Below are 56,484 nucleotides of genomic sequence, written 5' to 3'. Positions count from 1 at the left end.
ATCTTCGGATGGCCGAAATCAGAGAACTGGCCAACCAAAAGATCAGCCAAATGGCACCCCTGAAAATTTCGGACGAGCGCCCCGTGGCTAAAAACAGTACCCTGCACAATGTAGAACTGCGAACCCGATGAGCGCTTCTCGGGGTTGGACGGGCCTCCCCTGCGTGCTGCAGCCAGCACGCCCTTTTTATGAAACAGCGATGAATCAATCTCGGCAGGAAGCGTATAGCCCGGATCGCCGCCGCCCAATCGCTTTCCCGGCTCGGCATTCTTTGAATCGGGATCGCCACCTTGGATCATAAAGTTTTCAATCACCCGATGAAAAAGTAGACCATCGAAAAAACCTTCGTTGGCCAGCTTGATAAAATTGTCCCGGTGAATCGGAGTTTCATCAAACAACTTCAAGGTGATATCTCCAAATTCAGTCTCAATCTTTACACGACTTCCATCTTGACTGTTATCCTGCGAGTTAACGCACGAAACCTGAAGGAGAAAAACTACAATGAGAGAAAAGAGCGTGATCTGTTTCATGTTAATTTGAATCCAATGGTTTGTTAATTTGCTTCTTTTTTTGTGTCACATTCGCAAATATAGAAATTAATGGGACTGTCACGAAATTCGGATTTGACTTCCGGCAACCACGAAATTCATAAAAATAAGTATCTTGACGGCCTCATGGAAAGGCTGATTGTAAATCAAAAAATAGAACTGGAAAAGCTCAAGTTTTCGCATGCTTTCCAGGTTTTCCAGGCGATTGACCGCAACCGCGCATTTCTGTCACCTTGGCTCCCTTTTGTTCAGGATACTGAAACACAGGAAGACACCGAAGCATTTATTCAGTCCATCACCTCCAGAGCCGGTCAAGATCAGGATGATGTGTTTGTAATTTGGTACGATCATTGCTTCGCCGGTTTGATCGGATACAAAGATACCGACCGGATTAACCTAAAAACAGAGATTGGCTATTGGCTGATTGAGCGCATGACCGGCAAAGGCATTGTGATTTTATCAACCAAAACACTGATCGATTTTGCTTTTTCAGAACTTGGCATGAACCGAATCGTTATCCGATGTGGTGTGGGAAACGACAAAAGCTCGGCCATTCCGTTACGGCTGGGTTTTGAGTTTGAAGGCATTGAGCGTCAAGGAGAAAAACATCAAGAAAGATACATCGATCTTAAGGTTTTTAGTTGTTTGAAAAAGGACTGGAAATCGCACACTAGATTTTGATTATCTGAATGTTAAAGACTCACGGCAATTGGATGACTCAATTTTTTCTATTTCCCAAAACTTTTTTAATCTTTGAATCGTTTAATGGTTTGTTCGATTTTTTTATATTTGCAACGAATTTGTGTCTTTTAAAGTCAGAAAACAGATGGGCACGAAACAAAACGAAACGCGATGAAAAACAAGACAATTAGGAGAACTTTGTATAGGGTTTTAAGGAAGACCGGGGTGCCCAGAAAGGAAATAGAACTGGATGCCACCTTTGATGAAGACCTGAATTTTGATCAGGTTGATTGGGCCTTGTTTCTTTATTTTCTCGAAGAATGTTTTAAGATTAATGTCGAGGATGAAGAGATTTCGCGCATGCACCAGGTGAAAGACACCTTAAACCTGGTTGAAAGTATGGCGTAAATGGGGTATAAATAATTAGCTAAGTTTGATAGAAGACGATCTCGGAAGAGACCGTCTTTTTTTTTTAATATTAGCTGGTTTTAACCGAACAAGAATTGTAACTTGACGTTCATTAAACAAATTTTAAATCCTATAATTATGGAAATTTTACAAGATGCTTCAAGTTGGATTTCAGAAATGGCTGTCCTCTATGGTATTAAATTGATCTCGGCGCTGATTACGCTGGTCGTTGGTTTGTGGGTCATCAAGATTCTGACCAACGCGTTATCCCGGCTGATGGATCGTAAAAACGTTGATCTTTCACTTCGTGGCTTTCTTAAAAGCATGACCGGCATTATTCTGAAAGTTTTACTGATTGTTTCGGTGATCGGAATGATGGGCATTCAGATGACTTCGTTCATCGCCATTTTGGGTGCCGCTGGCCTGGCAGTTGGTATGGCTTTATCGGGAACATTGCAAAACTTTGCCGGCGGGGTGATCATCCTTATTATCAAACCCTTTAAAGTTGGCGACTACATTGAGGCACAAGGCTATGCGGGCAGTGTTCGTGAAATTCAGATCTTTAATACCATTCTGAAAACGCCGGACAATGTGACCATTATCATCCCCAATGGCGGCCTGTCAACCGGTTCGGTAAAAAACTACTCGACAGAAGCACAACGCCGTGTTGATTTTGTGTTTGGCGTTGCCTACGGTGATGACTACGACCTGGCCAAAGCAACAATCACTAAAATAATTGAAGCCGACTCACGCATTCTAAAAGACCCCGCTCCATTCATTGTTTTGAGTGAATTGGCCGACAGCTCGGTAAATATTACCGTTCGGGTATGGGCACAAGCCGCTGATTATTGGGCGATCAAATTTGATCTCACCGAGCTTGTGTACAAAGAATTCCCAAAAGCTGGACTGAATATTCCATTCCCTCAAATGGATTTACACATCCAACAGCAATAGTATTTATTCGAACCAAAACCCCAAATGATTTATGAAACGATTACTCATTTTGTTGTTAATGCTGCCTTTTGCTGGTTTTGCACAATCTGCCGCCGACACCACCAGCGTTTGGAAAAAAGGAGGAACAATCTCGGTTAATTTCTCTCAGGTTTCCTTAACCAATTGGGCGGCGGGAGGTAAAAGCTCTGCTTCGGGAACAGTTTTGTTCAACGTTTTTGCCAATTATGCCAAAGACAACAAAAGTTGGGAAAATACGCTGAATATGGGCTATGGCCTTCTGAAAGAAGAAGATGACAAAGCAGTAAAAACAGAAGATAAAATTGACTTTACCTCCAAGTTTGGTTTTAAGCCAAAGGCGGAAAGCAAGCTGTTTTATACCGCCTTGTTCAATTTCAGAACACAGATGACCGAAGGCTACAATTATCCAAACACCGACGATGCGATCTCAACTTTTTTGGCACCTGGCTATCTCACCCTGGCATTGGGTGTGGATTATAAGCCAAATGATAAGTTTTCGCTGTTCCTTTCGCCACTAACCGGAAAAATGACGGTGGTGACTGACGATGCGCTATCGGATGCCGGAGCGTTTGGTGTAGATCCGGGTAAGAAAAGCCGGGGTGAAATGGGTGCTTTTCTAAAAAGCCAGTTTAAAACCACCGTGGTTAAAAATGTCGATTTTGAAACCAAGCTGGATTTGTTTTCCAATTACCTGGACACGCCGCAGAATATCGACATACATTGGGACGTTTTGCTGAATATGAAAATCAATGATTTTTTATCAGCCAATTTAATTACCAACCTGATTTATGACGACGATGTCCACATCGGAAAAGATACCAATGATGACGGAATAATCGACGAAAGTGGTCCCCGAATTCAGTTTAAACAGCTTTTTGGGGTCGGATTAAGTCTTAAATTCTAACATAGGTTCACTAAAATGCCATTTGAAAATTTTCTGGTAAACAATATCTAATCGTTCGTCGGAGTTTCAGGGTGTTTTTGGGCCAAAAAAGTGCAGTTCATATAATGGACAGCAAAAAGTTTGATTTTGCGCTTAGGATTTTTGAAATTTGAGATTAACAACGGTCGTTTCATACGCAATGCGATCTGGTTCTAGTTCTTCTCTCCTCTCTCTCTTAAGCACAAGCACAATTCAAGCCGGCGAGTTCTTCGCCGGCTTTCTTATTTTACCACGACCGTTTGCCCCTCAAATTGGATCTGATCTCCCTTTCGAATCTTTGCGCGTTTACGATATTCGGTTACTCCGTTCAGACTTACCAGACCATCTTCAACCACAACCTTCGCCATTCCGCCCGATTCAACCAGCCGAAGCAACTTCAGCAGTTTAATCAATTCAATGTATTCTGTTTTCAATTCAAATTCCATCATCATTTGGTTTTATAATTGTGCCAATGCTTCTTGCTGCTTTTTGCTGAGTTTCTCCACAACCAAATTGTACGACTGGTCAATCCATTGCCGGATCAATTGGTCCGGAACCGAACCATCCACCAGAACCGTATTCCAGTGCGCTTTATTCATGTGATAGCCCGGCAACACGCAGGAATAATGCTCGCGCAACTCAATGGCCTCTTCGGGGTCGCACTTCAAATTGATGCTTAAATCTCCTTCCAGATCCGTTAAAGCAAACATCTTGCCCATCACTTTAAACACCAGCGTGGTTTCATCAAACGGAAAATCTTCGCTCACGCCTTTTTTGGAGATGCACCAGGTTCTCAATTCTTCAATATTCATGGTCGTTTGTTGTGGCTCAAAAATAAGGATTAAAATGTGGATTTCAGGCCGTTGGGTAAAAGGCATCTTTAAAATGTTCCAACTCAAAGTTTTGTCCATAAAAAATGATGGTGATCACATCAAATCGAGTATCCAAATGGCTGTCGGTTTCAAAAATATAAGCTTCAGCCGCATTAATCAGAAAACGAATTTTCTTGTCACTAATTGCTTCCGAAGGATGCTCGTAAGTGGCGCTGCCACGGGCTTTTACTTCCACAATAACCAGCTCATCCTTATCCCGTGCAATGATATCAATTTCGTAATGGTTCGACCGCCAGTTTGTTTCGAGGATTTGATAGCCAAGGCTTCGCAAATGCTCCTCTGCAAGCGCCTCACCTTTGTTTCCAAGTTCTTTTCGTTGGCTCATGTCCGTCTTTTTATGTCACAAGTTAAGACAATCGATGTTTTGAATTTGTTAAAGCGCCGTCAAAATCACCCCTTGCGATTCATTCACTTCCAATTGATACCCGGCACCAAGGATTAACGGCAAATTACGATCGATATGCCCGGCCGGAAAATCGAAACAGACCGGAAAACTGTATTCTCGCACAACATCGCGAATAATCTCCGGAGCCGTCTGCCCAAACGGAGCCTCATTGTCTTTCATATCGGTAAAACCGCCCACCAGCAATCCTTTCAGGCTTTTGAGTTTTCCAGTTAGCTTTAGGCTGTGCATCATCCGGTCGAGGTGATACAGGTACTCAGCCAAATCTTCAATAAAAAGAATATTGCCATCCAATTTTGGTTCGAGTGGTGTTCCCATCAGGCTGTAAACAATCGAGAGGTTTCCACCGACCAGCTTTCCGGTGATCTGACCAGGCCGATTAAACTCATGAGGTGGCACCTTCACCGGACGGGATTCACCTGCCAGCGTTTTCAGAAGCTCGCTGAAGCTTTCGGTTGGCAGCTGATCTTTCCAATAAAAACCCGGCATGGCCCCATGGATGCTGCAAAAACCTTCGTGCTGAATGCGGGCATGCAGCACAGTAATGTCGCTAAAACCAACCACCCATTTTGGCTGCCTGCGGAATCCCGAAAAATCCAGTTGGTCAACCAGGCGAATGGCACCATAACCACCACGGGCACAAACAATGGCTTTACACTCCGAATCGTCCAGGGCTTGCTGCAAATCCAGCAAGCGGTTGGCATCGGATGCTGCAAACTGATAGTGGCTATCAAAAGTATGATCACCCCACACCACCTCAAAACCCGCTTGCTCAAACAATTTCATGCCTGCAGAAATTTTCTCTTTCTCCACTTTGCCGGCTGGCGAAATAACCCGAATCCGGTCTCCTTGCTTTAATAATTCTGGTTTCAGCATCCTGCTCTTTTTTGAATTTTGAAGGTACAATCTTCTTTCGAGCCTGAAAACCAAAATTCAAAATAAATCGTATCATCCAATGACTTAATCAGTATGAATTTTTTATAAAAACTGTCATGAGAAAACAAGTGGGTATTTTAGGATCAGGAAGCGTTGGCCGGGCACTCGCCGAGGGCTTTTTAAAATATGGGTACGAGGTTAAACTTGGAACCCGTGATAAACGTAGGCTGGAAGATTGGCTGAACAACGCCGGCGAAAAAGCTTCGCTCGGTACATTTGAAGAGGCGGCTCACTTTGGCGATTTGGTCGTACTGGCCGTGAAGGGAAGTGCCGTTGAATTTGTGCTCGACCTGGCCGGAGCAGCCAACCTGCACGAAAAAACAGTCATCGACACCTGTAATCCAATCAGCGATGAGGAACCCGTAAACGGCGTTTTGCACTTTTTTACCAAACCCAATACTTCGCTCATGGAACACTTGCAGGAAAAATACTCCCGGATCAACTTTGTCAAAGCCTTTAGTTGCGTAGGCAATGCGCTCATGGTCAACCCAAAGTTTGAAGACGGCCAGCCCACGATGTTCATCTGCGGAAATAATGATCAAGCCAAAAAGCAAGTGAGAGAAGTGCTGGACTTGTTTGGCTGGGAAACCGAAGATATGGGCAAAGTTGAAGCTGCCCGGGCCATTGAGCCACTTAGCATGTTGTGGTGTATTCCTGGCTTTCGGAACAACGAATGGCGCCATGCCTTTAAACTGCTGAAGAAATAAGCCTGATCCGGATTTTTCCCGACCAGGCTCGTGGCAATCTCCTCCAATTTTATTTTTATCACTGGTCGTTTATGGGCTCCAATTTCACGGTAAAGTGCCGCATGATCGGTGCCTCTTCCACAATTTGAAATCCCCTGGCAATCGAATCTCTGCGGTCGAAAATATTCTTCAGGCCTGCCGCCACCACATCCATGTGGTTGTTGGTGTAGGTTCGGCGCGGAATGGCCAAACGCAAAAATTCCAGTTTGGGATAGCGGTTTTCCTTCGTTTGCGGATCACGATCGGCCAGCAGTGTACCCACTTCAACACCGCGCACACCAGCTTCCAGGTAAAGTTCAATGGCTAAAGTTTGCGCCACAAACTCTTCCTTTGAAACCCTGCTTAAGAATCGTTTGGCATCGACAAAAACCGCGTGCCCGCCCAGTGGTTTTTGAACCGGAATGCCCATGTCAATCAGCTTGTTCCCGAGATAGTGAACCTGACGAATCCGGTTCTCCAGATAAACGCCGCTGGTCACTTCATCCAACCCCACAGCCAGCGCATTCATGTCGCGCCCGGCCATTCCACCGTAAGTGACAAATCCTTCAAACAAAATATTGTAAACCGAAGCCTGTTCGTACCATGCTTTGCTTCGCATGGCCAAAATACCACCAATATTCACGATACCATCTTTTTTGCTGCTCATGGTCATCCCGTCGGCATATTGGTACATTTCACTGACAATTTCGCGAATCGACCGATCCTGATAGCCTGGTTCGCGACTTTGAATGAACCAGGCGTTTTCGGCAAAACGCGCCGAATCAAAGATGACCGGAATTTGATATTGGTCTGCTACCTGACGGATTTCGCGCAGGTTGGCCATCGAAACGGGCTGCCCACCTGAACTGTTGCAGGTGAGCGTTACAATAATCATGGGCACCTGCTCTTTGGGATGCTCATTCAATACGGCTTTCAGTTTGCTGATATCGATGTTGCCTTTGAACGGGTGCATGCCGTTTGTATCAAACGCCTCATCAATCGTACAATCAACAGCAGTGGCTTTTCGAAATTCAATGTGTCCTTTCGTGGTATCAAAATGCGAATTTCCCGGCACCAGCTGACCTGCTTTCACCAAAACCGAAAACAGCACATTCTCGGCTGCCCGTCCCTGGTGGACCGGTAAAAAATAGTCGAATCCAAAGATTTCCTTCACTTTTTCCTTCAGGTGAAAATAGGAGGAGGAGCCGGCATAACTTTCGTCGCCGGTCATCAGGGCAGCCCACTGCCGGTCGCTCATGGCTCCCGTTCCGCTGTCGGTCAACAAATCAACAAAAACCTGATCGCTCTTTAAGTTGAATAGATTGTAATGGGCCTGATCGATCCAATTTTCCCGTTCCTCACGGGTACTCCGGTAGATGGGCTCTACCATTTTTATTTTATAATTTTCTGCAAAAGGTAAATCCATTTCTCATGTGTTTAAAATTAAAAAAAAGCATTGTTCACTCCATTTAAACGACAGAGAAAAGGAAAGCATCGCGGTTTTTGATGTTTTTGAAAATGTGCTTTGCGGCTTGTACATTTATCGTTGACATACAACAAAAGTAAGGGCTTTCAGCCGGAAAAAGCCTAAAATATGTCAGCTTTCGCTAGTTGTTGTTTAGGTTGATAAACCAATTGATCGTCTTAATTCCAAACGGCAAAATAGCACTTTGGTGGTCCACATCTGGCAGTACAACTTCTCTTAGCACGTTACTGCTGACCCCCAGATCGTGGAAATCCTGTTCCATTTGAGTGGACAGTTCCACAGCAACAAAGGTGTCGTTTTCACCATGAAACAAACGGGTAGGCGTCGTGGTATTCCAGGCCTCAACGCTGTTTTTGCTCAAGGCTTCCTGAACGGCTTGGTACGTTGCGCCGGACTCGTAACCGGCACGGAAATCCGGATGAAATAAGTCAGTTACGTTGGTGGTGAGTTGCGCATTAATTTCGACTCCGGTATTGATTCCATTGAATAAACCAGGGATTTTTGCCGCGTATTCATCCGCAAAAATCGTGTTCAACGGGTTCGAAAATTCGCCATGCACATGATAGGCCTGCATCAAAAAAGCCAGAAAATAAGGCATCGGATAAGTTTCCTTGCCAACAATCAGCTCATTCAGTCTATTCAAATTGTAAGGACCTGCGCCACACGAACTGGCTTTCAGCTGATAATCTTCCAGCCCCTTGGTTTCAATTTCGCGCTGAAGCTGCAAAGTTGCCCAGCCGCCAAGGGAATAGCCCATCAGGTAAAGATCATCGTTGAGCGAGGCCACAATGTGATCCTGGCTGACAAACTCGCGCGTTGCTTTCAACAGATCGACCAAACTCGGAACCATATTATCCTTTTCAAGATAAGGGTGAAAAACCTGCTTCGAGTCTCCAAAACCCGGATAGTCGGGAATGACCACGATAAATCCCAGCGAAGCAAAACTTTCCAAAACCACAAAAAGGTTGTCGCCCGGTTTAGCTGTTGGAGCCTGACTGTACTCCACATTCGTCCCGTTTTGGAAGCTGATGACCGGATAGTTGCCGGGCTGGTCGGGAACAGACACCAAGCCAGACACCATTAAAGCTTCGCCTTCGAAAGTGGTTTTATAAGCCACCTTGTAAACTAAAGCCCCCGAACTCACCTCATTGTCCATCGTACCATCGTCATCGTATTGGGCAGCCAGCGCCGAAAATAAAAACTGCGCGGAACTTCGTGGAATGGTGCTAACCTGTTTTTCGGACTCGAGATAGGTAAACAGAGGTTCTTCAACGATCGGATCATCGTTTTTACCACAGGAAACGATGAAAAAAGCGATGAGAAGAACGAATGCGAATTGATTGTAAGGATATTTCATACTTGGGGCCTATTTTTTTTTCAGGTGAATATTACGATGATAACAATCTTGTTTTGAAATGACTATTCTAATTGCAAACGAAATGCTAACCGATGGAACGACGGACTAACCGGATGCCTTAAACCCAAGTTCGGCAGCCGACTGACGCAAGAAATCACGGGTGTAATAATCTTTATCGACAACCTGCCCGTTCCAAATCATCAGATCCAAATCGATCGTCCGGGGACCAAATTTAATTTGGGTTCGGTCGCGGCCAAGCTGGTCTTCAACCTGTTTCAGGTACCTGTTTAACTCCTGCCGGTTCCAATTTGTTTCGATTTTTACGGCACCATTTGTAAAATCATCCTGATCAGCATAACCAATGGGCTTGGTTTTTACCATGCTGGAGGTTTGCAAAATCGTACAATCGTTTCCAATCATTTCAAGCGCCAGCGGAATATACTTTTCTGCTTCAATATTTGATCCGATGCCAACAATGCAGGTGTTCATCGCTTGGCTTCCATTTCGAATGAAACTGATTCGGCAAACCGCAGGGCATGTGGCTTATCCACTTCAACTTTGGCCCAGCGCACCCGGTCGTCCTCCATAATCATCTCAAGCAGGTTTTTCGTCAACACTTCCAGCAGTTTGAAACGCCCGTCCTGGACATAGGTAATGACCCGCTTGGTAATTTTTTTGTAATCGTAAATACCATCGGGCTCGTCCGACTCAAGCGCTTCATTGGGTACGCTGATTTCAATTTCGAGATTAATGACCACATCTTGTTTATTCACCAACTCTTCGGGATTAAATCCGATGAAGGTTCGCAGCAAGAGATTTTTTACGCGTATTCGTGCCATGTATTAATTGTTTTTTCCAAGGTTTTCACCGCCATCAGCAAAAAGCAGCTGCCCGGTTAAATGATCGTTTGCCAGAATAAAATCCAGGCTTCGAAGAATCGGTTCCAGTCCGCCGGGTTTTTGCATCGGAATGTCTTGTGCCAACTTCCATAGGTACTTCTCATCCTTGTCTTCGGGCGGTAAGCTCACGCCTGGCGCAATGGCATTGACTCGGATATTGGGAGCGAATTCGAGTGCCGCCATTTTCGTCAATTCCCAAAGGGCTTTTTTAGACATGGAATAAGCCGCAAAGTTCGAGCGGTTGTTGGTGATCCTGGTATCGACAAGGTTAATGATCAGGCCCTTTTTGCAGGCATTTGCCAGGTCGCGGCAAAGCAAAAACGGTGCCTGAAAGTTGACGATCATTTGCCGCTGAAGCAATTCCAACGAAGTTTCCTTCAAACTTGAAGGCTCAAAAACCGAAGCATTGTTGACCAGCAAATCCAGTGATTCGAATCGTCGCACCACCGCCGGAATCAACCGCTGCACGTCCGCCATGTCCATCAGATTGGCCTGAAAAATATCAAACTCACTTTGAGGAAACTGCTGCTTCAATTCTTTTTGAAGCTTTTGAGCCTCGGTAGCCGATGAATTGTAATGGATGGCCACGTTCCAACCCTGCGCTGCCAGATGCCGGGCAATCGCCTGGCCAATCCGTTTTGAAGCCCCTGTTATCAGTGCGGTTTTTTGCATCCCGAAATTTACCGTTTTATGTCAAAAGTGACAACAGCAAATCGATGAATTTGTTTGGATTCCAATATGGATTTGGATCATTTCTCATCGATATGTTAAAAAATAGCTTTCCAAAGATTCCTTTCGGTTTTTGAAACTAAAACCCGCTGAATACCGAAAAACAAAAAGAGACGAAAGTTCACTAAAATCCGATGTCATGGAAGATAAAATCATCACCATTGCCTTGCTGCCTTATCATAAAGCTGAAGTACTGCGCTCTCTGCTCGAAGCAAAAGGGATTGATTGCTCACTTGAAAATGTCAATCTCATTCAGGGGGCGGTAGCCTCCGGTGTGAAAGTGCGTATCAACGCAAAAGATGCCAAAAAAGCCTATCCGGTGCTGGACAAGCTATTGGGGAAAGCGGAGAAAAGTCACCAAAAGTCAGAGAACTTCATTCTGATTCCGGTCGATTTTTCCGGCTATTCGTTGAAAGCTGCAGCCATGGCTTTCGAAATCGCCCTGAAGCTGAATTGTGGCCTGGTGTTCTATCACGTGATTCCGCAGCCCGACTATTTCACCATCCCCTATTCCGACGTAATGGCTTTTGATGCCGGCCTTTATGAGCACCTGAAAGAACGCGAAGAGTTTGTTAACGAGGAGTTCGAACGCTTTCAGAAGCAATTGCTGGAGCAAGTTGGCAAGGAGGCATGGAAAACCATCCACATGGAGCAAATTGTGAAAATGGGCTACCCCGAAGATGATATTTTATCCTACACCGAACTTCATCCGCCACGCTTAATTGTGATGGGCATCAAAGGGCCGTCGAACGACATGGATGCCGTGATGGGCAGCACCACGGCAGGCGTGATTTACAAGGCGAAAGTGCCCGTTTTGGTAATTCCGGAAAAGGCTCCGCTGCTGAATTTGTCATCCATAAAAAAAGTGGTTTATGCCACCAATTTTGATGAGAAAGACTTTACAGCCATTGACAAGTTGCTGGCTTTGCTGAAACCTTTCAATACCGTGGTGACCTGCCTGCACATTGGCGACCGCGAAAACGAAGAGCTGAGCCGCGCCCGCCTGAAAAGTATGGCCAAAGTCCTGAAGAAAAGCTATCCGGAAGATTCGGTGACCTGCGAAATCGTAGCCGGCGATGATTTGCTGACCGATCTGGAAAAATACATCCAGGAAAAAGGCATCGATATTCTGTCGCTGACCACCCACAAACGCAACCTGATTACCCGGTTTTTCAACCCGAGTATCGCACGAAAAATGGTGTTTCACCTGAAAACACCTTTGCTGGTGTTTCACGCCTAAAATGACAAGCCGGTTGTATCAAAAACTGAGCAACTGCAATATTAGCATTTCCTGTGTCGAAAAATAAATCGATACCGCATCATTCATTGGTTTGATTGCTCATGCTGACACCAAACCGGCTACAAGCGAAACGGCGCAGAATTGAAAACCTTTGCCAATTTATTCGCCATCATGGCCTGAATCGCCGTGATCCGTCTCCTTCATCTTCGCGATCAACGACCTGACCTCTTTCAATTGCTCAAACGACAGTTCCCTCAGTTGTCCGCGTATATTCAGAGGGATATGTTCGCGAACCAACGATTGCAGCGGGTGATTTTCAGGCAAGGGTGCATCGTGATCCTCTACCCAATCCACCAAATCGTTGGGCGTACAGTGCAAAGACCGGCAAAGCACACTGACGTGACTTAGCTTTAGCTGCGCGACTTTCCCGTTGAGCAAGCGCGAGGCCACATTGGGCGTTAGCCCATGCTTGACCAAAAAATTGAAGGGATTGGCAATTCCTTTGATTTCGAGCAGGTAGCTAATGTTGAATTGTAACATGATTGACAAATGTTTTAGTTAATAACAATCGGTTCATTAAAAGTAAAACTTATTCTTCATTTTTGAAAACACATTCTACTCTAATTAACACTATTCCATTATTTAGACGAACCAATACCAGCTAACTCAACACTCATACCAATGATCTAAACATTCATATCAATTAGCTCAACAGTCATATCAATTATCTCAATACTGATCTCAATTATCTGAACACTAATATCAATTATATCAACACTCACACCGATTATATAAACACTCATACCAATGATATCAACACTCATACCTGTCTCTTCAAAACTTATACTCATTTTAGCAAAATGAAGAATCACTTTTACAAAACTCGAAGTACTTTTTGCAAAACAATTCATGCTCGAAGTTTCCCACGGTATTGAAACCGGGCATCGAGATCCTTCACGGGTCGGATAAGTCAGATAACCGTCCCCTCAACCCGCGCAACTCACCAACAGATTACGAAACCAGTTCGGAATGACGCTCTGTCTACAGAGCTTAGACGGCCTACAAGGGTTTGGCTTTGGAAAACAAGGGAAGGAACCAGCGCGGGCACTGGCTAAGAACCCCCTGTTCGACGATCCTGCACGATGAAAATTTTTCAACTCATTCTATAAATAATGAACGAACAAAACCAAATCGTAGCTGCCACGCTTAAAAAACTGTTTGTAATCTGGATGAATTAATCTTATTTTTGAGACTTTACTAAACCAATTGCTACAATGAAACGAAGAAATTTTATCAGGAACGCCGCTTTCGGGAGCTTTGCAGCTACCGGATTAACCGCCGGGCTATCGGCATCGGCTTCAACGCAACAAACGTCCAACTCGGCGAAGTTTAAACTGAAGTATGCCCCCGGGCTGGGCACTTTTAACGAAATGGCGGGAAATGATCCGATCGACCAGATCAAGTTTATGAACGATCAGGGTTTCCGCGCCATTTTCGACAACGGCCTGATGCACAAAGACGCTGCACTACAGGATAAAATTGCCAACGAGTTGGCGCGCCACGGAATGGACTTGGGCCCGTTTGTGCTGTATGCTGATTTTGGTGTGAAGTCGTTCGTCACACAAGATCCGGAAATCAAGGACATGCTGCGTAAGAAAATGCAGGAAGGCCTGGATTGTGCCAAACGCACCGGCGCCAAAACGGCCCTGGTGGTTCCGGGACGCTATGCTGACAACCTGGAGTGGGACTACCAAACCGCCAACGTAATCGATAACCTGCGCATGTGTTGCGATATTGTTGAGCCGGAAGGGCTGACCCTGGTACTGGAACCCCTCAATGCCTGGACCGATCACCCGGGTTTGTTCCTGACCAAAATCCCGCAAACGCACATGATTTGCCAAGCCGTAAACCGCCCAAGCTGCAAACTGGTGAACGACTTGTACCACCAGCAAATTACCGAAGGCAACCTCATCCCAAACATTGACATGGCCTGGGAATCGATTGCCGCTTTCCATATTGGCGACAATCCGGGGCGTAAAGAGCCGGGCACCGGCGAGATCAACTTTGTTAATGTATTCAAACACATTCACAACAAAGGCTACGACGGCGTGCTTTGCTGCGAACATGGTCGCAGCATTCCGGGAAAAGAGGGAGAACAGGCTTTCATTGATGCCTACCGCAAAGCAGACAGTTTTTAAACGCAAAAAAAGATACCAAAAGAGCTTCAATGATTGAAGCTCTTTTGGCATCGTGAACTTTTTGGGTCAAATCCAAAACTTATTGATGCTCTGTATGTAATTGATGTTAGCGAAATTAATCCTATTTTTGAGCCCGAGAGAAATTTGCTTGTGCCAATAGTTTCAGGATTGTATGCCAAACCAACCGAAAAAAGACCTTTTGCTTTGGAAAAGCTTTAAAGCTGGGGATGATAAAGCTTTTTACGAACTGTACGACCAATATAGCGATGCGTTGTACAGCTTTGGCATGCAATTTTGTAAAGACAGCGATTTCGTGAAGGATTGCATCCACGACCTGTTTTTGGAACTGCACAAGTACCGCGAACAGTTGCGCCCCACCGACTCCATCCAGTTTTATTTGTTCCGCACGTTAAAGCGAATCATTCACAAACAGCGACTAAGCATGAGTTTGCTAAAGCTTGATCACAAGCTCGAGAAGACGATCCGTGCGCACTCCCCGGCTTGCGACGAGACAATCATCGACTCGGAGAGGCAGGAAGAAGGCATGGATTTGCTGGCCAATGCCATCAGCCAGCTAACCAAAGTACAGCAACGGGCGCTCTTTCTAAAGTTTGAACAAGACCTCAACTACACCGAAATTGCGGTCCTGCTCAATATTTCAGTTGAATCGGCCAGAACCAATATGTATCGGGCCTTAAAGTCGCTACGGAAAAGCCTTTCCAAACACGAAATTTCCTTGAACTTATTCGTCCTGCTTTATTCCAAAAATCAGCTCTGAAAATCAGCGATTTAACTTTTTTTCGAAAAAAAAATCATTTTTGCTGTCTATGTTTTGGCTTTTTTCTTCTTTATATAGGTATAAGCACAATTCATGTGAAAAAGAAAGTCGAAGATATTTTAGCCGAAGAAAAGATTACGACGCAGAAAATCAGGGAAGAAGCAGATGCCAGCCCGAAGGTTTTAAAATCAGCCAGTCATCTTTATACCTATTTGCAAACACCAAAGGACCAGTGGTCTGTATTGGAAAAGAAGCAATTAAAAACGCGCATCCAGTATTCCATCGAATCCATTACCCGACGAAAAACCAGACAAATCTGGTTTACCGCCGCATCCGTTTTTATTTTGGCCTTGTCTGGCGGAGTTTGGTACAGCCAAGTGGATCAGCACTCCGAGATTGCGGAGTTTGCCAACAGCGTTCAGGAAAACAAAACAGATACGATTACCCGCTTAGTTTTAAGTGAAGCCCGGGCCATCGAGATTTCGGAAGTGGAGTCAGAAATTCAGTACAGCACCAAAGGAGAAGAAATTGCCATTGGAGCAAATCAAACCGTTCAGCAAAAACTGGAACCGGTAGAACCAAGCTTCAATACGCTAACGGTTCCCTACGGCAGGCGGTCAAAAATTACCCTGTCCGAAGGAACAACAGTCTGGTTAAACTCGGGTTCGAAGTTGGTATATCCCGCCGTATTTGCCGAAAACAAGCGGGAAGTTTACCTGGACGGCGAAGCCATTTTCAATGTTTCCAAAGATCCGGCAAAGCCATTCATCGTCAAATCACAACAATTCGACATCGAAGTAATTGGAACCATTTTCAACCTGAATGCCTATTCGGAGGATAAAATATCAAGCACGGTCTTAAAAGAGGGTTCCATTAAACTGAGCCGTAAAACAAAAGCCTTTTTGCCAGCCGAAAATAAGATGATATCACCGGGAGAGATGGTGACGTTTGATGCCACCGAAGAAAAATTCAACAGCCGGCGAGTTGATCCTTCTGATTATTTATCCTGGCACCACGGCTACTATGTATTCCGAAGTGAAACCCTCGGTAACATCCTGACAAGAGTATCGCGCTATTACAATATTGAAATCGAACTGCAAGACGAGCCGTTGGCTCAAGTTACTTTTTCGGGCCGTCTGGATCTTAAAAGCAGTCCCGAAGAAGTGTTGAATACCATCAAAAAAACAACACCATTTAACTTTAAAGAGGAGGAACAAAGAATCACGATCTACTAAACGATATAAATTACAATCAAACCTGGAACAAAAAAAGCCTGCAGATGCTGCAACACCTGCAAGCTTTGGTACTTAACAAACATCGCCAAAGGCGATATTTAATAACTAAAAGATGAACAAATTTATGAAAAAAAGTGGCAACTGTGCGTATTTTTTCCATCGAAGGGACTATTGTGCACATTTCTTAAGAGTTATGAAATTGAGTGTACTACTGCTTCTGCTGGGAGTTGGCAACTTGTACGCAACTTCTACTTATTCTCAGAGTACCAGGCTTTCCATAAACCTGGAAAACGGGACGATGAAACAGCTTTTTGAAGAGATTCAGGAAGAAAGCGAGTTTATTATCTTTTACAAGGACAGCGATGTGGACCTTGAAAAGAAAGTGAGCGTTAAAGCTGAACGGTTTTCTGTTGAGCGAATACTCAGAAAAGCGTTCGAAGGAACAGACCTGACGTATGAAATCTCTGATCGGCAAATTGTTATTATTCCTGATCAGACCGAAGCTTCCGAACAGGTGCAGGAAGTTATCCAACAACCGGGCCTGAAAACAATATCAGGGGTGGTGAAAGATGACGTAGGCCTTGGCCTTCCTGGCGTTTCAGTTGCTGTGAAGGGAACTGCACGGGGAACCAGTACCGATGTGAACGGTGAATTTTCCATGCAGGCTGCTGTAGGCGACACGCTGATCTTCTCATTTATTGGGAAAACCCCGGTTGAGCAGGTTGTTGGAGATCGCAATATCTTCGATATAGCATTGTATGACGATGACACCCAGTTGGAAGAAGTCCAGGTGGTTGCTTTCGGTAGGCAGAAAAAAACGAGTGTGATTTCTTCTATTGAAACAGTAAGACCGGCCGATCTAAAGCAACCAGCATCGAACCTGACCAGTGCTTTGGCGGGTAAAATTCCAGGGATTATTTCGTACCAAACAACAGGTGAACCCGGCAATGACAACGCGCAGTTCTTTGTTCGCGGGGTGACTACTTTTGGTTACAAAACCAATCCGCTGATTTTGATTGATGGCTTTGAGGCCTCGCCGGATGATCTGGCCCGTATGGAACCGGATAACATCGAGAGTTTCTCCATTTTGAAAGATGCCTCGGCTACCGTACTATACGGTGCAAGGGGAGCGAACGGAATTATCATTGTTGAGACCAAGTCAGGGCGCGAAGGACCGGCTAAAATCAACATCAGACTAGAAACACATATCGCCACCCCAACCCAGATGAACGAATTGCTGGACGGCGTGGATTACATGCGCCTGTACAACGAAGCCCGGATTTCCAGAAATCCACTACTCGGGGCCTATTACAGCGAACAGAAGATTCAATCGACCATTGATGGTGTTGACCCGATGATTTATCCCAATATTGATTGGTATGATGAATTGTTTGAGAAATCAACCATCAATAAAAAAGCCAATTTTAACGTATCAGGCGGTGGTCAGGTGGCCACCTATTATGTAGCTGGAACGGTAGAAAACGAGAATGGTCTGTTAAAAGTTGCCCCGGAGAACAATTTTAACAACAACATCAGTATCAACCGGGTCCAGCTGCGAAACAACGTTATTTTTAAGTTGACACCAACCACCAGACTGGATACCAGGCTACAAGGCCGGTTTGAACGCTACAATGGTCCAGCCACCGGTGCAGGCGATATTTTCAGACAGGTCATGAACTCTAATCCAGTAGATTTTCCTGCTGTTTATGAAGCGGATGAAAAGCACGCTTTCGCCGATCATATTTTATTTGGAAATACCTTTGTTACCGGGAACCTGAAAGCCAACCCCTATGCTGAGATGGTTCGTGGTTACGAAGACCGGAATGAAAGCTCGATTACGGCCATGGCTACTCTCTCGCAGGACCTGGATTTTATCACCGAAGGATTGAAGTTGCAAGCCAAAGCCTCGGTCAACACCTGGAGTCAATACAGAAGTACAAGATCATACAGTCCGTTTTATTACGACTTGGAAAACTACAACCAGATTACCGGAGAATATACGCTTTTTGCCCTGAACCCAACCGGAGGACAGGCATTCCTAGGTGATGTCAATCCGGGACGCGATGCCAGTGCGCACTATTACTACGAAGGCCGTTTGAACTGGGACCGTAAATTCGGGCTGCACAGCGTAGGTTTAATGACCGTGGGTATGTTTGAAGAATACCTGTTGACCAGTGGGAACAGCCGTTCTATTTATGAAACGCTTCCGGAACGAAACATGGGAAACTCGGGACGTCTAACTTATGATTTCGACAACCGCTATTTCTTCGAGTTCGCTTACGGATACAACGGGTCGGAAAAATTCAGTGGCGACCGCCGGTTTGGTTTCTTCCCTTCATTTGGAGGTGGTTGGCTCGTCTCTAACGAATCGTTCTGGGCTCCCATGGAAAATATCATCAACACCCTAAAGTTGAAGGCTACCTGGGGAAAAGTAGGTAACGATGCCATTGCCGAACGGCAGGATCGTTTCTTCTATTTATCCGATATTGCTAGAGGAGGAGGCGGTTATCGCTGGGGAAATACCTTTATGAATGAATATGGCGGTTACCGGATCAACCGGTATGCCAACCCCGATATTACCTGGGAGGTTTCAACAAAAATGAACCTGGGTATTGAACTAACGTTCCTCGACGATGCTTTAAAGATTCAGGGAGATGTGTTCAAGGATATTCGTGACCAGATTTATCTGCAACGCCAAAACTTCCCATCCTCTGCAGGTCTGGAGGCATCCATTAGCGGAAACGTTGGGAAAGTGGAATCAATGGGTTTTGAAGGGTCCATTGATTACCAATACATTTCGCAAGATAATTGGTGGATGACCGGCCGTGCCAACTTCACCTTTGCCACCAATGAATACGTTCAATTGGATGAACGGGATTATGCCGATGAATACTTGAAACGCCAGGGACATCCTATCAACCAGTGGTGGGGCTTGATTGCCGAGCGTTTGTTTGTGGATGAAGCTGAAATTGCCAACTCCCCCAAGCAAGACTTTGGTACCTACCAGGCCGGTGATATCAAATACAAGGATGTAAACGGTGACGGCGTAGTGAATGCTAACGACGAGGTCCCTCTGGGTTTACCTACCGTACCTGAGATTCAGTACGGCTTTGGTTTATCAGGTGGATTTAAAGACTTTGACCTGTCGTTCTTCTTCCAGGGGAACGCCCGGGTTTCAATGTTTATCAATCCAGGAACCGGTGACGACGGTATTGCTCCATTTGCTGGACGACGAAACGCTTTAACCATCATCGCCGAGGATTACTGGAGTGAAACCAACCCCGATGTTCATGCTTTTTGGCCTCGGCTATCGGTTGACCCTTTACAGAACAACACCAGAACATCCATCATCGTGGTGGTTACGTGATGCCGCTTTCCTTCGTTTGAAAACCGTTGAAATGGGATATAATCTCCCGGCAAACACCTTCAAGAAGATCGGCTTACAAAGTACCCGCATCTATGCCAGTGGAACCAACCTTTTTGTTATCAGCCCGTTCAAACTATGGGACCCGGAGATGGGTAACAGGGGATTGGGCTATCCGCCAAACAAGCGGTTTAATATTGGTATCCAGTTATCGTTTTAATATTTAAAAAGATTGAAGATGAAAAGATTGAAAAATTTAATCATATTGTTTCTTGTCCTTGCCTTCACACCATCCTGCTCTGAGTATCTGGATGTGGTTCCGGACAATACCTTAACCCTGGAGGACCTCTTTAAGTCGAAAGAGGAAGCCTGGGATGCACTGGCTAAAGTTTATAGCTATATGCCGCATATAGAACAAACACACAGCTCTATCTGGACGGCAGGAGATGAATATATCGGACGCCTCGATTTGAATGACAATGCATGGGACTTAAGAGGAATCCGTTTGATGCGGGGACTGCAATCGGCTACAGATCCTCTGCTGGGCGATTGGTCCGGTACATCTGCCGGCACACGGCTGTACGCCGGAATCCGCCAAGCCAATGTATTTCTCTCCAATATCGATAAAGTACCCGATATGTCAGACGAAGAAAGAAGCGAATGGCGTGCCCAGGTCAAATTCCTGAAAGCCTACTACAACTTCTTGCTGGTACAAAAATACGGACCAATCATCATCGCAGACGAATTAATTGCCCCTGACGCGTCCAAGGAAGACCTATTCCAGGAACGTTCAAGTGTGGAAGAATGCTTTGACTACATCATTGCCTTGATGGATGAAGCGATTCCTGAACTTCGGGAAAAAGCAATTGCGACAAACCTCGGCCAAGTGGACCAGGCAGCCGCCAAAGGCATTAAAGCCCGGGTGATGCTGTTCCGTGCCAGTCCATTCTTCAATGGAAATATGGAATATTTTGGTGACTTTTTTGCCCCCAACGGTGACCCCTACTTTCCGCTGGACTACGATAAGGAAAAATGGAAAGATGCCATTGACGCCATCGACGAGGCCCTGGCAGCCTGCGAGACCAATGGCATTGAACTGTACGAATACACTGCCCAACCCTATGTTTTTGATCGTGAAGACTATTTGGCAAACACAGAAAACGTACAGCGTATTTACGATTTGAGAATGGCCATTACCGACCCCTGGAACAAGGAACTGGTGTGGGGCTTTTCCAACATTGATATTTATGGTGGCTCGGAACTGGCACACTCCACCAACATGCGTTTGCCCGAAGGTTACGGTGGCGGCATTACCAATACGCCCGGTTTCTCGTGGCAATGGATGGCGGCAACCTACCGGATGGCTGAACGGTACTACACAAAAAACGGCGTTCCTATTGAAGAAGACCTGACCTTTGAGCTGGATAAAAAGTGGGAACTGACCACTACTCCCGGAGCCAGTGATCCGGAGTACCAAGAACTGCGTGGCATTATGCAGCCCGGAGCAGAAACGATTAACCTGTACCTGAACCGCGAACCACGCTTTTACGCAAATCTGGCCATTACGGGCGGATACTGGCGTTCGCATGGTGTACGGATTAATACAGTCATGTATGCTGGTAGCCATGGAGGATTCAACTCCTCGCAACATACCACCGACTATTACGAAACTGGTATTGGCATCAAGAAGTTTGTTCACATGGAATCGAAGTCGGGTCACTGGGCGCGTACCGTAAAATATCCGTACCCGATTATCCGGTTGGCCGATTTGTACCTGATGAAAGCAGAAGCTCTGAACGAATACTACGACACACCAACCCAGGAAGTTTATGACGCGATTAATGTGGTTCGTGAACGAGCCGGAGTTCCTGATGTTGAAAGCGTCTGGGCAGATGCCAGCATTGTAAAATCAGTCAATAAGCACAAAACGAAAGAGGGTATGCGTGATATCATCCTTCAGGAAAGAAGCATTGAATTCGCTTTTGAAGGAAGCCGTTTCTGGGACATGATCCGGACCAAAAGGGCCGTCATGGAATTTTCAAACCCTGTTTGGGGATGGGACTATACCGGAAGTACTGGCGCCAATTTCTTCAACCTGGAAGTCAAGCAAACCAGACGGTTTACCATCACCGATTGCCTATGGCCAATCGACTTGAATGAGATGAATACCAACTCTAACCTGGTTCAGAACCCGGGATGGTAATGGTGACAGGTTATTTATTTAATAAACACGATAAAAAGAATCGTATGAAAACCATAAAAGCATATTTACTACTAATTGCAGCATTTTTGCTGGTTGTCACTTCCTGCGAAGAGGAGAAGGTGCACCGGGCAACATCTGATGACAGCATACCTCCACAGCCTCCAACAGAGGTGACCTACCAGCCACTCTATGGTGGTGCCCGGTTCTATTATGAAGTTCCGGATGATGAGGATCTTTTAAGTGTCGAAGCCGTTTATACCAACAAACAAGGCGATTCGTTCTCTTTTTCGGCCTCATACTTTGTCGATTCGCTCGATGTGTATGGCTTTGGCGATACCATCAATTACGAAATTGATTTGTATGCTGTTGACCGGGCGGGTAACCGCTCAACACCGGTTGCCGTTACAGTTAAACCACTGGAGTCGGCCATTTCAAGGGTGGTCAATTCACTCGAACTGAAACCAGCCTTTGGATCATTCTTCGTCGATTGGATCAATGAGCTGGAGCAAAGTATCAATGTTTACATCGATTTCAATTACAGCCAAAACGGCGAGTCAAGATCGTTCACTTCGGTTTTCTCATCCAACCTCGAAGAGGACCGGCGATTTGTTGATGATCTTGCGCTGAGTTCAGAAGATCCGGTTAGTGTGTCAATTCGCGTTTCAGATATTTACGGGAACATCACTGAACCGAAAGACATGGGCCAAATTCACCTGTTGGAAGACATGGTACTTTCGAAAGAGGGATGGGAACTTCCATTGAACAGCGACTCCGTTGGAGGCGTTCCCCAGGCGTTTGGTGATAATGTTGAAGGCCGCTTAGTTAGCGTCATTGACGGTATTATCGACGAAGGAAACAACCTCAACTACATGCACACCGGAGGCCGTGGCCGCACCGGAAGTAGTGCTGACGGAAACATGCCCTGGAACGTGATTATCGACCTGGGAGACCACTATGAGCTGAGCCGGATTTTGACCCATCAGCGTCATATGGATTTCTGCGGCGACCTTTGCCAGGGACAGTATTACCGCGGTGAGAATGTTGGTCTTTACGAAATGTACATCTGGGATGAAGACACACAGTCGTGGGAGTATGTATCGGAGAATAAAATTGAAGTTCCCGTAGGACTCAGTGAACTCGAAATTGTGAAAAAAGGAAAAGAAGGCGATGAAGCCTACATGTATCCTGATGAACCTCAATACACCAAACCTACCCGTTGGTTCCGTTACCGGGCCATGAAAGGCTTTGGTGGTAACTACACGCTGGATAATGCCAACTGCTTGTCTGAGATTACCCTTTATGGCAGAAAGGCTGCAAATTAAGTTTATTAGGAACAGTGATTTAAAGATTAAAATTATGAGAAACATCATATTGCTATCAATATTGGTTTTTGCAACATTTATGTGGTCGTGCGAAGGCATGTACGAAAAGCAGGAACAGTATGAAGGAGAAGTTGTCTATCCGGCTAAGTACGATACCATCATTGGACACATCGGCTTCGAACGGGTTGAAATTGACCTGATGAAAGCCGGACGTATTCCCAGCAGTCAGATTCGACTGGGAAAAGCTAAAAAGACTCGAATTGAGTATGACGATCAGATTATCACCATTGATTCTTTGGTTTCATGGGTCAACATTACCGGACTGACACAATCCAAACTCTATCGTTTTAAGGTGTACACCATCGACGAGTTTGGAAATGAATCTGTGCCGCTCGAGATTGCCCTGATTCCCTTTACCAGCACCGACCTGGCGAACTATGCCGTCACCCCACCTCGGGTCATGGCATCGCCCTCAGCCGCCGTCATTGACTGGCCAAACGGAATTTCATCGGTACTGATGAACTACTATGGCTTGAATTTTCAGTATACCGACAAAAACGGAGAGGTTCAGAGTGGTGAACGTGGAGCGAATTCAAGATTCTTTATCGGAAATGTTGAGGCTGGACAACCGGTTGCCATCGACATGGAATATAAAATCATTCCGATTGTCAACCGCCAACCCATTTTGGATACGGTCATCTTTGAGAATGTACTGAATGTGAATATGCCAACCACCTCATCCGAATTTGCGCCAGCCGAAAGAGACATCCTTCAGGCCAATGGGGTTACTACTTTTACAGCCGATGGTGTGTCTGACATTACCGAGCTGGTCTATCCAATCCACGCCAATTCGCTGCAGGATATCTTCTATTTCCCGAATTTGGAAACACTGGATTTAACCGGTGGCGATATGTTTAGTATTACAGAGTTGGCGTACGACAGAAATGGTGTTCAAGATGTTGTAGGTGGAGGTGAATTTTCACCGTTCATGCGAAAAGTCGGCAACGTTTCAGGTGGAAATACCTTGAAGGATTTCCTCGAAGCAGGAATACTCACAAAAGTGTACTATCATCCACACACCATGGGACTCGATGACATCTTAATGCCTTACGTTGCAAGTGGCGTGGTAGAACTGGTTGAAAATCCCGATGAAGTTTTGGTTGGCAATCAATTCCATCTGGACGGAATTGTTCAGGATGGAAATTTCACACTCGATTACACTTTCCCTGCGACAGATGCGCCCGAAGGAGACGGGCTTGAAAATGTTTATAAGCTTATTCCGCGCAAACGAAGTGCTTCTTTTGTTATTGCCCTACCAAAAGAATATAGATTTAACATTGAAGAATATAAATACCTGAAATTTAAAATCTATACTCCTACAGCAAGTGAATTAACAGGATCAGATGAACCTTTTAAAAGACTTTGGCCCCGTATTATGAACAACATGTGGTCATTTGGCGGCAATAGTGATTACGGCCAGGAATACTGGGACATCCCCCGGTTCTATATCCCGGATGAAGATTTGCACCAGTGGACTGACATTACTTTGGATATGTCAACGGCATTGGGCAGACACAACCGTGTTATTATTTTGAATATTGGAGGTGAACCAGGACCAGATCCTTCCAAGGAATTAGTGTATTACTTTTCAAACATCCGGTTTACCAAGGAATAAAGATAAACACTAGACCATTTAATAAACCAGTAAAAAGGTTCAGTCCAATTTGGGCTGAGCCTTTTTCATTTCAGATTCCATCGGATTAAAAGATGGCGGCTGACTTTCATTTAGAATTTCATAGAAGTAAAAGTTAATCGCAGATTTTCACTTCGAATTCCATAGAAATAAAAGTTGACGACTGACTTTCGCTTGGAAACTCATAGAAATGAAAGCTGACGGTTGACTTTCGCTTGGAAATCTATCGGAATACGTGAAAAGAGCTGGCTTTTCGGCTTTTCCTTCGTCTAATCCAACACTGGTCCAAGATTTAAAAGCTTGGTTGATTGCTGTCTTATTGTTCTTTCAATGATTGATTAATCGTCCGCAGCAACGAAAAACACAGTTGCTCAATTTTTGGCGATTCGGGGTGAAAGGCCGAGACATTGGAAAGGATAATCACGCCATTTCTTCGGTCGGTATCGAGTACAATCGATGAGCTATAGCCGCCCGTGCCACCGTTGTGACAATAGAGCTCCGTTTCAGCAGGTGTTTTCACAATATGCCAGCCCAGCCCTATCGCTAATTGCTCATTCACTTCAAACGTCGGCAATCGCGTTAGTTCCAGTTCCCGGTTCGACTCATCAAACTGAGCCAGGGCAAATTTGGCCAAGTCTTCGGTGGTCGATAGAATACCGCCAGCCCCAACCATCACCGAGAAATCCCAGTTCGACGTCGCCTTGCCGCTTTGATCAAGGCCGCTGACCAGGCATGAAGTCACTTCCTTACGCCGGGTGGTTGAGGCGATCATATTGTATTTCGAAAACAGGTATTTCTCCAGTAATTCCTGATAATCCAGGCCAGTCATTTGCGTCAATACATAGGCAAGCAGCCCTGTCCCCAGGTTGGAATATTCACTTCGCTCGCCGGGCTGGTATGCCAGTTCCACTTGTGTTGTGAGGTAGGCTTCCAGAAGATCAGCGCCATAATTCCGATAAGGATTGGCCGGATCGAACGGAACAGCGGCATCAAAGTTCGACGGCATCCTGGGCAAACCAGAAGTATGATTGGCCAATTGCCTAAACGTGGGCCGAATGGAATCTCTCAAGGCAAAAGGCAGGTGATCGTTCACCGGGTCGTCCAGGCTCAGCTTGCCCTCAACAACCAAAGCCGTCAGCAAGCTTGCGGTAAACACTTTGGAAATCGAGCCAATTTCAAAGACTTTTTGATGGTTGTCAACCAGCCTCATCGTATCACTTTCAACAATGACACCTGAAAAAGCAACTGCGCCGTTTTCGATGAATGCATATGCCATTTGCGTTTGCTCCGGGAAGGCCCGAACATGCTCAAAAATCAGCTGCTCCTGCTGTTTCGTCCAACATCCCGAAGACTGAGCCTGACTTCTTACAGAAGCGGCAAGCAGCATTAAAACCAAAGTCAATACAATTCCTTCCTTCATATCATTTTGCTTGTCATTTCGGCATTGAAATCGATTATTCAAAGCCCCTTTATCACTCCACAGTGATTGTCTTTTCCTTGCTTGGTTCGATGGCATTCATCTCAAAATATTCAACCAAAAACGAACCACGATCAAAGAACAACGCCAAACCGCAGGATTGATCAGACTCGATAGCGGTAAAGGTCTGCGAAAAAGTCTCCATATCAAAATCAGAGATGGACCAGTTGTAGTTCGTACTTGTTTGGTAATACCATGCCGCCTTGGTTGTCACTGGTCCTGAAACTTCAGTCGTATCAGCCGAAACCGTTGTTATGGTGTCTGAATCGCTGAGCGCAGTAATCCGAACCTTCAGGGCCGAATTTTTTGGCAGTTCCGCAGCAAGGCTGAAAAGATTACCTTGTCCTGAGAAGTAATCTGTTGTCGACAAAGCAAGAATGTTTTGTCCATATATTCCGCTGGCCGGGTAAGTAATCACAGGTCCTGTCGGCTCAAAGCTAGTTTTTGTAATGAAGTTGGTGATGAACGGTCCAAAACCGGGAACACTTGCCGTTGCCCCAAGTTCCTGATATCGCTTGGCCAGGTTCGCCTGAATGGCTGTCGCGTTGAGTGATACGGCATGGTTAATCAGAGCCGCTCCCAGGTTTTCGTCATCCAGCTGCCCATCTTCGCGAATATCGTTGCTGATGTTCGATAAAAGTTCGGTCAACGCTCCTTCGGAACGGTAGCCCTGCAAAATGCTCGAAATAGCCAGCAAAATGCCATTGTCTTCGCCTCCCCGTGAAATATTCAAACTCTCCGAAGCTCCAACTCCATCTTTATCCAGACTGAAAATGGCCAGGACTTCTCTTTGTGCCTGAATTTTTGCTTCGGAAAACGATTTTCCCTGCTGCATCAAAAATTCCACCCGCGGTTTTTCCAGGTGGGTCAGCAAATTCACATTGATTGAGCCCGAGCCGGTAACATCGGCCAAAGCATACAGCGTGAGCTGTGCTGCCGACTGGCTGCCCGCCACTTCATTAAAATAAAAACCATCGGCCCTTACGCTGACATAGCCCGAACTTAAGGCAATCCCATTGAGTTGAAAGGAACCTTGGTTATCGACTATCTGGGCATTATACGACTTTCCCACCGGCGTCAAATCCGATTTCAAATCATACAGAGTCACCGAGCTGCCGCTAATAAATGGCCCCTTTTGCACCACGCCCGCAATATCCTGCGCTTCGATGGGTTCTTCGCTACTTGTTTTTTTACAATTTGACAAAATGACGATTGCCAGAATCAAAATCAACGGAAACAAAAACCTGCCTAACTTTTTCATTGCAAATGAATTAATTATATGACCTGAAATTCTACATTGTTATCAAAAATAGAAATAATTGAGATACCACACCTATGATGAATCGTGTTTTTTAACACGAAATAGAACAAGGAACTGCCGCGTGAAGTCCTCCCTTTAATACAAAAAAGCGTACGCTCTCCAAAGAGCAATCATTCCTGGCATTTCGAAAATCGATCTCCCAAAGGAAGTCAACTGGGCTCACTGCCTGAACTTTTCAGGGTCCAATTCATGTTTTTCAGCAGAAAAATGTACTTTTGTGATTCGATTTTGCGCCTGATCATCAGGAAGCACAAGAAATAATCTGCAAAACACAACAAACAACATGAAACGACTGAAAATTAAAGAAGTATTGGCTGGCGGCGAAGTAGGCCAGCAAGTGTTGGTCAAAGGATGGGTGAGAACCAAACGCGGCAGTAAAAATGTCAATTTTATTGCGCTAAACGACGGATCAACCATCAATAATTTGCAGGTTGTTGCTGATGTTGAAAAGTTTGGTGAAGCCTTGCTGCGCGACATCAACACCAGCGCCGCGCTCGGAATTACAGGCGAGTTGGTGGAGTCGATGGGTAGCGGACAGTCGGTAGAATTGGTTGCTTCGGAAATTACCATTTACGGAAAATCTGACCCGGAGAAATATCCCATTCAACCCAAAAAACACAGCCTGGAATTTTTACGCGAAAATGCGCACCTGCGCTTTCGTACAGCCACTTTTAGCGCTGTTTTCCGCATTCGTCACGCCATGGCTTTTGCCATTCACAAGTATTTTAACGACAAAGGATTTTATTACCTGCACACGCCCATTGTCACCGCTTCGGATGCTGAGGGCGCCGGCCAAATGTTCCGGGTATCCACGCTGCCGGCTATCGATCCGCCACTGAACGAAGCAGGCGAAGTAGATTATACGCAGGATTTTTTTGGCCGAGCAACCAACCTCACGGTGTCGGGTCAGCTCGAAGGCGAACTCGGAGCGACCGCTTTGGGTGAAGTGTACACTTTTGGCCCCACGTTTAGAGCCGAAAATTCAAACACCACGCGCCACCTGGCCGAATTTTGGATGATTGAGCCGGAAATGGCTTTTTATGAGCTGAAGGACAACATGGATTTGGCCGAAGAGTTTCTGAAATACCTGATCAAATACGCTTTGGAAAACTGCATGGATGACCTTAAGTTTTTGAGTAACCGATTGGAGCAGGAAGAAAAAAACAAGCCGCAGGATCAACGATCAATGGAACTGATTGAAAAATTGCAGTTTGTGCTCGAAAACGATTTCGTGCGCTGTACTTACACCGAAGCCATTGAAATTCTGCGGAATTCAAAACCCTACAAAAAAGGCAAGTTCCAGTTTCCGGTTGAGTGGGGTATCGACCTGCAAAGCGAACACGAGCGCTACCTGGTTGAAAAGCATTTCAACAAGCCCGTCATTCTGATCGATTATCCGAAAGACATCAAAGCGTTCTACATGAAGCAAAACGACGATGGCAAAACCGTTGCCGCCATGGATGTACTTTTCCCGCAGATTGGAGAAATCATTGGTGGTTCAGAGCGTGAATCAAACTATGACAAGCTGGTGAAACGGATGGAGGAAATGGATGTGCCCACCGACGAAATGTGGTGGTACCTGGATACCCGCCGCTACGGAACAGTGCCGCACGCCGGTTTTGGCCTAGGATTCGAACGATTTATCCTTTTTGTAACCGGAATGGGCAACATTCGCGACGTGATTGCTTTCCCCCGAACTCCAAAAAATGCTGAATTTTAAAGCAAAAAATCATTAAATATTACGAAAAACACGAGAGGTTGGCTTAAAAAGCCAACCTCTTTTTGATAACAAAGCTTATATTTGTTATTTCGAGAAAAGTTAACTTTGGAGAAATTAGAATAGTATGCCATCTCAACGCTTAAGTTTACAACAAAAACTGCTACAGAAACTGTCGCCTCAGCAAATTCAGGTGATCAAGCTTCTGGAGATTCCTACTATGCAGCTCGAACAACGAATCAAGAAAGAGCTGGAAGAAAATCCGGTTCTTGAAATGATCGATGATGAACCCGTTGATCAAAGTGATGAGAGCGAGAACAGTGAAAGCGAAAGTGACGAGTTCTCGCTGGAAGATTACATGGATGATGACGAAATTCCGACCTATAAGCTAAACGCCAACAATTACTCGAAAGACGATAAGCAAGTCGATATGCCCTACAGCTCGGGAATAAGCTTTTACGAGTCGCTGACCGAGCAATTGGGACTGACCGATCTGAATGATCAGCAAAAATTGCTGGCCGAATACATCATCGGAAACATTGACGAGGATGGCTACCTGCGCCGCGATTTACTGTCCATCAGCGACGATTTGGCTTTCACCCTGAACATGAATGTAACCGAACAGGAGCTGGAAGAAATTCTCGAGGTCATTCAGGAGTTTGATCCGGCTGGTATTGGAGCCCGTTCGCTGCAGGAATGTTTGTTGCTTCAAATTCAACGTAAAAAAGGGACAGATGCCACTTTGCTGGCATCAAAAATCCTACAGCAAAGCTTCGATGAATTCACCAAAAAGCACTACGATAAAATTCTCCATAAATTTGAAATTACAGAAGACCAGCTGAAAGAGGCTTTCAACGAAATTCTGAAACTCAACCCCAAACCGGGCGGTTCGGTCAACAACCCGCAAAATAGCTCGAACCAGGTGATTGTACCTGACTTTACTTTGGACAACATTGATGGCGAGTTGATCTTGTCGCTGAACCAGCGCAATGTGCCGGATTTACGCATGAATAATTCCTACATGGACATGCTGAAAGGCTACACCAGCAATCGGAAAAATGCCACCAAAAATCAAAAAGAAGCGGTTCAGTTTGTCAAACAGAAGCTGGATTCGGCCAAGTGGTTTATTGATGCCATAAAGCAACGGCAGCAAACCTTGCTGGTTACCATGTCGGAAATTATTGAATTTCAGAAAGAATATTTCAAGGAAGGCGACGAAACCAAACTCCGCCCAATGATTCTGAAGGACATTGCCGACCGCACCGGGCTGGATATTTCAACCATTTCGCGGGTTTCGAACAGTAAATACATTCAAACCCATTTTGGCATTTATCCACTGAAATATTTCTTTTCGGAGGGGATGCAGAAAGATACCGGCGAAGAAGTTTCGACACGGGAAATAAAAAAGATACTGGAAGAATGTATTGGGAATGAAGATAAACGCAAACCGCTGACCGATGACCGGCTGGCTAAAATTCTGAAAGAAAAATCGTACCCCATTGCCCGGCGAACGGTTGCCAAATACCGCGAGCAGCTGGGTATTCCGGTGGCACGTTTACGCAAAGAACTCTAAAAGCAACGCATGAATATCAAGCAAAGTATTGCCCAAACATGTTCAATTATATTTCATCCGCTACTGATTCCGACCTATGGGTTCTTGTTGCTGATGAATTCCGGCTTTTACTTTTCCATGATCACCTTCGATGCCAAAAAACTTCTCTTGCTGATTGTGTTTATGAGTACGTTCCTGATGCCTTTGCTAAGCCTCGGACTGCTTTCGTTCAACAAGCATTTCAATATGAAAATGGACAAGAGCACCGACCGGGTGATTCCGTTGCTTTTTACAGCGATTTATTTTTACCTGGGCTATTTTTATCTCGGCCGGCTACAGGTTTATCCAATCTACCGGATTTTTCTGCTATCCACCATCCTCATCATCATTCTGTTACTGTTGATTTCGATGAAGTGGAAAATCAGCAACCACATGGCTGGAATTGGCGGATTGATCGGGGCGATATTGGCATTGTCATTTCGTTTGGGGCTGAACAGTTCCCTGCTTTTAACCGGCCTAATTGCTGTGGCAGGCGCTGTAGGAACTTCACGTTTAATCTTGGAGAAACACACTCCGGTACAAATTTATGCCGGATTTTTTCTGGGTTTTGCCGTCAACTACCTGGTCATTATTTATCTATGATCATAATCCAGGCGTCGTTCAGCTCCTCTTCCTGCCGAAGCACTTCCAGGGCATTCTTTGCCAAATCGAAGTCGTTGAACGACTGCAAGGCCAAGCGGTAATAACCATCTTCATTCCGCATAATGACAGCCGATTTGAAACCTCTCTGCTGATATTTTTTATTCCAGCTTTCGGCAAAAGCCTTGACGGTGTATGTGTCGGCAATCAGAAAGTATTTGTCTTCCAGGTTAACGCCCATATCAACCTCAACAACTGGTTCGGGTTCAGGCTCAGGCGCTTCAACAATTTGAACGGTATCCTGAGGGGCAACTTCAACCTGAAGATCTTCTTCCTTCTCGTTGGATTTACAAGCTACCAAAGCAAGTAAAATAACCAATACCAATAAATTTCTTGATTTCATTTCCAAAGTGCTTTTTTCCAAAGGTAAGGAAAGAAATAAAAAATCCCTTAGTTTATAAGGGATTAAGCGACTATTCTACGAACTTATAGCCAATTCCCTTGAGGGTTTTGATGTGATCGTTACCAATTTTCTCACGAAGTTTCCGAATGTGAACATCAATGGTACGGTCGCCAACTACCACATTATCACCCCAAACCGAGTAGTAAATTTCTTCTCTGGTAAAAACTTTGCCCGGCTTGGAAACCAGCAACGAAAGCAGCTCAAACTCTTTCCGCGGAAGGATCATTTCCACGCCTTCCGAATTAATCAGGTAGCGCTCCTTGTCAATCACCAAATTACCAATCGTAATGGTTGTTGAATTTTCAACGGCTTGTTCGGTGACAATGCCGCCTCCGGTACGTTTCAGCAAGGCCTTGACACGGCTCACCAACACTTTCGGTCGAATGGGCTTGGTGATGTAATCGTCGGCCCCGGCTTCGAAGCCGGCAATTTGCGAATAATCTTCGCCACGAGCCGTTAAAAAGGCAATGACCACATTCTGAAGCGATGAAATTTTCCGGATTTCTTCGCAGGCTGCAATGCCGTCCATTTCGGGCATCATCACATCGAGGATGATCAAATCGGGTGTCTTTTTCTCAGCCAACTTAATGGCCTCCACACCATTCTGAGCCGTGTAAACTTTGTAACCTTCTTTTTCGAGGTTGTAACTGATGAACTCCAAAATGTCGACTTCGTCATCGACCAGCAAGATCTTGTATTTTGTATCACTCATAGTTGAATAGATTAACCACTGCAAAGGCAGAAGCACTGCGTGAATTTGAATGTAAATGATCGTTTAAACTTGAAAACCTACGAAAATTACGACTTTCATTTGGCTTTTTCAAGGGTGAAGGTGAAAGTTGTTCCCTCATCAACCGCAGACTTAACATTGATGGTTTGTTCGTGAGCTTCGATGATGTGCTTCACGATGGAAAGCCCCAGGCCGGTTCCTCCCTGCTCGCGCGACCGCGATTTATCGGCCCGGTAGAATCGCTCGAAAATACGGGGCAGATGCTTGCTGTCGATTCCCAGACCGTTGTCGGCTACTTCAATCATCAGGTTGTGTTTCAGGTCGTAAAACGAGATTTTCACATAGCCTTTCCGATTGCCGTACTTTATTCCGTTCACCACCAGGTTGGTCATCACTTCCATAATACGCTTCTTATCGGCATGCACCTTCACCGGCTTTTCCGGCCGATCGAACAACAGCTGAATTTTGCGCTCGCCCGCCATCATGTGTTCCATTTCAATCACATCATCCACCAGCTTCACCAAGTCGAAGGTTTCGTATTTCAGCTTTAGTTCGCCAGACTCCAACTTGGTAATAGACTCCAAATCTTCCACTATTGAAATCATCCGGTCAATACTTTTCTCCGTCCGTTTCAGGTACAGCTTATTCACTTTCGGATCGTCAATTCCACCTTCAAGCAAGGTTAAAATATAGCCTTGGATATTGAAAATTGGTGTTTTCAGTTCGTGCGAAACATTGCCTACAAAATCTTTCCGGTATCGTTCCAGATCTTTCAGGCGTGTAATTTCCTGGGTTTGATTTTTGGCCCACTCCTCCACCTCCTGCCGGGCGGTAGAAACCAGGTCAACCTGATCACCACGCTTTTTCAGTTTCTTCCCTTCGACCGGTATTTTGCGGATAATTTTATAAAGGGGCTCAATCTTGTGATCAACATATTCGCGCATGATATAAACGATAAGCGAATAGATGATGGCGAAATAAAACAAGATTAAGGCCAGGTAAACCCACAACGAAAAATCTAGTAATGAGAAGGCTACCACAAACAGAATCGTTAAAGAAGTTAAGGACAGTCCGAGATAAAAAGCCAGTTTTTGTGGTGAATATGTTTTCATAAAAATTTGTTTGCGACGAATTTAGAATAAAATTTTGCTTGTTCCCTCATTAATAGTAAATTGACGGTTCGTTAACCTTAATTTAACGCACCGGGGGCGGTGTAAAGTTAGTTAACCTTATTTTTGCCCCCGTCAATCTTATAGCAAAAAAATGGAACAATTTTATCTTATTCTTGTTGTGGTGCTTTTTGCACTGGCCATCTCCGATTTAGTAGTTGGGGTAAGCAACGATGCTGTTAACTTCCTCAACTCGGCCATCGGCTCGAAAGCCGCACCAAAATGGATCATTTTCACCGTTGCTAGTTTAGGAGTTTTAGTGGGTGCTACTTTTTCCAGTGGCATGATGGAAGTGGCACGAAAGGGAATTTTTCATCCCGACATGTTCTTCTTTACGGAGATCATGGTCATTTTTATGGCGGTAATGATTACCGACATTATTCTGCTCGATTTATTTAACACCTTCGGCTTGCCTACCTCAACAACAGTCTCCATTGTATTCGAGTTGCTGGGCGCAGCGGTGGCTGTTTCCATCGTTAAAATCAGTCAGGCAGGACAGTCGATTGCCGAACTCCACCGGTACATTAACTCCGAAAAGGCCCTGGCTATTATCACCGGCATCCTGCTTTCGGTGATTGTGGCTTTTGTTGTCGGAGCTTTGGTTCAATACATTGCCCGTGTCATTTTCTCCTTCAAAACGAACCGGACGCTCAAGTATTTCGGTTCGATATTTGGCGGTATAGCCATCGCAGCCATGACTTATTTCATGATCATTAAAGGGGCCAAAGGTGCTTCCTTTATGTCGGAAGCCACTGTTGAATACCTAAATGTCAACATGACAAATATTCTTCTGATCAGTTTTGTTGGCTGGACCATCCTTCTACAATTGTTGTACTGGGTTTTCAAGATTGATATTCCCAAAATGATTGTATTGGTTGGAACCTTTGGGTTGGCCATGGCCTTTGCCGGAAACGATCTGGTGAACTTTATCGGCGTTCCGCTGGCCGGATTTTCTTCATTTAAAGCCTGGGTTGCTGCCGGAGCCACCTCGCCCGAAACCTTTGAAATGGGCATGTTGACCGGCCCCGTTGCCACACCAACTTATATGTTGGCCATTGCTGGATTTATCATGATCATCACCTTAATCACCTCCCGCAAAGCGCAATCGGTGGTGGCTACCTCGGTCGATCTTTCGCGCCAAAGCGAAGGTGAAGAACGCTTTGCCTCTTCTGTGTTTTCACGCTCAATGGTGCGTACCACCATCTCGGTGAATAAAGGTTTGCGAAAAGTTCTTCCTGCAGTCGTCATCAACAGCCTCGACAAACGCTTTGAACCCAATAAAGAAGAGCAATTTAGCGACAAAGATCGCCCGGCTTTCGATAAAATCAGAGCTTCGGTGAATTTGGTGGTTGCAGGTATTCTCATTTCAATTGGAACCTCTTACAAGCTACCGCTCTCCACCACCTACGTGACCTTTATGGTGGCTATGGGAACCTCACTGGCCGACCGGGCCTGGGATCGCGAAAGCGCCGTGTACCGGATATCGGGTGTTTTCACAGTCATTGGTGGCTGGTTTATGACGGCGCTGGTTGCCTTCAGCGTGGCTGCTTTCATTGCCTGGGTTATTTCCATCAGCGGCCAATTTATGATTTTTGTATTTGTTGCTGTGGCTATTGTCATGGTGGCCAGGACCTATCTGCTTTTCAAAAAACGGGCTCAAGAGAACGAAGAAGAGGAAGCCGAAGAAGTTGATCTGTCGGATAAAATCATTGAAAAAACCAAAAAGCAGGTGTTTAACACGGTAATGAATGCCAACCAGATTTTTTCGGTGAGTATTGACAGCTTTATCAAAGAAGACCGGGCACATTTGAAAGAATCGATGGAGTTGATCAAAAAGTTCCAGAAGAAGGTGAAAAAGGCGAAAGACAAGGTGTTCCCTACCATCCAGACCTTACAACAGGAATCGATGGAAAGTGGCCACTGCTACGTGCAAATTGTAGATTACCAGCGTGAAGTTTCGCACTCGCTGAAATTCCTGATCGAACCATTGTACAAGCACCTGAACAATAACCACAAACCATTCATTGAGGTGCAGTTGGAAGAAATGACCGACCTGATTAACCATGTGGATGAGTTTTTCAACCTGGCCCTTCACTTGGTGAAAGAAAACCAATACGAGAAGTTCGACGAAATGTTGGCTCAGAAAGAAGCGCTGACCGACAAACTGACCCAACTGGAGAAAAAACAGATTAAACGAATCAAGGCCAAAGATGTGAGTACGCGAAATTCCTTGCTGTACTTCAACGTCATTAAGGAAACCAAAAACCTGATTCTGCATTCCATCAACCTGATCAAGTCGCAACGCGATTTTGTGGAGTTGAGCAAAAAGTAAAAAATAGCGAGCAACAAATACAGAAAGCCGGGCCAAGTGTCCGGCTTTTTAGTCCCTATCCTTGAGCGCTGAAATAACGCCGGAATAAGACCTTTTTCAAGTCGCGAAAGATAATCTGATGGGCAATCACCTCTACCTGATTATAGCGCGGAAAATCGGCCTGTGTGCAGGAAATATCGCGGTCGGAAATGTCAACCTGGTACAGAATCGACATCAGCAGGTCCGAATTGTGAATCAACAACGAATCAACCTGCCCGACCAACTGCTGGTGCAGCTCATGGTAAGCATCGTCGATGTGGCCCGAAAAGTGAATTTCAACGCCGAACAAACCAAAATCCTTCATGATTTGGGCAATCGTATCGAGAATGATGTCCTCGCGATTCAGGAAAACATCGACATTGGTGTGGGTAATATTGGGTAGATTCATTTTTGTTGGATTTTGAGGCTGAAAGGTAGGCATTTTGGAAAAATAAAACCAAGCAGCGGACAGTTCTGGCTTGTGATGCGTTAGCCAGCCACGCCTGGCGCAGCAAAACCTCACGCAACAATACCGAAGAGCCCAAAACAAACCCGAACGCCTTTGCAATCAGCAAGTCATTAAACTTCATCAAGAATCCATTTGTTACAGGAATCAGCACACAGACGCCAGTAATAGCACGTCCAATGTGTCGCGTTCGAATTTTCAGAACCAAAATAAAAACAAGATGAAAAATTCAAATTACACGAAATTCATTCTGATGCTGACCGGTTCAGCAATTTCGATGTACCTAACGATGTATTTCAATACTTATGAATTCAGCCACATTTTCTTTAGTTGGACCCGGGTGTATATGACCTTAATTGGAATAAGCGGCATGGCCATTATCATGTTCTTGTCTATGAAAAACATGTATAAGAATAAGAAAAAGAACCTGGCCATTGTCGTCGGAAGTATTATGCTTATGGGTTTTTCAACATTTTTGGTACGGCAACAACTCCCGATTGAAGACGTCAAATGGATGAAAGCGATGATACCACACCACTCCATCGCCATTTTGACAAGCAATAGAGCTGACTTGAAAGATCCGGAAGTAAAACAATTAGCGGAAGAAATTATTAAAGCTCAAGAAAGGGAAATAGCAGAAATGAAAAGAATGATTAAACGATTGGAAGATAACTAGTGCAGCACCCGGTGCCATATCTCGTCCCGAATGGATGCTGATTCCAGGCCCATGAACGGACATAGGCAGAGCAGCCACACCGCTTCCTGTTATCCAAACGATCATCCGGCTATCATCTCACGATGCAAAATTCAGAAAAAGTTTCAAGTGCTCCGGATAAACGCATCCAGATTTTAAGAAAATTTACAGATTCCTAAAATGTAGATTTGATTTTTTAATCAAAACTCACATTTTCCTAAAGTGTAGATTTAGTTTTTTAATCACCATGTACTTTCTCCTAAAATATACATTTAGTTTTTTAATCACCATGTGCTTTTTCATGAAATGTAGGTTTAGTTTTTTTATCCATTTTTACATTTTCCTAAAATGTACATTTTTTGATTTTAAGCAACTGTTGAGATTCCTAAAAAAAGTTTGTAATTTGCTTCGAAAAATTAAACCACTCACCCATGACGACCCTGGAATACCCTCCCATTCGCCCGGAAATGGTCTACCCGGGCTTGGCCGAAACGTTTAGCAAAGAACACGCGACGCTTTCAGAAGTACTTCTCGAAAACAAACCCAGCGGCAACAGTTATATGGATTTGTTTGCCGACCTGATTCGTACACACGGGAAACTAACGGCAAAGCAGTATGCCTTGATGCTGGGAGCCGACCCGCGAAAGTTTGAAGGCGCCATCCGGTGCATGTCGGGCATCGGTGCGCTCGACTGGATAAACGAATATTTGCGCCTGGCAGCCTGCGACTTACTGGAACATACGAAACTGTCGTTTAAAGACATCGGAAAGCTCATGGGCCTTTCGGCAAGCAGCTTTTCGCAGTTCTTTCGGGCTTACCAGCACATGGAACCGTACCGCTATCGTAGCCTTAAACAAAAAAACCTAAACCGGGGGTATCACTTACCGTAACTCTTACTGCTTAAATACGCTGCCAAAAACAGAATATTCCCTAAATTCAACACTTCGTCGGAAAAAATTAAATTGCCCCATGATAACACTGTTTATTTGACCTTAAACTAAAACCAAACAATTATGAAACAGTTGTTATTTATCGTACTCATTGCTTTTACATCGTTCAGCACATCACTTACACAAGACGAAAATATTAATGAAGACGTCGTTTGGGACATTATCAGACCCCGACTATTTGGCGATTACAGTTCAGAGGCATATCGATTTGAAGATGATATCCGAATTCAATTAAAAGGTTCTCCGATCCATGAAGATTCCACCATTTTTCAAACACTTGTGAATGAACTTGACTCACTAACAGAAACTGTTGAGGTAAAGCTCGTAAAGGATAACGCAAATTTTATCATCTCAATTTTACCGCCGAATGATGGCCTAGGTCGACGATATATTCAAGACTCTGAAAAATCCGTAATTAAAAGAGTTGAAATCGATTTTAACCTTCGGTACATCAATTCGCATGATGAAAAAGTGAGGGATTATTATTTCTACACTATAAGGGCACTCACTAATCTATTTAACTTTGATGCCGACATTATCGGTTATGGAGGGATATTTTACTATAAAAATAAACCTGAGCAAATATCTTTTTCCAACATTGATAAAGAAATTATCCGAAAATTATACTCAGAAAACTTTTATCCTGATTTAAAGGAAAACACGATCAAAACACATGGTTATCTTTATTATTGGAACATCCGGTACAAAGCAACTTTAAAGTTTTTTCTCGCATTTATTTCAATAATTACTGCAGCTTTGGGATTACTCTTCATACAATCTAGAAATGTCAAAAAGACAACCTATAAACTTGGAGATTATTTCAAAGCCGGATTTCTTGTTCTGATGTTGACGGCTTTTATGTACTGGATGTTTATGCTACCTGCGTTCATTAGCATGAAAAACACAAACTATCTTTCGAATCTTGGATTTTTCGCATTCCCGTTTCTGGTCATAGGATTATTTGCAATTCCATTTCTCTACTACAGTGAACGATTCCTCCTAAAAAACAGCCAAAATTTTCTCCTACGACAATCCATCATTTTTTGTACAACCCTTACTGTATTTCAATTTGTCTATTTGGTTGAACATTTCTTTTTTGCAGCATTTAAGTATCTAAATCTCACAAATATCAAAGATTCACCTAGTTTATCCCCTGAATTTGTGCTTGTTGCTTTTATAACGGCATCCCTACGCGTACTATTTGTTTGGTTCAACTACCGCATCCAAAGCATGGTGAACCAAAAAGACGTGGAAATTGCCAAAATGAAAGAGTTGAAAAACCAGGCTGAACTAAATGCACTGCATTCGCGAATCAACCCGCACTTTTTATACAACTCGCTGAATTCCATTGCCAGCCTGGCACACATCGACGCCGATAGAACTGAAAGCATGGCCACAGGACTTTCAGAACTTTTCAGGTACTCCATTAACAAGGAAAACAAAACCTATGTAAGCATTGCCGAAGAACTGGAGATGGTAACAAAATACCTCGAAATAGAAAAAACACGTTTTGGCAGTAAACTCGAGTACGAGATCAATGCAGATGAAAGTACGCAGGAAAAACAAATCCCCAAGTTCCTGATTCAGCCACTGGTAGAAAATGCGGTGAAACACGGGCTTTCAAAAATAAAAGAATCAGGTAAGATTGTCGTGGAAGTCAAACGACTTGAAAAGGCGCTATCGATTTCGATTTATGACAACGGACCTGATTTCCCCAAAGAGCCGGTAAGCGGCTACGGGCTGCAAAACCTGCACGACAAACTGGCTATTATTTATGGCGATGACGCCGTTATCAACTGGGAAAACGGCGCGAACAAGAACTTTAATATGCTACTGAAAAATCAGTTTTAATCGTGAAAACCAATCAACCCTATAAAACAATTGTCGTTGACGACGAACCTTTGGCACGCGTGCGTTTAAAATCCATGATTTCAGAATATCCTGAAAAGTTTGAACTGATTGGCGAAGCCGAAGATGGCGAAGAAGCCATTGAAAAAATTAACAGAATGAGACCGGAGTTTATTTTTCTGGATATACAAATGCCCGAAATCAGTGGATTTGATGTCCTGAAAAAACTCGACTACCTGCCCAAGATCATTTTTTGCACCGCTTATGACGAATTCGCCTTGCAGGCTTTCGACACCAATTGCATCGACTATTTGGTAAAACCACTCACGAAGGATCGGTTTGCCAAAACCATTGCCAAACTAGACCAGCTGAACGAAAACAGTGCGGAAATTGACTTGAACAAACTCATTGCACAATTCAACCTGGAGTACACCAGAAATGAAACCACTTCGATTCCGGTAAAAGTAGGCGACCGCGTTATTTTTGTTAGGCTGGACGAAGTTTCTTATTTTCAGGCCGATGAAAAATACGTTACCATCGTTACCAAACACGCTAAATCGTATATTTTGGATTCGAGTTTAAAGAAAATGGAAGATAAACTCCCCGCCTATTTTATCCGGGTACACAAGTCGTACCTCGTCAATAAAAACCTGCTGAAGGAAATCAGGAAGCATTTTAACAATCGCTTTGTGCTCATCGTCGATGATTACAGCCAAAGCAAAATTACCAGCGGCAGGAGCTACTATCAAGCCATCAAGTCGCTGCTCGAATATTGATTATTCAAATGGAACCCATGAGAAAATTCATCAGCTTGCTCTTATTATTGCCGATGCTCTGTTACCATCCTGATTCGAAAGCCAAATGGCAGAATTACTTCAGCAACAACCAAGTTCAAGAAATAGAAGTAGCAGTTTATTCAAACTCCATTCTTGTTCCGGTTAACATTGGCGGAAAAGTTCGGAATTTCCTGCTTGACACTGGTTCACCCACATTCATTTCTCCAGATTTGAGCAAGGAGTTGAAGCTTGAGATATCTAACGATTCAATAAGTGCTCTTGATTACTACGGGAATTCGAGGAAGATTCCAACGACCATCATTCCAGAGCTTACATTGGGTAACACAAAGTACGAAAACATCAAAGCGTCGATTACCAGGCCAATCCAGAGCTTCAAGCCTTGCAATCGGGAGATTGATGGCTACCTGGGTAGTGATTTTTTCACTGAAAAAGTCTTACAAATTGATATTAAAAACCAGATGATTCGAATCTCAAGTTCAATAGAAAACATCGACCTTGAGGAGCATCAGGCTTCCAATTTCGATTTCTTATCGGAGAAGCAAAACACACCTTTGATTTATATTTACTTTCCCGGGGAAAAAGCTGCTGAACAAGTCATGTTCGATACCGGATCCAACAACGATTTCTATCGAATGCGGATGTCTACGCTTACCCAGCTATTGGAAGCAGGTATTCTGGCCCACAATTACATCGTTGACACCCTTGATCAAACAGCAAATAGGGCCGGAGTATTTGGTAAACAGAAAGACTCTGTCAACTTTCAGCTTGAACTGGACACCATACAGTTCATAGGAACAAAAATCGCCCATTGCCCAGCCACAACCTTTAGTGGCGGTGTAAAATCAGTTGCCGGAGCTCCTTTTCTCAATTTAGGAATTATTACCCTCGATTATAAAAATAGACGATTCTACTTTCAGCCCTACAGCAAGGAACCAATTAGCCTTGCTCCCCCATTTGGCATGCATTTAACCCACCAAAACAACCGCTTCGTGGTACATAAAATCAGACCAAATTCGACTGCTGAAATAAACGGCATTAAACAAGGATATGTCCTAAAAGAGGTTAATACAATCATGATGGATTCATTATCTCAATGCGAATTGATAAAAGGAGAATGGACGTCCGAACTTAGAAAGGATACCATCCATTTCAAGTTCATGAATTCAGAAAACAGGGACATTGAAATCACCTTAACAACAGACCGGCTCAACACACTTGTTTCTAACTACTCGAGAGGCTGGGATTAATCTTGACGGGCCTCTCAAGTCGAAATTGATCGGCACATTTGATACTATCAAAGCTTTCAAGTACAATTCCACCGTACGAAATAGCAAGTGAGATTCTAAAACGAATTGCTTCGATTTAAAACAAAAAATCCGGCCCAAAAGACCGGATTCCTGTATTGTTGCTTCTATTATTTTCCCCTTCTAAAACACGGCCTTCACAATCTTACGGGCATTATCGGACACGCCGTAGGTATACATGTGCAAGCTGGGTACGTTGTGGGCTACCAGGTCTTTCGACTGGTAAATGGCCCATTCCGTTCCCACCACTTTGGCTTCCTGGTCGTCCTTGCATTTGGCCAGTTCGGTGGCCAGTTCCTGCGGCAGGTCGATACTGAAAATCTTGGGCAAAACCGTCAGCTGGTTTTTCAGGTTGATGGGTTTAATTCCGGGGATAATGGGCACGGTAATTCCGGCAGCCCGGCATTTATCCACAAAATTGTAGTACACCTCGTTGTTGAAAAACATTTGGGTGACAATGTAATCGGCGCCGGCATCCACCTTTTGTTTCAGGTAGATCATGTCGGTATCGAAATTGGGGCATTCGAAATGCTTCTCCGGGTAACCGGCCACGCCAATGCAAAAATCAAGCGGTGCGTTGTTTTTCAGGTCGGGTTCCAGGTACTTTCCTTCGCGCAGGTTGACAATCTGCTCCACCAACTGGTTGGCATTGGCATGCCCATCAGGGTTGGGCCGGAACATGTTATCGGTTTTCAGGCCATCGCCCCGTAAAGCCAGCACATTGCTGATTCCCATAAAATTGAGGTCGATCAGCACGTGTTCGGTTTCACTTTTCGAGAAGCCCCCACACAAAATGTGCGGCACCACCGGAATACCATATTTGTGCTGAATAGCCGCTGCAATAGCTACTGTTCCCGGTCGTTTGCGGACGGTTCGCTTTTCAATGGTTCCATCAGGTAGCTCCTTAAAAACCATCTCATCGCGGTGAGTCGTAATGTTGATATACTTGGGATCGAAGTCGATCAAACTTTCAATGGTCCGATAAATATTACCAGCATCATTCCCTTTCAGTGGGGGAAGCAATTCAAACGAAAAAACCGTTTTATCGCTGTTGTTGATGATGTCAATTACTTTCATGGTTGAATCGTGCATTTCGAGTGGTGAGCCATTCGCTCACTTACTCCGATTATTTAAAAATGTTTTCTATTTTCTTTTGGGCCTTATTGGCTTCGCGTTCCATCTGCTTTTCAACCGAATTATTGAAATGAAACACCATATCCAATACAAACATAAGGACCATTCCTAAAACAAAAGCCTTTAAAATTTTTCGCGGCGAATTCTTCATTATCATTTAATTTCTGTGGGCTCAAAATATCCTTTTTCATTCACAAAACATTGAAATCCTAAAGTTCAAGTTTAGATTTTCCATGTTTTGCCGAAGCGAATTCTTCGTTATCATTTAATTTCTGTTCGTCATTGCGAGTGAAGCGAAGCAATCTGTTTGACGGATTCTGGCAGATTGCTTCGTCCTACCTCCTCGCAATGACGGCGCTCGTCTTGCTTACACCCCTTTATAGTTCAGGTTGACCGGCAGGAATTGTTCCACCAATTCAACGGTGACGCCCTTGCGGCGTGCGTAATCTTCTACCTGATCTTTTCCAATCTTTTCCAAGCTGAAATAGCGCGACTCCGGATGGGCAAAAAACTGCCCGCAAACCGCTGCCGTCGGATACATGGCAAAGTGCTCGGTCAGTGTAATGCCTATTTTCTCGGCGCCCAACACATCGAACAGATTTCGCTTTTCGTGATGCTCGGGGCAAGCCGGATAGCCCATCGCCGGGCGGATCCCCTGGTATTTTACTTTCAGAATGTCGTCCCAGCTCAGGTTTTCGTCGGGCGCATAAGCCCAGTATTCCTGACGCAATTTTTCGTGTAGCAATTCGGCAAATGCTTCCGACAAGCGGTCGGCAACGGCTTCTAGCATAATGGCTTTGTAGTCGTCGTGGTCGGCTTTGTATTCAGCCATCCACTTTTCAATGCCAATTCCGGCTGTCACGGCAAAAGCCCCGCAGTAGTCTGTTTTGTTGATTTCCTTTGGCGCCACAAAATCGGCCAGGCAAAAGTTGGGCGAACCTTCGCGTTTCTTTTCCTGCTGACGCAGGTGATAAAAGCGGCCCAGTTCCTTTTGGCGGGCCTCATCATCAAACAACACAATGTCGTCGCCATCGGCATGTGCCGGCCAAATGCCGTAAATACCATTCGCCTGAATCATCTTCTTTTCCACGATTTCATCCAACAGCTTCTGGGCATCTTCGTACACCTTTCGGGCTTGTTCGCCTTGGCGTTCGTCTTCCAAAATATCGGGGAAGCGCCCTTTCAATTCCCAAACAAAAAAGAAAAAGTTCCAGTCGATGTATTTCCGAAGTTCTTCAATCGGGTAATCAATCAACTCAAAAATACCGGTTTGTTTAGGTTTGTAAATCTCATCCCGGTCCCAATCAATCTGAAATTTATTGGCCCGGGCTTCCTCCAGTGTCAGGTATTCCTTCTGCTTTTTTTGTCCGTGAAACTCGCGGATCTTCGCGTATTCATCTTTCACCGACTGAATGTATTCCTTATTGTTGGCCACCAGGTTAGCCACCACATTCACCGTCCGGCTGGCATCTTTCACATGAATTACCGGGTGTGAATAATTGGGCTCAATTTTAACGGCTGTATGTATTTTCGAGGTCGTTGCCCCACCAATCAACAGCGGCAAATGGAAGTTCTGACGTTCCATTTCGGAAGCCACGCTGGCCATAATTTCCAGCGATGGCGTGATCAGTCCACTCAAACCGATGATATCAACCTGTTCTTTTTTTGCTGTTTCCAGAATCTTTTCTGTTGGAACCATCACGCCCAGGTCAATCACTTCGTAGTTGTTACAGGCCAGCACCACGCCCACAATGTTTTTACCAATATCGTGCACATCGCCTTTCACGGTGGCCATCAGCACTTTCTTTTGTTCCGAACGCTGTTCCTTGAACTTTTCCTTGTCTTTTTCGATGTAGGGCAGCAAAAACGCCACCGCCTTTTTCATCACCCGGGCCGACTTAATGACCTGCGGGAGGAACATTTTTCCAGAGCCGAACAAGTCGCCCACCACGTTCATACCATCCATCAGCGGGCCTTCAATGATGGTGAGCGCGGGTTGGTATTTCGGTAAGGCTTCGGCCAAATCAATTTCCACATAATCCGGAATTCCTTTTACCAGCGCATGTTCCAGCCGTTTTTCAAGCGGCAGTTCGCGCCACTCATCTTTCCGGACCACTTTGTTGGGATCGGCCTTTAAATCCTGAGCAAATTCCAGCAAACGCTCGGTCGCATCCGGACGGCGGTTCATCACCAAATCCTCCACCCGTTCTAGCAAATCTTTCGGAATCTCATCGTAAATCTGCAACATGCCGGGGTTCACAATTCCCATGTCCAGCCCCGCTTTGATGGCATGAAACAGGAACACCGAATGGATGGCCTCGCGCACCAAATCATTTCCACGGAACGAAAATGACACGTTGCTCACTCCACCACTGGTTTTGGCGTGCGGCAGGTTGGCTTTGATCCAGCGGATCGCATCAATGAAATCGACGGCGTAGTTGTTGTGCTCTTCCATGCCGGTTCCAATGGTCAGAATATTGGGGTCGAAAATGATATCTTCCGCTGGAAATCCAATTTTCTCCGTGAGCAGTTTGTAGGCCCGTTCGCAAATTTCGATGCGCCGTTGGAAGTTGTCGGCCTGCCCTTTTTCATCAAAAGCCATGACCACGACCGCAGCTCCATAACGCTTAATTCTACTGGCCTGTTCCAGAAATTGCTCCTCGCCTTCTTTCATGCTGATGGAGTTTACAATCGCTTTTCCTTGCAGGCATTTCAAGCCAGCTTCCAGCACTTCCCATTTCGACGAATCGACCATCACGGGCAGCTTGGCAATGTCGGGTTCGGCCATCAACAGGTTCAGGAACCGAACCATCTCTTTTTTGGCGTCGAGCATGGCATCATCCAAATTCACATCAATAATCTGGGCACCATTTTCAACCTGATCGCGGGCAACAGCCAAGGCCTCCTCGTATTTTTCTTCGCGAATGAGGCGGGCAAATTTGCGCGAGCCCGACACGTTACATCGCTCGCCAATGTTGACAAAATTGGTTTCGGGTGTGATCGTCACCGGCTCCAGCCCGCTGAAACGCGTAAGTTCGTCGTTTTTTTGCTTGATATGCGGCTCGGAGGCAGCCGCAATTCCGGCAAACTTCCGAATGTGGTCGGGCGTAGTTCCACAACAGCCACCGATGATATTCACAAAATGGTTATCCAGGAAATCTTTCACCTGCTCGGCCATTTCTTCCGGCGTCTCGTCGTACTCGCCAAACTGGTTGGGCAATCCGGCATTGGGATAGGCACTGATGTAAAACGGCGCCTTTTTAGCCATTTCTTCCAAATAAGGGCGCATATCTTTGGCACCCAGCGAGCAGTTCAGCCCAATGCTCAGCAAATCAATATGACGCATCGAATTCAAAAAAGCTTCCACCGTTTGGCCCGATAACGTTCGCCCGCTGGCATCGGTAATTGTTCCCGAAACCATCACTGGTAAACGGATGCCGCGTCGTTCAAGCTCCTCTTCAATGGCAAACAAAGCGGCTTTGGCGTTCAGCGTATCAAAGATGGTCTCCACCAGCAGCAGATCCACGCCGCCATCAAGCAAACCTTCAATTTGTTCGCGGTAGGCCTCTTTCACGCTATCGAAGGTGGCCGCACGAAATCCCGGATCATTCACATCGGGCGAAAGTGACAAGGTCTTATTGGTTGGCCCCAGCGCACCCGCTACGTAGCGCGGTTTGTCCGGATCTTTTTGCGTAAAATCATCAGCTACCTCACGCGCCAGTTCGGCCGATGCCTTGTTCATGGCATAAACCCATTTTTCGGTGTGGTAATCGGCTTGCGAAATGCGGTTGGCGTTAAAGGTGTTGGTTTCCAGAATATCCGACCCGGCATCCAAAAAGGCGGCGTGAATCTCCCGAATGATATCCGGCCGGGTCAACGAAAGAAAATCGTTGTTGCCAAACAACTCATTCGTCATCTCCGTCATTTCTTCATTTCTGAAATCTTCTTCCGTCAAGCGGTACTGCTGAATCATAGTTCCCATGGCGCCGTCCAGCACCAACACCCTGCTTTTCAACTCTTCGCGTATATCTTTTTTCTGTATCATTTTTATCTGTTTTTTTAAAGTGATCCGAAGACTCGAAGTCATCGAATAACTTTTATTTCAGCCTAATATCTTCAATTCGAACTCACCGCGAATGCCAATCTGGTCATCGCAAACCAAGACGGCAGCCAGGATCTCCGGAACATGCTCTGTTCGATTTAGCACGTTTTCCACATCGGCCGCTTTCTTAATCCGGTTGCCAAAGCCGGTGGTCAAGGCATCGGCAAGCGCCGCTTCCTTGCAGCAAATCATCACCGCATCAGCTTTTCCAAAGTTCATCGGCGAGCTGTCTGCCTGCGTGAAAGTACCAACTCCCAGCGGTGTTTGTTCCGGCAAAATTTCCAGCCCGGCCATGCCCGACAAGGGTGACTCGCCTGCAAAAATACTCATGACCAAAGGCTCTTGAAGCTTGACAAACAAATTTCCGCCGTTCTCAACAACCAACTCACCAATGGAAAAGTTTTCCAGCAGTGCTCGACCAACGGTTTCGCTGAGCAAACCACCAACTGCGGCCATTGGTCCAACACCCGCCTTTTCTCCGGCAACAGCCAGTTGTCTGATTATAGCTGGTGCATCGTCTTGAACCGAACAGGGTTTCAGGCTTTTTTTGAAGAAGGGATTTGACGCAGCATAAACTTCCAGCTCATCCAAAACAGACTTCAGCGTGGCCAAAGCGATATCGGCCATTTCTTTCTGAAAAGACCCGGGGTCAATACCAATCCACAAATCAGCGGTTTCGTGCTGAATGACAAAGGACTGAAAACGCTCGTTGGATAAACTGTTGCGGTATGTTTTGGTTTCGAATAGCATGCTTTTTTTACGATTATTTGAATACTGTTGTTTGTATTTCAAAGGTTTAAATCCTGAATACAGGATTCATTCGACTACTAAAAAAGAGGAGGTTGCAGAGGGAATTTTTTTTTTTGCGCCGGCTAGCGCATGCAGCTGTTCGAAAAATACCGAAAGCTCAACAGGAAAAGGGTGCTGCTATGTTTGTTCACTTGTTCCATTTTTGTCATTTATGCCGGCACGAGCTTCCGGCTTCATTTTAATCATTCCTGAAAAAGCAGGATTTATTGATGATTTGCTGCAAATGTAGTGTCAAAACTGATAAATATCAAGAATCTGGGTGCTTTGAGTTAAAATCAGGTCAAATAGCAAATGATTTCCACGAAAAGAATTTCAGAATAAAGCCGCGAACTTTGCAATTAGTGGTAAATTAGAACCACAAAAAATTGATTCGCAAGGATAGTCATCCATCAAAAACCACACTGTTATGAATTTCAAAAAGCAAATATTGACCAAACTCTTTCTGCTTATTTTAGTCATTGCCACCGCGATTTCGTGCAAAAATCAAAAAGAAAAAGAACAAACAGCAGCTGAAGGTTTTACGTCCATTTTCAATGGCAAGACATTGGACGGCTGGCACGGAGACTCAACCTATTGGCGGGTTGAAGATGGTCATTTGGTTGGCGAAATTACACCGTCGACCATTCTGGATCGCAACACTTTTATTATTTGGCAGGGAGGATCGCCTGAAAATTTTGAATTAAAGCTGGAATATCGAATCAGCGAGCGGGGAAACAGCGGCATCAACTATCGAAGCGAAAAAGTGGAAGGCGTTCCGTTTGCTTTGCGCGGTTACCAGTTCGATTTGGATGGCACAAACCGCTACACAGGCCAAAACTACGAAGAACGCGGACGGACAACCTTGGCGTATCGTGGTCAGATAGTGGTATTAAACGAGTTGGAAGATTCACTTTGGAACGAACCGCTAAGCACGTTCATTGAAAACAATGCCTGGACAAAGGCGGAAGTAACCGGATCGCTCGGACATGCGGCCGAATTAAATGCCAATATTAAATCTGGCGACTGGAACTTGTGCCACCTGGTTGTGGACGGTAACCGCATGAAACATTACGTGAACGGGGTTCTGATGAGCGATGTGACAGACAACGACTCAAAAAACCGAAAGTTGCAAGGGATGATTGGCGTTCAGGTGCATGTTGGGCCACCCATGAAAGTGGAGTTCCGTAACATCTGGCTAAAAAACCTTTAAAATCATTTTTGAAAAGTTTCCACCAGATGACAAACATCACCGCTGGAAACTCGCGGGTGGATTTCACCTTTCAATTTCCTTCCTCATCGAAAATCTGCTACTTTTGCAGCCATGATTACCGAAATCAGCATCGATAACTTTTATACACAGCCTCACGGGCTACCGTTAATTGATGTGCGTTCGCCCGGCGAGTTTGAGAAAGGCCACATTCCGGGAGCAACCAATATTCCCTTGTTTTCAAACGAGGAGCGGGCGCACGTGGGGACGGTTTATGTGCAGCAGTCGAAAGAAAAAGCGGTTGAGCTGGGGTATCGGTATGTCAATCCCAAGTTGGACTGGTTTATTGCTGAAAGCCGGAAAGTAGCCGGAAAATCAGCTGTTGCAGTCCATTGCTGGCGCGGGGGAATGCGCAGTCACGCTTTTGCGGAACACCTTCAGCAAAATGGTTTTCAGGAAGTTTATGTGATCAGCGGAGGCTACAAGGCTTTCCGGAATCATGTGCTCAATTTCTTCGAACAGCCTTTCCAATTGCGAATTTTGGGTGGCTACACCGGAAGCGGAAAAACCTATATTCTGAAAATACTAAAGAAACTGGGCCATCAAGTAGTTGACATGGAAGCCATTGCCCACCACAAAGGATCGGCTTTTGGCTCCATTGGCGAGTTGGCACAACCCACGGTAGAGCAGTTTGAGAACACGCTTTTTGAAGAATTTCTCCATTTGGATCTGCAGGAACCGATCTGGCTTGAGGATGAAAGCCACAACATCGGCCAGGTAAAAATTCCGATGCCGCTCTTTCTCCAAATACGCCAACAAATCGTTTACTTCATTCAAATTCCTAAAGAACAGCGGGCCAAACACCTGGTTGGTGAATATGCTTCGTTTGGAAACGACCAATTGGCCTGGGCCATCAACGGCATTGCCAAGCGGCTGGGTGGCCAAAATGTGCAGCTTGCCCATCAACTTCTAAAAGAAAACAACTATTACGAAGTGGCTTTACTGGCCCTTCAATATTACGACAAAGCCTACGCGCGCGGGGTAGAAAATCGTGATCCGGAGCTGGTATTCAGAATTCAGCTGGAAGATATGAACCATCAAAAAAATGCCCAATCAATCATCAAATTTGTTGAAACACATGAACAGCATCAAACTCACACAATATAGTCACGGCGCTGGCTGTGGCTGCAAAATATCGCCCAAAGTACTCAGTTCGATCCTTCAAACCAGTCTGGCCTCTTTTGAAAGCCCAAATTTGCTGGTTGGCAACGACAGCCGCGATGACGCTGCCGTGTACGACATGCAAGACGGAACAGCCATCATCAGTACCACCGACTTTTTTATGCCCATTGTTGACGATCCTTTCACCTTTGGAAAAATTGCCGCTGCCAACGCCATCAGTGATGTGTACGCCATGGGCGGAAAACCGCTGCTGGCCATTGCCATTCTGGGTTGGCCGGTGAACAAGCTGGCCCCTGAAATTGCGCAACAGGTGCTTGAAGGCGGACGTGAAACCTGCATGGAAGCGGGTATTCCGCTGGCCGGTGGCCACAGTATCGACAGTCCGGAGCCTATTTTCGGACTTGCTGTAACGGGGCAGGTTGCCCTTAGCCAGTTGAAGCGAAACGACACCGCTACCGAAGGATGTGTTTTATTGCTCACCAAACCACTGGGCGTAGGGATTCTTTCAACCGCTCAAAAAAATGGCAAATTGAAAGCCGAACACAGCCACCTGGCACCCGAATCGATGATGAAATTAAATAAGGTTGGATTGGACCTGGCAGCCATTCCGGGTGTGAAAGCCATGACCGATGTGACCGGATTTGGGCTTTTGGGCCATTTAACCGAGTTGTGCGAAGGCAGCCGCCTTTCGGCCGAGATTGAACTGGACAAAGTACCGCGCTTTGCCGAAGTGCAGGAATACATTGACCTGGGCTGTATTCCCGGTGGAACGCACCGTAACTGGGACAGCTACGGAACGAAAATTAAGTTGAAAAACGAAAGCGACAAACTGCTTTTGTGCGACGCGCAAACCAGCGGAGGATTACTCCTGGCTGTTGAATCTGACTCGCTTGCTCAAGTGACAGCGATTCTGGCAGAAAATGAGCTCAACACCACAGTTTTTGGTCGTTTAACCGAACCCAAAGAGGATTTGATACGGGTCATTTAATCGATCAAGCGGTCTCAACTGCTTGATCGGCTCTTGCTAATAATAATCAGCCAGGCCTTCGGGAATCAGTTCGTGGGTCATCATTTGCTGAATCGCTTCGTCGTACGATTCCTCATAGGCCACATCTCCTTCGATGAACTGTTCGAGCAGTGCCAGTTGCTCTGCATCCAGCTCAATGGGCAAAGCCGCCGGACGACGTTCCACCACAACTTCCCTTTCATCATTGAGCTGAATCGATTCAAACTCATTTAAACCGGTTTCCTTCGGAAAAATATGGCTGACATGGTATTCCAGTAGAATCGGTAAATCCAGTTCCTTCACTTCATCCAAAATGTAATGGTGAAAACTCAGCTCCTGCCGCTGCTCGTCAAAAAAGGCAAGCTGTTGTTCAACCAGCGAAACCATTTCAGCTAAAACGGCTGTTTTTCTTTCAGAAGGAATTTTAACAAACAGCCTCCGGATGAACCCATTATTGGTCATTTTCTCCCAGGGTTTCACCACCATTGGTGCGTGTTTTTTCCGGTTAGCCGATTTCTGGTGCCGGTTTTTATAGACAAACGAACAATAGTTGATTGGTAATTTCAGGCCTTCATCCAATGCAAACTGAATCAAACGCAAGGCTGTTAATTCAGAATCCAAAACCGTGACTTTTTCGCCATGTGCATAAATATAATCGAATTCGATCAACTGGCTGAAGTTGTGGGGAGTCAAACGCATTTGGTGAAAATTGACATGATTCACGCCCAGCGCATCCAGCTCACGAAGTTTTCCTTTCAGTAGTTCTTCCTCTTGCGGAACTGCCGGAATTTCGACCGTGACAACCGGAATTTGGCCAACAGCCAAGCGGATTTTATCGGTTTTATAGTCGGTGGCGCCAATGTCAAAACGCATTTCATCCAATCCGGCCGTTTTCAAGGCTTCCACTTTTTCGGGAGTCAGCAAAATGCCATTGGTGTAGAGCCAAACGTACACCTGATCGCCAAAAGCCGCTTTTACAGCCTGCACAAAAGCCAGGCTTTTGTCGAACGAAATCAGCGGTTCGCCACCCGATATACTCACGCCTTTAAAGCCAAACTTTCGGATGTAATCCACGTAGGTTTGGGGCTCATCAAAAATGAGCGTATTCGTTTCGGGCCGGGCCAAATCGGTTTGCTGCGTGGGGCAATAAAAACATTTCCCATTGCACAGGTTGTTAATGAAAAGGCAGGACCACTGCCCTTCTCCACAAAGCTGACAGCCCTTTGAAAGTTTTGTCACGTCCACTTTGGTGTCATGAAATCCCCACTTGACCCTGCTTTCAATGGCCGACAAAATGCTCTGTCGTTCCTGCATAGCAGTCGCTGCTTCTTCTGGTGAAGGGAATTTCAAATAGTTGTATTTCACCTGGTACTCCTCCTGATTCCTCAGCAGGTGCCGCTCTTTTAAAGGTGTTAACCCATTCATTCAATCGATCAAATAACTGGCCGCAAATATAGTTTCAAAAAGAATCGAAAAAACACGCATCTGCATATTTATCTTCCTTCTATGAATCAAACAAATACAGCCTAAAATTGTCTGAATAATTAAACCATTAAGATGAATAGCATGCATTTCAGAATTGAAAAAGATACCTTGGGAGAAATCAACGTACCAGCCGATAAATACTGGGGAGCGCAAACGCAACGCTCCATTGAAAATTTTCCGATTGGTCCGGCAGCCAGCATGCCCATTGAAATCATTCACGCTTTTGGCTACCTAAAAAAAGCGGCCGCCCTGACCAATGAAAAGCTGGGCATTTTACCCAAAGATAAAAGTGTGCAGATCCAGGAAGTGTGCGACGAAATTATCGCCGGCAAGCTCGATGATCAGTTTCCCTTGGTCGTTTGGCAAACCGGTTCAGGCACGCAGAGCAACATGAATGTGAATGAAGTGATTTCGAATCGGACGCACGTTTTGGCCGGTAATCGGTTGGGCGAAGGAAAACCCCCAATTCACCCCAACGATGATGTCAACAAATCGCAATCCTCAAACGACACCTTTCCCACCGCCATGCACATTGCAGGCTACAAAAAACTGGTTGAAAATACTATCCCATCAATTGAACAACTTCGAGACTCGCTGAATCATAAATCCGAAGAAATGATGGAGGTGGTGAAAATTGGCCGTACCCACTGGATGGACGCGACACCGCTGACGTTGGGACAGGAGTTTTCGGGTTATGTTTCGCAGCTGAATCATGGGCTGAAGGCCTTGAAAAATACACTCCCGCATCTTTCGGAATTGGCTTTGGGAGGTACCGCAGTTGGCACGGGCCTTAACACCCCAGACGGTTACGCTGAACAAGTGGCTGCCACAATTGCTGAACTGACCGGATTGCCTTTTGTAACGGCTGAAAACAAGTTCGAATCGCTGGCTGCACACGATGCCCTGGTCGAATCACATGGCGCCTTGAAGCAATTGGCGGTCAGCTTGATGAAAATAGCGAACGACATCCGCCTGCTGGCATCAGGGCCACGTTCCGGAATCGGGGAAATCACCATTCCAGCTAACGAGCCCGGCTCTTCCATCATGCCCGGAAAAGTCAATCCCACACAGGTAGAAGCGTTGACCATGGTTTGCGCACAGGTGATGGGAAATGACACGACCATTACAATCGCTGGTTCAAACGGCCAATTCGAGCTAAATGTGTTTAAACCCCTCATGATCAACGCTTTCCTGCAATCAGCCACCTTGTTGGGCGATGCATGTCAAGCCTTTAATGACCACTGTGCTATTGGCATTGAACCCAATCAAAGCAGAATTGATGCGCATCTGAAAAACTCACTCATGTTGGTCACCGCACTGAATACGCACATCGGCTATGAAAATGCGGCCAAAATTGCCAAAAAGGCCCATGCTGAAAATACCACCCTAAAAGCGGCTGCTATCGCTTTGGGTTTGTTAACTGAACAGCAGTTTGATGAGTGGGTGAACCCGAAAAAGATGGTTGGGAAATAAACATTGAGAGTCTCACTTCGAGTGAGACCCTCAATCGTGAAACAGTTGTTGCAAAGAAATTTTCTACCTTTGCAAAAATTTCCCGAATCAATGGAAAACCAGCTACAGATTTACAATACATTAAGTCGCAAAAAAGAAGTTTTTGAACCACTTCACCCGGGCAAGGTTGGCTTATATGTTTGCGGCCCAACCGTTTATGGAAAAGCGCACCTGGGACACGCCCGTCCGGCAGTAACGTACGACCTGCTGTTTCGCTATCTGAAACACCTGGGTTATAAAGTTCGCTATGTGCGCAACATCACCGATGTGGGGCACCTGGCCAACGATTCGGACGAAGGCGAGGACAAAATTGCCAAACGAGCCCGTTTGGAGGAACTGGAGCCGATGGAAATTGTCCAGATTTACACCAACGATTACCATACAAACATGCAACAACTCAATGTGCTTCCGCCCAGCATTGAGCCCCGAGCGACCGGACACATCATTGAACAGATTGAGACTGTTGAAAAAATTCTGGCTGCAGGCTACGCCTACGAAAGTAATGGATCTGTTTATTTTGATGTGGAAAAATATGCCAGAGATTACCCATACGGCGAGCTTTCGGGGCGGAAAATTGAAGATTTGCAGGCCAATACCCGCCAACTGGACGGGCAAGATGAAAAGCGTTCGTCGCTTGATTTTGCCATCTGGAAAAAAGCGGCTCCCGAGCACATCATGCGATGGCCATCCAAGTGGAGCGATGGTTTTCCGGGCTGGCATGTGGAATGTACAGCCATGAGTTGCAAGTATTTAGGCGAAACGTTTGACATTCACGGTGGCGGCATGGACCTGACCTTTCCGCACCACGAAGCAGAAATTGCACAAGCCAAAACCGCTCACGGACACGATGCCGTACGCTATTGGATGCACAACAACATGATTACTTTGAACGGCCAAAAAATGGGAAAATCGCTTGGAAATGCCATTTCGCTCGATGATTTTTTCACCGGAAACCATCCTTTGCTCGAAAAAGCCTACCATCCGATGACCATCCGCTTTTTTATGCTGATGGCCCATTACCGAAGTACGCTCGATTTCTCAAATGAAGCATTGCAAGCAGCCGAAAAAGGCATGGAGCGGCTGCTAAAAGCTGTGGAAACGCTCGAAACACTGGAAGCAAAAGGTAAATCAACCATTGATGTAAAAACGCTGAAGGAAAAATGCTACCAGGCAATGGATGATGACCTCAATAGCCCTATTGCCATTGCCCACTTATTTGACGGCGTGAAAATGATCAACTCCATTGCCGATGGAAAAGCGACCATTACCGCTGATGATTTGGCAAAACTGAAGGATTTGTATAACACTTTTTTATTCGATTTGTTTGGCCTTCAAAAAGCTGATGAACAGTCGAGTACAAACACTGAGCCCTATGAGCATGCCATCGACTTGTTGCTACAACTGCGCATGGAATCGAAAGCCAATAAAGACTGGGCCACAGCTGACAAGATTCGCGATGAACTCGCCAAACTTGGGTTTGTGGTGAAAGATACCAAAAATGGCTTTAGCTGGGAATTGAAACATTGACATTTATCGATCTAAAAATCAAAGAGGCTGTCCAAAAACTAATTGCGCCGAACCCAAGCACGATACCAAAA

The 56,484-nt window shown here is 45.3% G+C and carries 51 protein-coding genes; 28 read left to right on the top strand and 23 right to left on the bottom strand.

The genetic code is table 11. The features are described 5' to 3' along the window. Nucleotides 1-530: peptidylprolyl isomerase (locus NC99_RS13100; protein WP_162231218.1), on the bottom strand; the 530-nt coding region annotated here is incomplete at its 3' end. Between the two features lie 69 nt (nucleotides 531-599). Between NC99_RS13100 and NC99_RS13095 the strand changes: the two genes are divergently transcribed. The 4 genes from NC99_RS13095 (at nucleotide 600) to NC99_RS13080 (ending at nucleotide 3,513) form a co-directional block, all read left to right on the top strand. Beyond that, nucleotides 600-1,229 carry a GNAT family N-acetyltransferase gene (locus NC99_RS13095; protein WP_053184400.1) on the top strand — a complete coding sequence of 210 codons (630 nt, stop codon included), beginning with the start codon at nucleotides 600-602 and terminating at the stop codon, nucleotides 1,227-1,229. Nucleotides 1,230-1,400: 171 nt separating this feature from the next. Then, complete coding sequence (locus tag NC99_RS13090) at nucleotides 1,401-1,637, top strand: acyl carrier protein (protein WP_157624887.1); 237 nt, start codon at nucleotides 1,401-1,403, stop codon at nucleotides 1,635-1,637. A 138-nt stretch (nucleotides 1,638-1,775) separates the two neighbouring features. After that, nucleotides 1,776-2,591, top strand: a complete 816-nt coding sequence (locus NC99_RS13085) for a mechanosensitive ion channel family protein (protein ID WP_053184396.1) — start codon at nucleotides 1,776-1,778, stop codon at nucleotides 2,589-2,591. A 31-nt stretch (nucleotides 2,592-2,622) separates the two neighbouring features. Then, a complete protein-coding gene (locus NC99_RS13080) occupies nucleotides 2,623-3,513 on the top strand; it encodes a DUF3078 domain-containing protein (RefSeq protein WP_053184395.1) in 891 nt (296 codons plus the stop codon). A 260-nt stretch (nucleotides 3,514-3,773) separates the two neighbouring features. Here the strand turns inward: NC99_RS13080 and NC99_RS13075 are convergent, their stop codons facing one another. The 4 genes from NC99_RS13075 to NC99_RS13060 are packed head-to-tail and all read right to left on the bottom strand — an operon-like array spanning nucleotide 3,774 to nucleotide 5,703. Next, nucleotides 3,774-3,983 carry an RNA-binding S4 domain-containing protein gene (locus NC99_RS13075; RefSeq protein WP_204374996.1) on the bottom strand — a complete coding sequence of 70 codons (210 nt, stop codon included), beginning with the start codon at nucleotides 3,981-3,983 and terminating at the stop codon, nucleotides 3,774-3,776. A 6-nt stretch (nucleotides 3,984-3,989) separates the two neighbouring features. Next, entirely contained in the window at nucleotides 3,990-4,343 is a 354-nt protein-coding gene (locus NC99_RS13070; protein ID WP_053184406.1) for an MmcQ/YjbR family DNA-binding protein, read from the bottom strand. Between the two features lie 43 nt (nucleotides 4,344-4,386). Further along, nucleotides 4,387-4,749 carry a YraN family protein gene (locus NC99_RS13065; RefSeq protein WP_053184393.1) on the bottom strand — a complete coding sequence of 121 codons (363 nt, stop codon included), beginning with the start codon at nucleotides 4,747-4,749 and terminating at the stop codon, nucleotides 4,387-4,389. Between the two features lie 48 nt (nucleotides 4,750-4,797). Then, nucleotides 4,798-5,703 carry a S66 peptidase family protein gene (locus NC99_RS13060; protein WP_053184392.1) on the bottom strand — a complete coding sequence of 302 codons (906 nt, stop codon included), beginning with the start codon at nucleotides 5,701-5,703 and terminating at the stop codon, nucleotides 4,798-4,800. 116 nt (nucleotides 5,704-5,819) lie between these two features. Between NC99_RS13060 and NC99_RS13055 the strand changes: the two genes are divergently transcribed. Beyond that, a complete protein-coding gene (locus tag NC99_RS13055; protein ID WP_053184390.1) occupies nucleotides 5,820-6,470 on the top strand; it encodes an NADPH-dependent F420 reductase in 651 nt (216 codons plus the stop codon). 58 nt (nucleotides 6,471-6,528) lie between these two features. On the opposite strand, the gene NC99_RS13050 is transcribed toward NC99_RS13055, so the two are convergent. From NC99_RS13050 to NC99_RS13030, 5 genes are all read right to left on the bottom strand, one after another. Beyond that, nucleotides 6,529-7,914 (bottom strand): tryptophanase, encoded by a 1,386-nt coding sequence (locus NC99_RS13050; RefSeq protein WP_053184388.1) that lies wholly within the window; start codon nucleotides 7,912-7,914, stop codon nucleotides 6,529-6,531. A 181-nt stretch (nucleotides 7,915-8,095) separates the two neighbouring features. Continuing rightward, nucleotides 8,096-9,331 carry an alpha/beta hydrolase family protein gene (locus NC99_RS13045; protein ID WP_053184386.1) on the bottom strand — a complete coding sequence of 412 codons (1,236 nt, stop codon included), beginning with the start codon at nucleotides 9,329-9,331 and terminating at the stop codon, nucleotides 8,096-8,098. 105 nt (nucleotides 9,332-9,436) lie between these two features. Continuing rightward, the gene (folK, locus tag NC99_RS13040; protein ID WP_053184384.1) at nucleotides 9,437-9,820 is read right to left on the bottom strand and encodes a 2-amino-4-hydroxy-6-hydroxymethyldihydropteridine diphosphokinase; all 384 of its coding nucleotides are present in this window, start codon (nucleotides 9,818-9,820) and stop codon (nucleotides 9,437-9,439) included. Further along, nucleotides 9,817-10,170 (bottom strand): dihydroneopterin aldolase, encoded by a 354-nt coding sequence (locus NC99_RS13035; protein WP_053184382.1) that lies wholly within the window; start codon nucleotides 10,168-10,170, stop codon nucleotides 9,817-9,819. The genes folK and NC99_RS13035 overlap by 4 nt, the downstream gene beginning before the upstream one ends. A gap of 3 nt (nucleotides 10,171-10,173) precedes the next feature. After that, complete coding sequence (locus NC99_RS13030) at nucleotides 10,174-10,902, bottom strand: SDR family NAD(P)-dependent oxidoreductase (protein ID WP_053184380.1); 729 nt, start codon at nucleotides 10,900-10,902, stop codon at nucleotides 10,174-10,176. A gap of 196 nt (nucleotides 10,903-11,098) precedes the next feature. Between NC99_RS13030 and NC99_RS13025 the strand changes: the two genes are divergently transcribed. Beyond that, nucleotides 11,099-12,199 (top strand): universal stress protein, encoded by a 1,101-nt coding sequence (locus NC99_RS13025; RefSeq protein ID WP_157624885.1) that lies wholly within the window; start codon nucleotides 11,099-11,101, stop codon nucleotides 12,197-12,199. A 159-nt stretch (nucleotides 12,200-12,358) separates the two neighbouring features. Here the strand turns inward: NC99_RS13025 and NC99_RS13020 are convergent, their stop codons facing one another. Beyond that, nucleotides 12,359-12,739 (bottom strand): helix-turn-helix domain-containing protein, encoded by a 381-nt coding sequence (locus tag NC99_RS13020; protein WP_053184376.1) that lies wholly within the window; start codon nucleotides 12,737-12,739, stop codon nucleotides 12,359-12,361. Between the two features lie 146 nt (nucleotides 12,740-12,885). After that, entirely contained in the window at nucleotides 12,886-13,110 is a 225-nt protein-coding gene (locus NC99_RS21915; protein ID WP_157624884.1) for a hypothetical protein, read from the bottom strand. A gap of 363 nt (nucleotides 13,111-13,473) precedes the next feature. Here NC99_RS21915 and NC99_RS13015 point away from each other — a divergent pair, with 363 nt between their 5' ends. The 8 genes from NC99_RS13015 (at nucleotide 13,474) to NC99_RS12980 (ending at nucleotide 24,974) form a co-directional block, all read left to right on the top strand. Beyond that, nucleotides 13,474-14,397, top strand: a complete 924-nt coding sequence (locus NC99_RS13015; RefSeq protein ID WP_053184374.1) for a hydroxypyruvate isomerase family protein — start codon at nucleotides 13,474-13,476, stop codon at nucleotides 14,395-14,397. Between the two features lie 172 nt (nucleotides 14,398-14,569). Beyond that, entirely contained in the window at nucleotides 14,570-15,175 is a 606-nt protein-coding gene (locus NC99_RS13010) for an RNA polymerase sigma factor (RefSeq protein WP_053184371.1), read from the top strand. A 95-nt stretch (nucleotides 15,176-15,270) separates the two neighbouring features. After that, nucleotides 15,271-16,410, top strand: coding sequence for a FecR family protein (locus tag NC99_RS13005; RefSeq protein WP_053184369.1), 1,140 nt, complete (start codon nucleotides 15,271-15,273; stop codon nucleotides 16,408-16,410). A 193-nt stretch (nucleotides 16,411-16,603) separates the two neighbouring features. Continuing rightward, a complete protein-coding gene (locus NC99_RS13000; RefSeq protein ID WP_204374995.1) occupies nucleotides 16,604-19,777 on the top strand; it encodes a TonB-dependent receptor in 3,174 nt (1,057 codons plus the stop codon). Between the two features lie 31 nt (nucleotides 19,778-19,808). Next, complete coding sequence (locus tag NC99_RS22365; protein WP_204374994.1) at nucleotides 19,809-19,994, top strand: hypothetical protein; 186 nt, start codon at nucleotides 19,809-19,811, stop codon at nucleotides 19,992-19,994. Between the two features lie 18 nt (nucleotides 19,995-20,012). Then, nucleotides 20,013-21,977: a RagB/SusD family nutrient uptake outer membrane protein gene (locus NC99_RS12990; protein ID WP_053184363.1), complete on the top strand. Its 1,965-nt coding sequence runs from the start codon at nucleotides 20,013-20,015 to the stop codon at nucleotides 21,975-21,977. Between the two features lie 44 nt (nucleotides 21,978-22,021). Beyond that, complete coding sequence (locus tag NC99_RS12985; RefSeq protein WP_053184361.1) at nucleotides 22,022-23,299, top strand: DUF4959 domain-containing protein; 1,278 nt, start codon at nucleotides 22,022-22,024, stop codon at nucleotides 23,297-23,299. A gap of 34 nt (nucleotides 23,300-23,333) precedes the next feature. Further along, complete coding sequence (locus tag NC99_RS12980; RefSeq protein WP_204374993.1) at nucleotides 23,334-24,974, top strand: DUF4998 domain-containing protein; 1,641 nt, start codon at nucleotides 23,334-23,336, stop codon at nucleotides 24,972-24,974. A 334-nt stretch (nucleotides 24,975-25,308) separates the two neighbouring features. Here NC99_RS12980 and NC99_RS12975 read toward each other — a convergent pair whose 3' ends face one another. Next, a complete protein-coding gene (locus tag NC99_RS12975) occupies nucleotides 25,309-26,412 on the bottom strand; it encodes a serine hydrolase domain-containing protein (RefSeq protein ID WP_053184356.1) in 1,104 nt (367 codons plus the stop codon). A 52-nt stretch (nucleotides 26,413-26,464) separates the two neighbouring features. Further along, nucleotides 26,465-27,730, bottom strand: a complete 1,266-nt coding sequence (locus NC99_RS12970; RefSeq protein ID WP_053184354.1) for a hypothetical protein — start codon at nucleotides 27,728-27,730, stop codon at nucleotides 26,465-26,467. Between the two features lie 343 nt (nucleotides 27,731-28,073). Between NC99_RS12970 and asnS the strand changes: the two genes are divergently transcribed. The 3 genes from asnS (at nucleotide 28,074) to NC99_RS12955 (ending at nucleotide 31,701) form a co-directional block, all read left to right on the top strand. Then, entirely contained in the window at nucleotides 28,074-29,510 is a 1,437-nt protein-coding gene (gene asnS, locus NC99_RS12965) for an asparagine--tRNA ligase (RefSeq protein ID WP_053184353.1), read from the top strand. A 124-nt stretch (nucleotides 29,511-29,634) separates the two neighbouring features. Next, on the top strand, nucleotides 29,635-31,080 hold the full coding sequence (gene rpoN, locus NC99_RS12960; protein ID WP_053184350.1) for an RNA polymerase factor sigma-54: 1,446 nt from the start codon (nucleotides 29,635-29,637) through the stop codon (nucleotides 31,078-31,080). A gap of 9 nt (nucleotides 31,081-31,089) precedes the next feature. Further along, a complete protein-coding gene (locus NC99_RS12955; protein WP_053184349.1) occupies nucleotides 31,090-31,701 on the top strand; it encodes a phosphatase PAP2 family protein in 612 nt (203 codons plus the stop codon). Here the strand turns inward: NC99_RS12955 and NC99_RS12950 are convergent. The 3 genes from NC99_RS12950 to NC99_RS12940 form a co-directional block, all read right to left on the bottom strand. Further along, a complete protein-coding gene (locus tag NC99_RS12950) occupies nucleotides 31,688-32,101 on the bottom strand; it encodes an SPOR domain-containing protein (RefSeq protein ID WP_157624883.1) in 414 nt (137 codons plus the stop codon). The two genes, NC99_RS12955 and NC99_RS12950, sit on opposite strands and share 14 nt — an antisense overlap. Nucleotides 32,102-32,171: 70 nt before the next feature. Further along, a complete protein-coding gene (locus NC99_RS12945) occupies nucleotides 32,172-32,873 on the bottom strand; it encodes a response regulator transcription factor (protein WP_053184345.1) in 702 nt (233 codons plus the stop codon). 95 nt (nucleotides 32,874-32,968) lie between these two features. Beyond that, nucleotides 32,969-34,003 carry a sensor histidine kinase gene (locus NC99_RS12940; protein WP_053184343.1) on the bottom strand — a complete coding sequence of 345 codons (1,035 nt, stop codon included), beginning with the start codon at nucleotides 34,001-34,003 and terminating at the stop codon, nucleotides 32,969-32,971. 151 nt (nucleotides 34,004-34,154) lie between these two features. Here NC99_RS12940 and NC99_RS12935 point away from each other — a divergent pair, with 151 nt between their 5' ends. Next, entirely contained in the window at nucleotides 34,155-36,392 is a 2,238-nt protein-coding gene (locus NC99_RS12935; protein ID WP_053184341.1) for an inorganic phosphate transporter, read from the top strand. Between the two features lie 55 nt (nucleotides 36,393-36,447). On the opposite strand, the gene NC99_RS12930 is transcribed toward NC99_RS12935, so the two are convergent. Then, nucleotides 36,448-36,819, bottom strand: coding sequence for a hypothetical protein (locus NC99_RS12930; protein WP_157624881.1), 372 nt, complete (start codon nucleotides 36,817-36,819; stop codon nucleotides 36,448-36,450). A gap of 277 nt (nucleotides 36,820-37,096) precedes the next feature. Between NC99_RS12930 and NC99_RS12925 the strand changes: the two genes are divergently transcribed. From NC99_RS12925 to NC99_RS12905, 5 genes are all read left to right on the top strand, one after another. Next, nucleotides 37,097-37,552 (top strand): DUF305 domain-containing protein, encoded by a 456-nt coding sequence (locus NC99_RS12925; protein WP_053184336.1) that lies wholly within the window; start codon nucleotides 37,097-37,099, stop codon nucleotides 37,550-37,552. 449 nt (nucleotides 37,553-38,001) lie between these two features. Beyond that, nucleotides 38,002-38,460 carry a helix-turn-helix domain-containing protein gene (locus NC99_RS12920; RefSeq protein WP_053184334.1) on the top strand — a complete coding sequence of 153 codons (459 nt, stop codon included), beginning with the start codon at nucleotides 38,002-38,004 and terminating at the stop codon, nucleotides 38,458-38,460. 1,290 nt (nucleotides 38,461-39,750) lie between these two features. After that, on the top strand, nucleotides 39,751-40,371 hold the full coding sequence (locus NC99_RS22125; protein ID WP_162231216.1) for a sensor histidine kinase: 621 nt from the start codon (nucleotides 39,751-39,753) through the stop codon (nucleotides 40,369-40,371). Between the two features lie 2 nt (nucleotides 40,372-40,373). Next, nucleotides 40,374-41,144 (top strand): LytR/AlgR family response regulator transcription factor, encoded by a 771-nt coding sequence (locus NC99_RS12910; RefSeq protein ID WP_053184331.1) that lies wholly within the window; start codon nucleotides 40,374-40,376, stop codon nucleotides 41,142-41,144. A gap of 17 nt (nucleotides 41,145-41,161) precedes the next feature. Next, nucleotides 41,162-42,412 (top strand): retropepsin-like aspartic protease, encoded by a 1,251-nt coding sequence (locus NC99_RS12905; RefSeq protein ID WP_162231215.1) that lies wholly within the window; start codon nucleotides 41,162-41,164, stop codon nucleotides 42,410-42,412. 180 nt (nucleotides 42,413-42,592) lie between these two features. On the opposite strand, the gene metF is transcribed toward NC99_RS12905, so the two are convergent. The 4 genes from metF to NC99_RS12890 all read right to left on the bottom strand — a co-directional run bounded on the left by metF (nucleotide 42,593) and on the right by NC99_RS12890 (nucleotide 48,455). After that, nucleotides 42,593-43,546: a methylenetetrahydrofolate reductase [NAD(P)H] gene (metF, locus tag NC99_RS12900; protein ID WP_053184404.1), complete on the bottom strand. Its 954-nt coding sequence runs from the start codon at nucleotides 43,544-43,546 to the stop codon at nucleotides 42,593-42,595. 49 nt (nucleotides 43,547-43,595) lie between these two features. Next, on the bottom strand, nucleotides 43,596-43,754 hold the full coding sequence (locus NC99_RS22360) for a hypothetical protein (RefSeq protein WP_157624879.1): 159 nt from the start codon (nucleotides 43,752-43,754) through the stop codon (nucleotides 43,596-43,598). A gap of 216 nt (nucleotides 43,755-43,970) precedes the next feature. After that, a complete protein-coding gene (metH, locus tag NC99_RS12895; protein ID WP_053184327.1) occupies nucleotides 43,971-47,648 on the bottom strand; it encodes a methionine synthase in 3,678 nt (1,225 codons plus the stop codon). A 57-nt stretch (nucleotides 47,649-47,705) separates the two neighbouring features. Further along, the gene (locus NC99_RS12890; RefSeq protein WP_053184402.1) at nucleotides 47,706-48,455 is read right to left on the bottom strand and encodes a UPF0280 family protein; all 750 of its coding nucleotides are present in this window, start codon (nucleotides 48,453-48,455) and stop codon (nucleotides 47,706-47,708) included. Between the two features lie 466 nt (nucleotides 48,456-48,921). On the opposite strand from NC99_RS12890, the gene NC99_RS12880 reads away from it, so the two are divergent. The 3 genes from NC99_RS12880 (at nucleotide 48,922) to selD (ending at nucleotide 51,871) form a co-directional block, all read left to right on the top strand. After that, the gene (locus NC99_RS12880) at nucleotides 48,922-49,704 is read left to right on the top strand and encodes a 3-keto-disaccharide hydrolase (RefSeq protein ID WP_053184323.1); all 783 of its coding nucleotides are present in this window, start codon (nucleotides 48,922-48,924) and stop codon (nucleotides 49,702-49,704) included. A 111-nt stretch (nucleotides 49,705-49,815) separates the two neighbouring features. Continuing rightward, entirely contained in the window at nucleotides 49,816-50,868 is a 1,053-nt protein-coding gene (mnmH, locus tag NC99_RS12875; protein WP_053184322.1) for a tRNA 2-selenouridine(34) synthase MnmH, read from the top strand. Continuing rightward, nucleotides 50,840-51,871 carry a selenide, water dikinase SelD gene (gene selD / locus NC99_RS12870; RefSeq protein ID WP_053184320.1) on the top strand — a complete coding sequence of 344 codons (1,032 nt, stop codon included), beginning with the start codon at nucleotides 50,840-50,842 and terminating at the stop codon, nucleotides 51,869-51,871. The genes mnmH and selD overlap by 29 nt, the downstream gene beginning before the upstream one ends. 36 nt (nucleotides 51,872-51,907) lie before the next feature. Here the strand turns inward: selD and NC99_RS12865 are convergent, their stop codons facing one another. Further along, entirely contained in the window at nucleotides 51,908-53,314 is a 1,407-nt protein-coding gene (locus NC99_RS12865; protein ID WP_053184318.1) for a radical SAM protein, read from the bottom strand. Nucleotides 53,315-53,446: 132 nt separating this feature from the next. Here NC99_RS12865 and fumC point away from each other — a divergent pair, with 132 nt between their 5' ends. After that, a complete protein-coding gene (fumC, locus tag NC99_RS12860; RefSeq protein ID WP_239684452.1) occupies nucleotides 53,447-54,847 on the top strand; it encodes a class II fumarate hydratase in 1,401 nt (466 codons plus the stop codon). 90 nt (nucleotides 54,848-54,937) lie between these two features. Further along, complete coding sequence (gene cysS / locus NC99_RS12855; RefSeq protein ID WP_053184314.1) at nucleotides 54,938-56,413, top strand: cysteine--tRNA ligase; 1,476 nt, start codon at nucleotides 54,938-54,940, stop codon at nucleotides 56,411-56,413. Nucleotides 56,414-56,484 lie beyond the last annotated feature (71 nt).

The sequence above is a fragment of the Sunxiuqinia dokdonensis genome, from assembly GCF_001270965.1.
Taxonomy (GTDB): Bacteria; Bacteroidota; Bacteroidia; order Bacteroidales; family Prolixibacteraceae; genus Sunxiuqinia; species Sunxiuqinia dokdonensis.
The sequence above is the reverse complement of the archived record's forward strand: the minus strand, read 5'-3'. Positions and strand labels throughout refer to the sequence as shown.

Coding starts and splice junctions, on each gene's coding strand:
- NC99_RS13065 (WP_053184393.1), bottom strand. CDS start 4,749: ATGAGCCAACGAAAAGAACTTGGAAACAAAGGTGAGGCGCTTGCAGAG.
- NC99_RS13095 (WP_053184400.1), top strand. CDS start 600: ATGGGACTGTCACGAAATTCGGATTTGACTTCCGGCAACCACGAAATT.
- folK (WP_053184384.1), bottom strand. CDS start 9,820: ATGAACACCTGCATTGTTGGCATCGGATCAAATATTGAAGCAGAAAAG.
- NC99_RS13000 (WP_204374995.1), top strand. CDS start 16,604: ATGAAATTGAGTGTACTACTGCTTCTGCTGGGAGTTGGCAACTTGTAC.
- NC99_RS12925 (WP_053184336.1), top strand. CDS start 37,097: ATGAAAAATTCAAATTACACGAAATTCATTCTGATGCTGACCGGTTCA.
- fumC (WP_239684452.1), top strand. CDS start 53,447: ATGAATAGCATGCATTTCAGAATTGAAAAAGATACCTTGGGAGAAATC.
- NC99_RS13035 (WP_053184382.1), bottom strand. CDS start 10,170: ATGGCACGAATACGCGTAAAAAATCTCTTGCTGCGAACCTTCATCGGA.
- mnmH (WP_053184322.1), top strand. CDS start 49,816: ATGATTACCGAAATCAGCATCGATAACTTTTATACACAGCCTCACGGG.
- NC99_RS12935 (WP_053184341.1), top strand. CDS start 34,155: ATGGAACAATTTTATCTTATTCTTGTTGTGGTGCTTTTTGCACTGGCC.
- NC99_RS13085 (WP_053184396.1), top strand. CDS start 1,776: ATGGAAATTTTACAAGATGCTTCAAGTTGGATTTCAGAAATGGCTGTC.
- NC99_RS12865 (WP_053184318.1), bottom strand. CDS start 53,314: ATGAATGGGTTAACACCTTTAAAAGAGCGGCACCTGCTGAGGAATCAG.
- NC99_RS13080 (WP_053184395.1), top strand. CDS start 2,623: ATGAAACGATTACTCATTTTGTTGTTAATGCTGCCTTTTGCTGGTTTT.
- selD (WP_053184320.1), top strand. CDS start 50,840: ATGAACAGCATCAAACTCACACAATATAGTCACGGCGCTGGCTGTGGC.
- NC99_RS22365 (WP_204374994.1), top strand. CDS start 19,809: ATGGGATATAATCTCCCGGCAAACACCTTCAAGAAGATCGGCTTACAA.
- NC99_RS13015 (WP_053184374.1), top strand. CDS start 13,474: ATGAAACGAAGAAATTTTATCAGGAACGCCGCTTTCGGGAGCTTTGCA.
- NC99_RS13060 (WP_053184392.1), bottom strand. CDS start 5,703: ATGCTGAAACCAGAATTATTAAAGCAAGGAGACCGGATTCGGGTTATT.
- NC99_RS12985 (WP_053184361.1), top strand. CDS start 22,022: ATGAAAACCATAAAAGCATATTTACTACTAATTGCAGCATTTTTGCTG.
- NC99_RS12980 (WP_204374993.1), top strand. CDS start 23,334: ATGAGAAACATCATATTGCTATCAATATTGGTTTTTGCAACATTTATG.
- NC99_RS13030 (WP_053184380.1), bottom strand. CDS start 10,902: ATGCAAAAAACCGCACTGATAACAGGGGCTTCAAAACGGATTGGCCAG.
- NC99_RS13055 (WP_053184390.1), top strand. CDS start 5,820: ATGAGAAAACAAGTGGGTATTTTAGGATCAGGAAGCGTTGGCCGGGCA.
- NC99_RS12905 (WP_162231215.1), top strand. CDS start 41,162: ATGAGAAAATTCATCAGCTTGCTCTTATTATTGCCGATGCTCTGTTAC.
- NC99_RS12880 (WP_053184323.1), top strand. CDS start 48,922: ATGAATTTCAAAAAGCAAATATTGACCAAACTCTTTCTGCTTATTTTA.
- NC99_RS12920 (WP_053184334.1), top strand. CDS start 38,002: ATGACGACCCTGGAATACCCTCCCATTCGCCCGGAAATGGTCTACCCG.
- NC99_RS12930 (WP_157624881.1), bottom strand. CDS start 36,819: ATGAATCTACCCAATATTACCCACACCAATGTCGATGTTTTCCTGAAT.
- NC99_RS22360 (WP_157624879.1), bottom strand. CDS start 43,754: ATGAAGAATTCGCCGCGAAAAATTTTAAAGGCTTTTGTTTTAGGAATG.
- NC99_RS13025 (WP_157624885.1), top strand. CDS start 11,099: ATGGAAGATAAAATCATCACCATTGCCTTGCTGCCTTATCATAAAGCT.
- asnS (WP_053184353.1), top strand. CDS start 28,074: ATGAAACGACTGAAAATTAAAGAAGTATTGGCTGGCGGCGAAGTAGGC.
- NC99_RS21915 (WP_157624884.1), bottom strand. CDS start 13,110: ATGAATTGTTTTGCAAAAAGTACTTCGAGTTTTGTAAAAGTGATTCTT.
- rpoN (WP_053184350.1), top strand. CDS start 29,635: ATGCCATCTCAACGCTTAAGTTTACAACAAAAACTGCTACAGAAACTG.
- NC99_RS13020 (WP_053184376.1), bottom strand. CDS start 12,739: ATGTTACAATTCAACATTAGCTACCTGCTCGAAATCAAAGGAATTGCC.
- NC99_RS13050 (WP_053184388.1), bottom strand. CDS start 7,914: ATGGATTTACCTTTTGCAGAAAATTATAAAATAAAAATGGTAGAGCCC.
- NC99_RS13010 (WP_053184371.1), top strand. CDS start 14,570: ATGCCAAACCAACCGAAAAAAGACCTTTTGCTTTGGAAAAGCTTTAAA.
- NC99_RS22125 (WP_162231216.1), top strand. CDS start 39,751: ATGGTGAACCAAAAAGACGTGGAAATTGCCAAAATGAAAGAGTTGAAA.
- metF (WP_053184404.1), bottom strand. CDS start 43,546: ATGAAAGTAATTGACATCATCAACAACAGCGATAAAACGGTTTTTTCG.
- NC99_RS13045 (WP_053184386.1), bottom strand. CDS start 9,331: ATGAAATATCCTTACAATCAATTCGCATTCGTTCTTCTCATCGCTTTT.
- NC99_RS12945 (WP_053184345.1), bottom strand. CDS start 32,873: ATGAGTGATACAAAATACAAGATCTTGCTGGTCGATGACGAAGTCGAC.
- NC99_RS12890 (WP_053184402.1), bottom strand. CDS start 48,455: ATGCTATTCGAAACCAAAACATACCGCAACAGTTTATCCAACGAGCGT.
- NC99_RS12955 (WP_053184349.1), top strand. CDS start 31,090: ATGAATATCAAGCAAAGTATTGCCCAAACATGTTCAATTATATTTCAT.
- NC99_RS12940 (WP_053184343.1), bottom strand. CDS start 34,003: ATGAAAACATATTCACCACAAAAACTGGCTTTTTATCTCGGACTGTCC.
- NC99_RS12975 (WP_053184356.1), bottom strand. CDS start 26,412: ATGAAGGAAGGAATTGTATTGACTTTGGTTTTAATGCTGCTTGCCGCT.
- NC99_RS13090 (WP_157624887.1), top strand. CDS start 1,401: ATGAAAAACAAGACAATTAGGAGAACTTTGTATAGGGTTTTAAGGAAG.
- metH (WP_053184327.1), bottom strand. CDS start 47,648: ATGATACAGAAAAAAGATATACGCGAAGAGTTGAAAAGCAGGGTGTTG.
- NC99_RS12970 (WP_053184354.1), bottom strand. CDS start 27,730: ATGAAAAAGTTAGGCAGGTTTTTGTTTCCGTTGATTTTGATTCTGGCA.
- cysS (WP_053184314.1), top strand. CDS start 54,938: ATGGAAAACCAGCTACAGATTTACAATACATTAAGTCGCAAAAAAGAA.
- NC99_RS13070 (WP_053184406.1), bottom strand. CDS start 4,343: ATGAATATTGAAGAATTGAGAACCTGGTGCATCTCCAAAAAAGGCGTG.
- NC99_RS12950 (WP_157624883.1), bottom strand. CDS start 32,101: ATGAAATCAAGAAATTTATTGGTATTGGTTATTTTACTTGCTTTGGTA.
- NC99_RS12990 (WP_053184363.1), top strand. CDS start 20,013: ATGAAAAGATTGAAAAATTTAATCATATTGTTTCTTGTCCTTGCCTTC.
- NC99_RS13075 (WP_204374996.1), bottom strand. CDS start 3,983: ATGATGATGGAATTTGAATTGAAAACAGAATACATTGAATTGATTAAA.